This is a genomic window from Paenibacillus nasutitermitis, assembly GCF_014641075.1.
Lineage (GTDB): Bacteria > Bacillota > Bacilli > Paenibacillales > Paenibacillaceae > Paenibacillus_Z > Paenibacillus_Z nasutitermitis.
In genome coordinates this window covers 173,015-230,685 of sequence record NZ_BMHP01000003.1, presented here as the reverse complement: position 1 = coordinate 230,685, position 57,671 = coordinate 173,015, and the positions used below count along the sequence as shown (strand labels likewise).

48 protein-coding genes (2 of these 48 running past the window's edge) are annotated in these 57,671 nt (G+C 51.8%); 27 read left to right on the top strand and 21 right to left on the bottom strand.

Annotated elements, in window-relative coordinates:
- The 3 genes from IEY46_RS20150 to IEY46_RS20140 form a co-directional block, all read right to left on the bottom strand.
- On the bottom strand, positions 1-982 hold the 5' portion of the coding sequence (locus IEY46_RS20150; protein WP_229750422.1) for an ROK family protein. It extends 188 nt beyond the left edge of the window; only the first 982 of its 1,170 coding nucleotides appear in the window; its start codon is at positions 980-982; the stop codon falls past the left edge of the window.
- A 140-nt stretch (positions 983-1,122) separates the two neighbouring features.
- Positions 1,123-1,653 (bottom strand): chromate transporter, encoded by a 531-nt coding sequence (locus IEY46_RS20145; protein ID WP_188994362.1) that lies wholly within the window; start codon positions 1,651-1,653, stop codon positions 1,123-1,125.
- Between the two features lie 12 nt (positions 1,654-1,665).
- Positions 1,666-2,295 carry a chromate transporter gene (locus IEY46_RS20140; protein WP_188994361.1) on the bottom strand — a complete coding sequence of 210 codons (630 nt, stop codon included), beginning with the start codon at positions 2,293-2,295 and terminating at the stop codon, positions 1,666-1,668.
- Positions 2,296-2,649: 354 nt separating this feature from the next.
- On the opposite strand from IEY46_RS20140, the gene IEY46_RS20135 reads away from it, so the two are divergent.
- Positions 2,650-3,543, top strand: coding sequence for a formylglycine-generating enzyme family protein (locus IEY46_RS20135; protein WP_444544053.1), 894 nt, complete (start codon positions 2,650-2,652; stop codon positions 3,541-3,543).
- Between the two features lie 144 nt (positions 3,544-3,687).
- On the opposite strand, the gene IEY46_RS20130 is transcribed toward IEY46_RS20135, so the two are convergent.
- A complete protein-coding gene (locus tag IEY46_RS20130; RefSeq protein WP_188994357.1) occupies positions 3,688-4,491 on the bottom strand; it encodes a helix-turn-helix domain-containing protein in 804 nt (267 codons plus the stop codon).
- Positions 4,492-4,801: 310 nt separating this feature from the next.
- Between IEY46_RS20130 and IEY46_RS20125 the strand changes: the two genes are divergently transcribed.
- The 7 genes from IEY46_RS20125 (at position 4,802) to IEY46_RS20095 (ending at position 15,629) form a co-directional block, all read left to right on the top strand.
- Positions 4,802-6,259, top strand: coding sequence for a sulfatase family protein (locus IEY46_RS20125; RefSeq protein WP_188994355.1), 1,458 nt, complete (start codon positions 4,802-4,804; stop codon positions 6,257-6,259).
- 182 nt (positions 6,260-6,441) lie between these two features.
- Positions 6,442-8,241 carry a cache domain-containing sensor histidine kinase gene (locus tag IEY46_RS20120; RefSeq protein WP_188994353.1) on the top strand — a complete coding sequence of 600 codons (1,800 nt, stop codon included), beginning with the start codon at positions 6,442-6,444 and terminating at the stop codon, positions 8,239-8,241.
- Positions 8,216-9,808, top strand: a complete 1,593-nt coding sequence (locus IEY46_RS20115) for a helix-turn-helix domain-containing protein (protein ID WP_188994351.1) — start codon at positions 8,216-8,218, stop codon at positions 9,806-9,808. The genes IEY46_RS20120 and IEY46_RS20115 overlap by 26 nt, the downstream gene beginning before the upstream one ends.
- A gap of 216 nt (positions 9,809-10,024) precedes the next feature.
- Positions 10,025-11,620 (top strand): extracellular solute-binding protein, encoded by a 1,596-nt coding sequence (locus IEY46_RS20110; RefSeq protein WP_188994349.1) that lies wholly within the window; start codon positions 10,025-10,027, stop codon positions 11,618-11,620.
- Positions 11,621-11,749: 129 nt separating this feature from the next.
- Positions 11,750-12,694 (top strand): ABC transporter permease, encoded by a 945-nt coding sequence (locus IEY46_RS20105; RefSeq protein ID WP_229750507.1) that lies wholly within the window; start codon positions 11,750-11,752, stop codon positions 12,692-12,694.
- Positions 12,688-13,605, top strand: a complete 918-nt coding sequence (locus IEY46_RS20100; protein ID WP_229750421.1) for a carbohydrate ABC transporter permease — start codon at positions 12,688-12,690, stop codon at positions 13,603-13,605. The genes IEY46_RS20105 and IEY46_RS20100 overlap by 7 nt, the downstream gene beginning before the upstream one ends.
- 17 nt (positions 13,606-13,622) lie before the next feature.
- The gene (locus IEY46_RS20095; protein ID WP_188994347.1) at positions 13,623-15,629 is read left to right on the top strand and encodes an alpha-L-arabinofuranosidase family protein; all 2,007 of its coding nucleotides are present in this window, start codon (positions 13,623-13,625) and stop codon (positions 15,627-15,629) included.
- Between the two features lie 266 nt (positions 15,630-15,895).
- On the opposite strand, the gene IEY46_RS20090 is transcribed toward IEY46_RS20095, so the two are convergent.
- The gene (locus IEY46_RS20090; RefSeq protein ID WP_188994345.1) at positions 15,896-17,431 is read right to left on the bottom strand and encodes a sulfatase family protein; all 1,536 of its coding nucleotides are present in this window, start codon (positions 17,429-17,431) and stop codon (positions 15,896-15,898) included.
- Between the two features lie 115 nt (positions 17,432-17,546).
- On the opposite strand from IEY46_RS20090, the gene IEY46_RS20085 reads away from it, so the two are divergent.
- Together IEY46_RS20085 and IEY46_RS20080 are read left to right on the top strand one after the other, a co-directional pair.
- The gene (locus tag IEY46_RS20085; protein ID WP_188994344.1) at positions 17,547-18,434 is read left to right on the top strand and encodes a helix-turn-helix transcriptional regulator; all 888 of its coding nucleotides are present in this window, start codon (positions 17,547-17,549) and stop codon (positions 18,432-18,434) included.
- A gap of 61 nt (positions 18,435-18,495) precedes the next feature.
- Positions 18,496-18,957: a GNAT family N-acetyltransferase gene (locus IEY46_RS20080; protein ID WP_188994342.1), complete on the top strand. Its 462-nt coding sequence runs from the start codon at positions 18,496-18,498 to the stop codon at positions 18,955-18,957.
- A 169-nt stretch (positions 18,958-19,126) separates the two neighbouring features.
- Here the strand turns inward: IEY46_RS20080 and IEY46_RS20075 are convergent, their stop codons facing one another.
- The 6 genes from IEY46_RS20075 to IEY46_RS20050 form a co-directional block, all read right to left on the bottom strand.
- Positions 19,127-20,053 carry a VanW family protein gene (locus tag IEY46_RS20075; RefSeq protein ID WP_373288843.1) on the bottom strand — a complete coding sequence of 309 codons (927 nt, stop codon included), beginning with the start codon at positions 20,051-20,053 and terminating at the stop codon, positions 19,127-19,129.
- 92 nt (positions 20,054-20,145) lie between these two features.
- The gene (gene dgoD / locus IEY46_RS20070; protein ID WP_188994338.1) at positions 20,146-21,279 is read right to left on the bottom strand and encodes a galactonate dehydratase; all 1,134 of its coding nucleotides are present in this window, start codon (positions 21,277-21,279) and stop codon (positions 20,146-20,148) included.
- Between the two features lie 71 nt (positions 21,280-21,350).
- The gene (locus IEY46_RS20065; RefSeq protein WP_188994336.1) at positions 21,351-22,115 is read right to left on the bottom strand and encodes an SDR family NAD(P)-dependent oxidoreductase; all 765 of its coding nucleotides are present in this window, start codon (positions 22,113-22,115) and stop codon (positions 21,351-21,353) included.
- Between the two features lie 23 nt (positions 22,116-22,138).
- A complete protein-coding gene (locus IEY46_RS20060) occupies positions 22,139-23,455 on the bottom strand; it encodes a carbohydrate ABC transporter permease (protein ID WP_188994334.1) in 1,317 nt (438 codons plus the stop codon).
- 26 nt (positions 23,456-23,481) lie between these two features.
- Positions 23,482-24,387, bottom strand: coding sequence for a carbohydrate ABC transporter permease (locus tag IEY46_RS20055; RefSeq protein ID WP_188994332.1), 906 nt, complete (start codon positions 24,385-24,387; stop codon positions 23,482-23,484).
- 83 nt (positions 24,388-24,470) lie between these two features.
- A complete protein-coding gene (locus IEY46_RS20050; RefSeq protein ID WP_188994331.1) occupies positions 24,471-25,934 on the bottom strand; it encodes a sugar ABC transporter substrate-binding protein in 1,464 nt (487 codons plus the stop codon).
- Positions 25,935-26,193: 259 nt separating this feature from the next.
- Here IEY46_RS20050 and IEY46_RS20045 point away from each other — a divergent pair, with 259 nt between their 5' ends.
- From IEY46_RS20045 to IEY46_RS20025, 5 genes are all read left to right on the top strand, one after another.
- Positions 26,194-28,050, top strand: a complete 1,857-nt coding sequence (locus IEY46_RS20045; RefSeq protein ID WP_229750420.1) for a cache domain-containing sensor histidine kinase — start codon at positions 26,194-26,196, stop codon at positions 28,048-28,050.
- A complete protein-coding gene (locus tag IEY46_RS20040) occupies positions 28,031-29,641 on the top strand; it encodes a response regulator transcription factor (RefSeq protein WP_188994327.1) in 1,611 nt (536 codons plus the stop codon). The genes IEY46_RS20045 and IEY46_RS20040 overlap by 20 nt, the downstream gene beginning before the upstream one ends.
- Before the next feature lie 85 nt (positions 29,642-29,726).
- Complete coding sequence (locus tag IEY46_RS20035) at positions 29,727-30,743, top strand: SDR family oxidoreductase (protein WP_188994325.1); 1,017 nt, start codon at positions 29,727-29,729, stop codon at positions 30,741-30,743.
- Between the two features lie 258 nt (positions 30,744-31,001).
- A complete protein-coding gene (locus tag IEY46_RS20030; RefSeq protein ID WP_229750419.1) occupies positions 31,002-31,760 on the top strand; it encodes a sugar isomerase domain-containing protein in 759 nt (252 codons plus the stop codon).
- Between the two features lie 30 nt (positions 31,761-31,790).
- Entirely contained in the window at positions 31,791-33,059 is a 1,269-nt protein-coding gene (locus IEY46_RS20025; RefSeq protein WP_188994322.1) for a neutral/alkaline non-lysosomal ceramidase N-terminal domain-containing protein, read from the top strand.
- A 1-nt stretch (position 33,060) separates the two neighbouring features.
- Here the strand turns inward: IEY46_RS20025 and IEY46_RS20020 are convergent, their stop codons facing one another.
- On the bottom strand, positions 33,061-35,097 hold the full coding sequence (locus IEY46_RS20020) for a hypothetical protein (RefSeq protein WP_229750418.1): 2,037 nt from the start codon (positions 35,095-35,097) through the stop codon (positions 33,061-33,063).
- Positions 35,098-35,344: 247 nt separating this feature from the next.
- Between IEY46_RS20020 and IEY46_RS20015 the strand changes: the two genes are divergently transcribed.
- Both IEY46_RS20015 and IEY46_RS20010 read left to right on the top strand, forming a co-directional pair.
- On the top strand, positions 35,345-35,935 hold the full coding sequence (locus IEY46_RS20015; protein ID WP_188994318.1) for a hypothetical protein: 591 nt from the start codon (positions 35,345-35,347) through the stop codon (positions 35,933-35,935).
- Positions 35,936-35,960: 25 nt separating this feature from the next.
- Positions 35,961-37,229, top strand: coding sequence for a DegT/DnrJ/EryC1/StrS family aminotransferase (locus IEY46_RS20010; protein WP_188994316.1), 1,269 nt, complete (start codon positions 35,961-35,963; stop codon positions 37,227-37,229).
- Here the strand turns inward: IEY46_RS20010 and IEY46_RS20005 are convergent.
- Positions 37,226-38,101, bottom strand: coding sequence for an AraC family transcriptional regulator (locus tag IEY46_RS20005; RefSeq protein WP_188994314.1), 876 nt, complete (start codon positions 38,099-38,101; stop codon positions 37,226-37,228). The two genes, IEY46_RS20010 and IEY46_RS20005, sit on opposite strands and share 4 nt — an antisense overlap.
- Positions 38,102-38,294: 193 nt before the next feature.
- Here IEY46_RS20005 and IEY46_RS20000 point away from each other — a divergent pair, with 193 nt between their 5' ends.
- From IEY46_RS20000 to IEY46_RS19980, 5 genes are all read left to right on the top strand, one after another.
- Positions 38,295-40,400, top strand: a complete 2,106-nt coding sequence (locus IEY46_RS20000; protein ID WP_188994312.1) for an alpha-amylase family protein — start codon at positions 38,295-38,297, stop codon at positions 40,398-40,400.
- Positions 40,401-40,828: 428 nt separating this feature from the next.
- Entirely contained in the window at positions 40,829-42,160 is a 1,332-nt protein-coding gene (locus IEY46_RS19995) for an ABC transporter substrate-binding protein (RefSeq protein ID WP_188994310.1), read from the top strand.
- 153 nt (positions 42,161-42,313) lie between these two features.
- Positions 42,314-43,165, top strand: coding sequence for a carbohydrate ABC transporter permease (locus IEY46_RS19990; protein ID WP_188994309.1), 852 nt, complete (start codon positions 42,314-42,316; stop codon positions 43,163-43,165).
- Positions 43,162-43,974 carry a carbohydrate ABC transporter permease gene (locus IEY46_RS19985; protein WP_188994307.1) on the top strand — a complete coding sequence of 271 codons (813 nt, stop codon included), beginning with the start codon at positions 43,162-43,164 and terminating at the stop codon, positions 43,972-43,974. The genes IEY46_RS19990 and IEY46_RS19985 overlap by 4 nt, the downstream gene beginning before the upstream one ends.
- A 91-nt stretch (positions 43,975-44,065) precedes the next feature.
- Complete coding sequence (locus IEY46_RS19980) at positions 44,066-44,689, top strand: SGNH/GDSL hydrolase family protein (RefSeq protein ID WP_188996041.1); 624 nt, start codon at positions 44,066-44,068, stop codon at positions 44,687-44,689.
- A gap of 174 nt (positions 44,690-44,863) precedes the next feature.
- On the opposite strand, the gene mle is transcribed toward IEY46_RS19980, so the two are convergent.
- The 4 genes from mle to IEY46_RS19960 all read right to left on the bottom strand — a co-directional run bounded on the left by mle (position 44,864) and on the right by IEY46_RS19960 (position 47,934).
- A complete protein-coding gene (gene mle, locus IEY46_RS19975) occupies positions 44,864-45,715 on the bottom strand; it encodes an alpha/beta fold macrolide esterase (protein WP_188994306.1) in 852 nt (283 codons plus the stop codon).
- A 250-nt stretch (positions 45,716-45,965) separates the two neighbouring features.
- Positions 45,966-46,382, bottom strand: coding sequence for a VOC family protein (locus IEY46_RS19970; RefSeq protein ID WP_188994304.1), 417 nt, complete (start codon positions 46,380-46,382; stop codon positions 45,966-45,968).
- Between the two features lie 72 nt (positions 46,383-46,454).
- Complete coding sequence (locus IEY46_RS19965; RefSeq protein WP_188994302.1) at positions 46,455-46,856, bottom strand: DoxX family protein; 402 nt, start codon at positions 46,854-46,856, stop codon at positions 46,455-46,457.
- Positions 46,857-47,076: 220 nt separating this feature from the next.
- Positions 47,077-47,934, bottom strand: a complete 858-nt coding sequence (locus IEY46_RS19960) for a stalk domain-containing protein (RefSeq protein ID WP_188994300.1) — start codon at positions 47,932-47,934, stop codon at positions 47,077-47,079.
- Between the two features lie 96 nt (positions 47,935-48,030).
- Between IEY46_RS19960 and IEY46_RS19955 the strand changes: the two genes are divergently transcribed.
- From IEY46_RS19955 to IEY46_RS19940, 4 genes are all read left to right on the top strand, one after another.
- On the top strand, positions 48,031-48,231 hold the full coding sequence (locus IEY46_RS19955) for a hypothetical protein (protein WP_188994298.1): 201 nt from the start codon (positions 48,031-48,033) through the stop codon (positions 48,229-48,231).
- 107 nt (positions 48,232-48,338) lie between these two features.
- On the top strand, positions 48,339-49,220 hold the full coding sequence (locus tag IEY46_RS19950; RefSeq protein ID WP_373288842.1) for a putative RNA methyltransferase: 882 nt from the start codon (positions 48,339-48,341) through the stop codon (positions 49,218-49,220).
- A gap of 178 nt (positions 49,221-49,398) precedes the next feature.
- Positions 49,399-50,391 (top strand): Gfo/Idh/MocA family protein, encoded by a 993-nt coding sequence (locus tag IEY46_RS19945; RefSeq protein ID WP_188994294.1) that lies wholly within the window; start codon positions 49,399-49,401, stop codon positions 50,389-50,391.
- Entirely contained in the window at positions 50,391-51,260 is an 870-nt protein-coding gene (locus IEY46_RS19940) for a sugar phosphate isomerase/epimerase family protein (protein WP_188994293.1), read from the top strand. The genes IEY46_RS19945 and IEY46_RS19940 overlap by 1 nt, the downstream gene beginning before the upstream one ends.
- An 83-nt stretch (positions 51,261-51,343) precedes the next feature.
- On the opposite strand, the gene IEY46_RS19935 is transcribed toward IEY46_RS19940, so the two are convergent.
- From IEY46_RS19935 to IEY46_RS19920, 4 genes are all read right to left on the bottom strand, one after another.
- Positions 51,344-53,245 carry an ADP-ribosylglycohydrolase family protein gene (locus tag IEY46_RS19935; RefSeq protein WP_188994291.1) on the bottom strand — a complete coding sequence of 634 codons (1,902 nt, stop codon included), beginning with the start codon at positions 53,243-53,245 and terminating at the stop codon, positions 51,344-51,346.
- A gap of 182 nt (positions 53,246-53,427) precedes the next feature.
- Complete coding sequence (locus tag IEY46_RS19930) at positions 53,428-54,300, bottom strand: AraC family transcriptional regulator (protein WP_188994289.1); 873 nt, start codon at positions 54,298-54,300, stop codon at positions 53,428-53,430.
- A gap of 169 nt (positions 54,301-54,469) precedes the next feature.
- A complete protein-coding gene (locus IEY46_RS19925) occupies positions 54,470-55,090 on the bottom strand; it encodes a PadR family transcriptional regulator (RefSeq protein WP_188994287.1) in 621 nt (206 codons plus the stop codon).
- A gap of 6 nt (positions 55,091-55,096) precedes the next feature.
- The gene (locus tag IEY46_RS19920) at positions 55,097-56,668 is read right to left on the bottom strand and encodes an MDR family MFS transporter (protein ID WP_188994285.1); all 1,572 of its coding nucleotides are present in this window, start codon (positions 56,666-56,668) and stop codon (positions 55,097-55,099) included.
- A gap of 559 nt (positions 56,669-57,227) precedes the next feature.
- Between IEY46_RS19920 and IEY46_RS19915 the strand changes: the two genes are divergently transcribed.
- On the top strand, positions 57,228-57,671 hold the 5' portion of the coding sequence (locus IEY46_RS19915; protein WP_188994283.1) for a glycoside hydrolase family 127 protein. Its footprint extends 1,398 nt past the window's final position; the window shows 444 of its 1,842 coding nt (coding positions 1-444); the start codon lies at positions 57,228-57,230; the stop codon falls past the right edge of the window.

The window sequence follows — 57,671 nt, the reverse complement described above, 5'->3', positions numbered from 1 at the left end:
CCGGATGGAACATGTTGATCAAGTTGGCGAGGCCGATGCCGAAATAATGGGCGGCCTGCGTGAACATCTCCTCAGCGTAGGTATTGCCCTGCGCCAGCGCCTGGAGCAGCGTATCGTAGCTGATGCTGTCTTCTCCCGTCTGGCCGGACTGCAGCAGGTCGGTCCGGCCCAGCTTGGCGTCGGATCGCGCTTTCTTCTCCAGCGCCTGAACGGAAACATACGCTTCGAGAGCGCCGTAATTGCCGTAATCCTGCAGCCGGATCCCGTCGGTCTGAATGACCATCTGGCCGATTGAGCCCTCCATGTCAACCGAGCCGTGCACAATCTGGCCGTGGGACATCATGGCGGAGCGCAGGCCGACGCCTGCGTGAACATACAGCATATGTTGAATGTTCTTGCCGCGCAGCGACCATTGTTCGCCGATCAGCGCGGCGTTCGCGCCATTCTCAAGCAGCGCTGGGAGTCCGGTTGCCTCCGTCAGCATGGCGCAGATCGGCACATCATGCCAGCCAGCGGCGGGAAAATTAAGCGGCCGCAAAATCGTCCCGGCCGTGCGGTCGAGCGGGCCAACTGCGCCTACACCGATGCCCAGCACCTGCCGCGCTTCCAGGCGGTGATCGGCGAGAATGGAACGGATATTAAGCACGGCGTGGCGCACCAGCTGCTCCGGCGTCATGGCTTCGTCCATACGCCAGCGGGTAAACGACTTGGGGTTCATATTCATATCAAAAAAACCCAGCGAGGAATAGCGTCTGGACAATTCGAGCCCGAAAAAATACCCGTAATCGTTATTGATTTCATACAAGATCGGGCGCCGCCCGCCGCTGGAAGGACCGAGTCCGGACACAACAAGCAGTCCCTCGGCTACCGATTCATCCAGCAGCCGCGTAAGCGTGCTGCTTGTGAGCGGGTATGCTGCAAGGAGTTCCGCTTTGGAGACGGTTCCCTGGTCCGCTATGCGGTCGTATATCATTTTTTTCATGGAAGGGATAGGGCTTCTTGATGGGTTGTCCATAAGTTTTCTCCAATTATCCGTAAAAACGTATTGAACTTAAAAGTGAGATCATTATAGCGCACATCGCTGCGAACCGCCAGCCAGCACGCGCATAAAGGTATGTGCGTTCATAACAGAACAACCCCGGCGATTGCCGATGCGGCGATGACAAGCAGAGGATGAAGCTTGTATTTGAGCAGACCAAACAAGGAAGCTAAGCAGATAAGCAGCATGGCCGCAGTCTGCCAGTCGATTGCTTCGAAGCCACGGGGAAACCCGAAGCGGAAGGCAGCGAAAGCGATCAGGCCGGTCACAATCGGCCGAAGGCCATAGAAGGCGGCTTTGACCCACCGGTTGTGACGGAGCCGGTAGAAGAATGCGGCGATGATGACGATAATCAGCAGCGAGGGGAGGATTATCCCGAATGTCGCCGCTGCGGAACCGGCGGGACCGGCGATCCGGTAGCCGATCAGGGTCGCGCAATTGGTAGCGATAGGCCCCGGCGACATCCCTGCGAGTGAAACAATCTCCTGAAATTCCTGGTCGTTAATCCAGCCTTGTTCACTCATTCCGTAGTGAATCATGGGGATAACCGCGTAGCCGCCGCCGAAGGAGAGAAAACCGATCTTCATAAAGAAGATGAATAAATCCCACAGCATAGGAACCCCCCTTTAAATATAATATTCCAGTTGAAAAGGATCTCCCGCATCGTGAGCGGGACGCTCCTTCTCTGTGCGCATCCGCAGCCCCAGGAGCTGCTTGGCGGCGGCGCAGGCGATTCCCCCCGCGATCCCGCCTAAAATAATCATAAAGGGATTAAGCGCCGTGGTCGTCAGCAGCGCCAGCGCGGCGATCAGGATGACCGCTGTTGTTTTATCAAAAAGGGATGTCTTGGCCATCTTGTAAGCGGAGACGAGAATGAGCGCAAGGATCGCGCCGCGAATGCCCTGCATCGCCGCTTCCACCTTGGGATTTCCATCTATATGCCGATACACGAGGGCGAGTCCCAACACAATCAGAAAGGTAGGCAGGGTGATTCCCAGTATAGCGGCAACCGCTCCGGGCAATCCTGCCAGCCGATATCCGATAAAAGCGGAGGCATTGACTCCCACACCTCCCGGGGCAGAGCCGGCGACGGACAGCATGTCGCTCATCTCCTGCTCGTCAAGCCATTTACGCTTCTCAACCGTCTCCCGTTCTATGATTGGAATCATGGCGTAACCGCCTCCAAAGGTGGAGGGGCCGACCCTCGAAAAAGTCCAGAACAATTGGAGAAGCATGGATATGCGCGGTTTGGTCATGGTGGATCCAGCCTCCTAGTCAAATAAAGCTTATGGTATTATTATAACAACATAAATCCAAAATGGAATAAACATTTTAAAATTATTGAATTTTGAAGGGGACATTGGTGTAATATGGTTTTTGTGTGAAGTTTAATCGCTTTATTCAGGTGCAAGGTTTAATTATTTAATTCAAATTGGTATAAAGTTGGATTGGATAGACCTTGTCCCCTTTCTTCGTATATGATTAATTTATAGGGATTGCCGACTGGAGTCGGGAGAGGGGACTAAAGAATGGATCCGATAAAATCATGCTGCGCGGCCAGCCGGGAGCAAGCTGCGCAGGGAGAAATAAGCAAGAAGGAGCAAGCTGCAATTTCTGTTAAAGCTGCCGGCAGCCAGGTGCGCGATGCTCTGGTCCGCATAGAAGGCGGCGTATTCCGGATGGGAACGAATGACCCGGAAGGATTCCCGTCTGATGGAGAGGGACCGATCCGGGAGGTGCGGCTTGATTCGTTCCGGATATCGCCCTATGCCGTGACGAATGCAGAGTTTCGCACCTTCGTGGACGATACGGGTTATGTCACGGAGGCTGAGCGTTTCGGCTGGTCCTATGTGTTTCATCTGTTGGCTTCCGAGGAAACGCGTGAACGAGTGAAGGATGTTCCGCAGCAAGTGCCGTGGTGGCTGGTTGTGGAGGGCGCTTATTGGGCGAAGCCGGAAGGGCCTGATTCCACGATCGAAGGACGGCTGGATCATCCTGTGGTACACATCTCGTGGAACGACGCGGAAGCCTATTGCGTCTGGTCAGGGACGCGTCTGCCGACGGAAGCGGAATGGGAATATGCGGCGCGGGGCGGCTTGTCCGGCAAAACCTATCCATGGGGTGACTTGCTCAAACCGGACGGCAAGCATAGGTGCAACATCTGGCAGGGTAAATTTCCGGTCAAAAACAATGCCAGCGATGGCTATGTGGGTACTGCGCCAGTGGACGCCTACGAGCCCAACGGCTACGGATTATACAATGTGTCCGGCAATGTGTGGGAATGGTGCGCCGACTGGTTCAGCCCCGGTTACCACCGGCAGACCCGGTCCGAAAATCCCCGTTTCACGGAAGAAACGGAAAGGCGCTCGATGCGTGGAGGTTCCTACCTGTGCCATCGCTCGTACTGCAACCGTTATCGGGTTGCGGCCAGAAGCGGCAACACGCCGGATAGTTCAACCGGCAATTGCGGATTCCGGGTTGCAGCCGATATTGCAAACATGTAGCGCCCCCTGACGTAAGCGGTAGGACTTAAGCGACATACGATAAACGCCAAAAAGAAAGCCCGCAGAAGAGAATTCGATTCTCTCGGCGGGCTTTTGCGTGTCAAAGGGCATACGGGTTTCACGCCTTTTCAGTAACAGTTTGGCTTACGGGAACAGCTCAGCATGGTCGGTATGCTTGCCATAAATCATAAAGTCGGTTGGCGACATGGCGGTATGTTTCTTAAAAATCCGGAAGAAATAGGAGGTATCGTAATAACCCAGATAGCTGGATATGTTGGCTACAGTCATGTCCGTGCTCAGGAGCAGGCTGCACGCCTCTCTAATCCGCAGCAGATGGATGTACTTGATGGGCGAGTGGCCGATAACCTCGCGGAAGACCGAAGTGGTGTAGTTCGGTGAACGGTGGATCAGACGGGCTAACTGCCCGATTTCAATCGGCTCGCGGTAATGATCCAGCAGATAATGCTTGATCAGCTGGGCATATTTCATCTTCATGGGAGTGACCTCAGGTTTCTCCAGCTCGCGCGCGAGCATGCCAATCAGCTCCTGCAGAATGGCGGGGCAGATGAAGGAAAGATAATTTCCCCCATTGCATACTTCTTCGAAAAGCCGCTCGAAGCGGCGCTGCGCATATTGAAAATTGCGGAGCTTGAACTGGACAAATTGTTTATTTTGCAAAAAAGGAATTACCGGCACAGCATTTTCGTCATATCGGAAGATGACCGTATATTTCTGGTGGGGTCCCGTGTGGTGATTATCCCCTGCCCGCCGGGTTCCATGCGGGATAAAGATGAAATCGCCGCGTTCGCCCACATAATCTATGCCATTGATACTGTAGGAGACTTTGCCTTCCGTGACCAGCACAAGCACATTGACGTTCAGAACTTCCGATTTCGTTCTCCAGTTGGGGATATTATCATCGAAATGTACTAAGTCTACAAGAAACATTATGAATCTCCTCGCCCTTTGAAGGATAGATGAATCCTATCATATCAGGTTATTATTGACAATGCGGACTTTGGATAAGAAATAGTTTAAAAATTTTATCGTAGAAATGTACATATTTAAATTGAGTTGTACATAGACGAAGATTCGCCGAAAATCCTATACTGGGTCCATAGGCTGAAGCACCTCTGTGGGCATCATAATGACAGCCGCGGTAGTAGGAATTATTATGGTTTACATCCGGGGCTCGGACGGAGCCGTCAAGGGATAACCGGCATGTCTCGATTACTTGATTAAGAAGGAGACTATCACCATGCGAGTACTTTTGCTTGATTTGGATTCCACCAGGCCCGACCATTTGGGCTGCTACGGCTATCACCGCAATACATCACCGAATATCGACCGTATCGCCGCTCAAGGGGTGCGGTTTGACAACTATTACACGTCAGATGCTCCCTGCTTTCCATCGCGGACCGCTTTGATGACGGGCAGATTCGGCATTCATAACGGTGTTGTGGGACATGGGGGTACGGCGGGGGATGTCCGCCACGAAGGAGAATCGAGGCAATTCCGCAGCAAGCTGGCCGCCGAGAGCTTCCCTGCGCTGTTCCGGCAGGCGGGTATGAAGACGGCGCTGGTCAGTCCGTTCGGAGAGCGGCATACAGCCTGGACATTCTATGCCGGCTTCAATGAAATTCACAATACCGGCAAGGGCGGCATGGAATCTGCCGAGGAAGTGACGCCGGTAGTGCTGGATTGGCTGGACCGCAATGCCGGGCAAGACGATTGGATGCTGTACGTCAATTATTGGGACCCGCATACGCCGTATCGCGCCCCGGAATCTTTCGGCAATCCGTTCCGTGAAGATCCGCTTCCGGAATGGATGACCGATGAGGTGCTGGAGCGGCACCGGGAGAAGGTCGGTCCGCACAGCGTGCATGAAATCAACATGTACAACAACAGGACGTCGCCGGAATATCCGCGTTATCCGGGCGAACTGAAGAACAGTGACGATATGCGCCGCATGGTTGACGGCTACGACTGCGGCGTGCGTTTTATGGATGACAATATCGGGATGATCTTCGACCGGTTGGAGAAGATCGGCGTGATGGACGATGTGGTCGTCATTATCACGGCCGACCACGGCGAGAACATGGGCGAGCTCGGTATTTATGGCGAACACGGCACAGCGGACCAGGGCACATGCCGGATTCCCATGATTATCCGCTGGCCGGGCCGGACGGCAGGAAGCGTCGACACGGGTCTGCATTATCATCTGGATCTGCCGCCGACGATGGCAGAGCTGATGGAGCTTCCTCCGGCGCCTAGCTGGGACGGCCGCAGCTACGCAGGCTCCGTGCTTGCCGGAGAGGATACCGGCCGCGAAAGCCTTGTCATTTCGCAATGTGCGCATGTCTGCCAGCGCAGCGTCCGGTTCGACGACTGGCTTTATATCCGCACCTACCACGACGGCTATCATCTGTTTGACAAGGAGATGCTGTTCAATTTGAAAGACGATATATACGAGCAGAACAATGTGGCTCCCCAGCGTCCGGACATCTGCCGGGAGGCTGTTTACCGGCTGACAGATTGGCATGACAGCATGATGGCCTCGATGGACTGCGATGTGGATCCACTCTGGACCGTCATGATGGAAGGCGGTCCTTACCACGCCAAGGGCCATCTCAAGGAGTACGGAGAACGCCTGCTGGAATCCGGCAGAGAGCAGGCATTGATCGAGCTCAGAAAGCGCCATCCGCGGGAACAATAATCCCTGAAGAATGTATTGCGGCGCGTCATTACATCAATCTGCGCCTAACAAAGCGCCCCTTTTTCACTTTAAAGTGGAAAGGGGGCGCTTTGTTTTTCGGATCCAGCAGGAAGGAATGCCTCATTGACTTTTGGGATAGACCCATTGCTATAATAGGGCAAACAAATCCGGGAGGACAGACCATGCCGATATGGCTTCGCAGAGTGGCGTTGCTGCTTTCGTTCAGGCGCAGCATTCAGGGGAAAATATTCATCGTGTTCAGTCTTGTCATCCTCTCTGCGCTGGTACTGGTCAGTCTTGTGATTTATTACAATCTGACGAACAATATCAAACGCAACGCCATCCAGTATGTGACCGACAGCGTCCGCCGCGCCGATGAGAATGTGAATGTCCTCGTGCAGGACGCGAGCAAGCTGATGGCGCTGGTTGTGACGAATCAGGAAAGCGTTATTAATGTGCTGCAGAGCGGCAGCTCCGAGGTGTCGCTGGAGGGCTTTCGCGATCAGAGGAAGATAGAGAGCTTTCTGTCCTATCTGATTGCATATAAATCCCAGATAAACCGGATTTCCGTTGTAAGCGTTCCCGCCGACAGAATTTTTTATGAAGGTTTCCCTTATGTGGACCGCACGCTGTTGAATCATGAGCTTGTCAGCCAGATCGTCGCTGCGCCTGCGGAGAAAATCTTTATCAGACAGAATTTCAACGGACGCGAGGAAACCGTGACCATCGGCCGTAAAATCGTCCATAACCGCCAAACGATAGGCGTGGTCATGATCGATCTCAACTACGGGATTCTAAGCAACAACTACAATATCCAGCCCTCTGAGGACAGCCGTATCTATGTAATGAGCGACAGCGGCGAACTGATCTACGGCTCGTCCTCCAAGGCAAACGGTGAAGAAGCTGCGCTGCTCAAGGAGCAGACCCGGGGGAGCGGTGTCCGCGAAGCGAAGCTGGGCGGACGCAGCCACTTGATCGTCAGCTCGCGGTCCGATTCAACAGGATGGACCACGGTCGGCATGATCCCTCTGCAGGCGCTGATGAAGGATTCAGTCACGCTGCGCAGCCAGATCATTCAGGTGGTAGCCCTCGTTTATATGGCTGTACTGTTGGTATCTATCGCCGTAGCTTCCCATATTACGCGGAATTTGCGGCGGCTCCACAGTGCCATGAGATGGGTGCAGGAGGGCAATTTTTTTGTAACGGCGGATATTTCGGCGAAGGATGAGGTAGGCCAATTCTACCGCATGTTTCAGAAGATGCTGGAGCGGCTGCGGGAGCTGATGGAGGATATCAAGCTGCGCGAACGGCTCAAGCGGGAAGCTGAGCTTACGGCGCTGCAGGCGCAGATCCGGCCGCATTTTCTCTATAATTCACTCAATACGATCAAATATATGGCCGCACTGAACGGAACCCGCAATATAGAAGAAGTGTCGGGCTCGCTCATTGAACTGCTGCGCGGCGTGCTCGGTAATACGAAGGAATTCATCCCGCTTCGCGAGGAATTGTCCTATGTTCAGAGCTATGTCACGATCCAGCGGTATAAATATGCGGATCGTTTCCGGATCCATTTCGAGATTGACCCGCATATGCTGGATATCCCCGTTCTAAAGCTTACCTTGCAGCCGCTGGTCGAGAATGCGCTGACCCACGGGGTAGGCAGCCTTCTTGAAGGAGGCTCCATTATGGTGAAAGCCTACGCGGACGGCGGCGAGCTGGTGCTTGAGGTGGGTGACAACGGAATCGGCATGACGCAGGAGGAGATGGATGCCGCAATGCGTACCGGCACGATCCAGGATCAGTTCCGGAAAGGCGGGATGGGCCTGAGAAATGTCAATGAGCGGATTCGCATGGTATATGGCCAGGCCTATGGCGTCCGTCTATACAGCCGCCCGGATGCCTTCACCAAAGCGGAGATCCGCATACCGATACCGACTGACAGAGGAGAGATTACCCATGCTGAACGTACTGCTGGTGGATGACGAGGCGCTCGCCCTGACCCATTTGCGCCGGATTATAGATTGGGAGAAGCACGGCTTCCAGTTGTGCGGGGAGGCGCACGGCGGACAGGAAGCTGTGGAGATGATTGAAAGCCTTATGCCTCAAATCGTAATCGCGGACATCGACATGGCTGGTATGGACGGTGTCGCCCTAAGCCGATATGTCCATGAGCGCTGCGGCGGGCGCATCAAGCTGGTCATGCTCAGCAGTTATGATAATTATGAATATGTCCGGGAGACGATGAAGAACGGCGCCGCCGATTATTTATTAAAGCATCGGCTGGAAGCGGACGGGCTGCTGGAGCTTCTGAACCGGCTGAAGGAAGACATCCGGATGTCGGAGGCGATGCCCCAAGGGCTGGCTTTCATGGAGCGAAACTGGTCGTCGTTGAACCAGGGGCTTGCGCAGACCTATTTGCGGAGCCTAGTGCTCGGGCTGGAAATCGATACCGCCAGAGCCGAGGAATACTTCCGGCATTTGTCTCCGCTTGGTGTGGGGCGCATGGTCGTTACCGTCCTGCAGGTCTCCACTCTTCCCGATCCGCTTGGCCAGCGTGCACCCGCTGAAACGGCGCAGCGGTCAAAGGCGGTTCTGGATGTGATGCGCCAATGTGTGGACCAAGGCGAGAGGGGAATTGCCGCCGATGTCGGCGAGGGCCGTTATGTGTTGCTTTTCTCGTTCCCTGACGAGCGGAGCGAGCATGCCATCGGCCAGCGCGTAAGAGCCTGCCTGAAGAGACTCGCGGATATGCTTCGGCTTTATGTGAATGCCAGTCTGTCGTATGGCATCGGGCCGGTGAGCTCCCGTTTTGACCGGCTGGCCGCCGACTATAAGACGGCTCTGCTGTCAATGGGCGGTGTTCAGCCGAGGGAGGCGCTCCCCCAAGCCGTCGGGCCAGCGACCGGTGTCACGCTGCGGCAGGAGAAGGCGCTTATTGCCGCTGTCGAACAGGCGGGCGCTTCCGGCTGCGCGATTATTGTAGATGAAATCTTTGCAAGCCTTCAAGGTCCTCATCTGAAACACACGCTGCCGCATACCGTAAATGAGCTCATTCAGCTGGCAGACAAAATTTGGTTCAAATCAGGCAGACAGGCGGATGCCTATTATGCCGGTGAGTGGCCGACACGAGTGGAACTCGCCGATCCGGACAAGCTTGCGGCGACAGCCGTCTGGGTTAAATCCCTGTATGCCCAGCTGATGGATAAGCTTGCGGCTGGTGAGCGGCACTATTCTCCTTATGTACAGCAGGCGATTGTTCTCATCCGCTCCCGCTTTGCCGAGCCTATTTCACTAGAGCAGGCCTCAGAACAAGCCGGCATAACAGACACATATATGGGGCGGTTGTTCAGACAGGAAACCGGAACGTATTTCACCGACTATCTGAACCGGGTCCGGATCGAGGCGGCGAAGCAGCTTATCGCCAGCGGCAGCTACCGGGTCAAGCAAATTTATGAGCGCGTCGGCTTCTCCAGCTACACCTACTTCTTCAAAGTATTCAAAAGCAATGTCGGCATGACGCCGCAGGAATATGCCAAAAGCGGGCCGTGAGCGGCGCGCCGCCCCCACAGGCAGGATTCGCATTAATCAGCCCCTCCTCGGAACCCGTTTCCTCTGATGCAGCGTGGAGAACGGGTTCTTTTATTTATGCCGGGGATGGACGGGATTGCTGAAATTTGGAGTTTCTGTTCGTAATATTGCACTTTTATGCAATCGCTTACGCGTTATGATAAAAGCGTTTCCAAATAAAACACGGAGGTCACCAACATGAAGAAATGGAAAAGAGGCGCATCACTGCTGTCCACAGCGGCACTGCTTGGCATGACCATTGCCTGCTCATCGGGGGGCGATGCAGATAAAGAGACGAATAACAAAGGAGAGAAGGAGCCACAAAGTTCAAACAGCATCCAGACAAGCGGTTTCCCTATTTCCCAGGAAGCTGTTACGCTCAAAATTTTCGCGCAGAAGTCGCCTCCGAACGGCCCTTATAAAGATATGCTGGTCTTTCAGGAGTACGAGAAAATGACCAACGTCAAGATTGTGTGGGAAGATGTTCCCTCCGAAGGCTTCGTGGAGCGGAAAAACCTGCTGTTTGCTTCCAACGAGCTCCCTGACGCGCTTTTTAAGGCAGGCATCTCCCAACTGGAGGCTGTCAAATACGGAAGCTCCGGCATGCTTGTGCCGCTGGAGGACCTCATCGTCAAGTATGCGCCGAACCTCCAGGCGCTGTTTGACAAGTATCCGGAGATTTTGGCGTCGATCAAGGCGCCGGATGGACACATCTACGCACTTCCGGCAATTGTTACCTTGGGAGCGGCAAGAACCGACAAGCCGTGGATCAACAAATCATGGCTGGAGGCCTTGAATTTGAAAGAGCCGGAAACGACAGACGAGCTGCTGACGGTGCTCCGCGCATTCCGCGACGGGGACCCCAACGGCAACGGCAAGAAGGATGAAATCCCGGTGTCGGAATGGGACAGAAATGCGCTGATTAATTCCATGGCCGGCTCATGGGGACTGGATTTTCAGATGGGCTACAACATTAATATTCAGGACGGGAAGGTAAAGATCTGGCTCGCTGACCCCGCCTTCAAGGAATATCTGCAGTATTTGCATCAGCTGTACCAGGAAAAGCTGATTGATCCGGAGCTGTTCACGCAGAACGCCTCGCAGTTCGTCGCAAAAATGGCATCGGGCAACCTCGGTTACTTCCATAATCAGGCGAGCGACCCGTTTACCGATAAGAAGGAAGACTTTGCCGGCATTGCGCCGCTGGCTGGACCAGATGGGGAACGCAAGGGCTGGGGACGCCCGGTTGCGCGCGACTTTGGCACCTTTGCCATAACCTCGGTCAACAAGAATCCCGAAGCGACCATGCGCTGGATCGATTATTTCTACGGGGATGAAGGATCCATTTTCTTCCGTTACGGTATCGAAGGCCAGACCTATAACAAAAAGGCGGACGGCCTACCGGAATATACCGAAGAAATCCTGACCGACAAGCGCGGAACGGGTACGACTATCGGCCAATTCTCGCCATGGCCCGGTGGAGGGGCGCCGCATCTGATCAATGAGAACAATTCCTCGGCGATCAATCCGCCGGAGGTGCAGGCCGCGCAGGAGAAGATGGATCCTTATATGCCAAAAGAAATTCTGGGCGCGCCGATCTTCGATGATGCGACCTCTAAGGAAGTGAATACCTTGCGGCAGGACCTGGATACGTATGTCGGCGAGACGACTTCCAAGCTGATTACCGGAGCTCTGTCGTTCGACAAATGGGATGCGTATGTCAAGACGCTGAATCAGATGGATCTCTCCCGGCTCGAAAGCATCTATCAGGAGGCCTACGACAAAAACAAATAAAGAGGCATGCCGCTCATGCCAGGCCAGCCCGGGTATTAAACTTCAGCGCCTGGGCGGCTGGCAGCTGCATGTTTCCATGGAAAAGAGGTGTCAAGCGTGCTCACGGCTCCAAATATGCAAAAGGCGGGAATGCCCGGACAGCCGGCCGGGACGGACCGCAGAAGAGAACGGCGAAGGCTGTGGAAGCGGATTGCGGCGAGGTACGACCTCTACCTGATGCTGCTTCTGCCGGTGCTGTGGTATCTGGTGTTTCAATACGGGCCGATGTACGGCGTGCAGATCGCTTTCAAGGATTTTAACCCGGCCAAGGGAATTACGGGCAGCGCGTGGTCGGGCTTCGACAATTTCGAGCGTTTCTTCTCCTCCTACTATTTTGGCCGTCTGCTGTGGAATACAGTGAGCATCAGTCTGTTTTCGCTGCTGATCGCTTTTCCACTGCCGATCCTGCTGGCGCTGCTCATCACGGAAATCCGCAGCGAGCGCTTCAAGAAGGTCGTGCAGAACGTTACCTATATTCCACATTTCATCTCGGTTGTGGTCATTGTCGGGATGCTGCAGCTGTTCCTGAATCCGCAGACGGGGCTAGTCAATCTTATGATGAAGGGTGCGGGTCTTGAAACCGTTCCGTTCATGGAAAGTGCAGGCTGGTTCAAGACGATTTTCGTCGGGTCCAACATCTGGCAGAACATGGGCTGGCAATCGATTATTTACATCGCGGCGCTCAGCGGAATCAACCCGCAGCTCTATGAGGCGGCCAAGGTGGACGGTGCCAGCAGATTCAGACGGATCTGGCATATTTCGTTACCGGGCATCATGCCCATTGTCGTAATTATGCTGATTCTGGATGTCGGTGCATTTATGAATATCGGATTCGAGAAAATCCTATTGATGCAGAATGACTTGAACAAAGAGGCAAGCGATGTCATTCAAACTTTTATCTACAACAACGGCATTCTTCTTGGAGATTACAGTTACAGCGCGGCAATCGGATTATTCAACTCGGCGATTAATTTTGCGCTGCTGATTATGATCAACGGGTATGCGCGGCGGAAGGCGGAAACCAGCTTATGGTAAAGAAAATGACTGCCGGGGAGAATCAGGCCTTACCGCAAAGCGGTGAAAAATGGTTCGACGGTGCTATCTACGCAATATCCGCTGTCATCCTGATCGTCGTGCTGTATCCGCTGATATTCGTGCTGAGCGCTTCATTCAGCGATCCGACGAAGGTGATGGCAGGCGAAATGTGGCTGCTGCCGAAAGGTTTTACGCTGGATGCCTATAAGGAAATATTCCGTTATGACGCCGTTTGGAACGGCTACGGCAACACGCTGCTCTATACAACAGTGGGCACTTGTGTCAATCTGATGATGACGACGCTGGCTGCCTATCCGCTATCGAGGAGGGATCTTCCCGGACGGAGCATCCTGATGTTCGTCATCACCTTCACGATGTTTTTCAATGGCGGTCTGATTCCGACTTATTTGATCGTCAAGGACCTGGGCCTGGTCAATACGTTCTGGGCCATGATTGTGCCGACGGCGATTTCAACCTATAATCTGATCGTCATGCGTACGTATTTCCAGAACAGCATTCCCTGGGAGCTCCAGGAGGCCTCGCTCATCGATGGCTGCTCGAACACGCGTCTTCTGGTCCATATTATTCTGCCCTTGTCCAAGCCGATCATGGCCGTCATGGTACTGTTCTATGCCGTCAACCACTGGAATGCCTTCTTTAACGCGCTGATTTATTTGCGCGATGAGCAGCTCTATCCGCTGCAGCTGGTGCTGCGTGAAATTCTGATCGTCAGCCAGAGCAGCTTTCTGGATGAATCCGGCTCGACATTCGGCATGACCGAGAAGCTTCTGCTGGCGGAAAGCATTAAATACGCGCTCATTATTATTGCCAGCATTCCCGTACTGATCATGTACCCGTTTGTGCAGAAGCATTTCGTTAAAGGGGTTATGATCGGATCCATTAAAGAATAACAGGAGGAGATTTTCCTATGAACCAAGCAACGATTACTGTAGATGCCGGAGCGGCAAGCAGCCATAAGGTCAACCCGTTCCTGTTCGGACATTTCGTGGAGGATATCCGCGATCACATGGATGCCATGCTGGCTTTTGTGTTGAAGGACATGGATTTCGAGGAGGAAGCGGCGGCAAATGGCGTATCGGCCGGATGGTATCCGTTGACCGAAGGCAAGAACACGCTCTATGCGCTGGAGCCGGCTGCGCCGAAACATTCCGGGCACAGCCAGAAAATCCGCATTCTCAGCGCGGACAAGTGCCGGGGCGGCATCGCGCAGATGGTGTCCGTCAAGGGCGGCATGACCTACCGGATCCGGCTCATCGCGCGCGCAGCCATCGAGCTGAAGACGCTGGCCTGCGAGCTGGCCGATTCCCGCACAGGCGAGCAGCTTGCCAGCGCTGAGATTGCCCTTGACAGCCATAACTGGAAGACATACTCCTTCGAGCTCCATGTACCGAAATCCGCTGAACAGGCCGAATTCCGTCTGATGATCTCATCCGAGGATACCCAGTGGCGGGATTCGACGGGATCGGGCATGCTGTGGATCGATCATGTATCGATGCTGCCGGCTGACAGCGCAGGTATCGTCAAGCGCGAAGTTGTGGAGATGACGCTGGCTCTGAAGCCCGGCATGATGCGACTGGCCGGCAACTATATCAGCGCCTACCATTTTGAGCACGCGATCGGCCCGGAGCTGGAGCGTCCCAATATGGTGAATGAAGCATGGGGCGGATGGACGAATAAATATTTTGGGACGGATGAATTTCTGCAGTTCTGCCGAGATACGCAGACCGAGCCGCTGATATGCGTCAATGCCGGAACAGGTACACCTGAGGAAGCGGCAGCCTGGCTGGAATACTGCAACGGCGACGCGGATACAGTGTACGGGGCGATGCGTGTGCGAAACGGGCATCCTGCTCCATACGGAGTGAAATATTGGGAGATCGGCAACGAAATATATGGCGAATGGCAGCATGGGCACTGCACCGCCGAAGAATTCGGGCACCGCTACAACCGGTTTGCCGCGGCGATGAAACAGGTGGATCCGGATATCGTACTGCTGGCCTGCGGCGACTGCAATCCGGAATGGAACCGGACGCTTCTTGGCATCGCGGCAGAGCATATGGATATGCTGACTCTGCATATCTATCATGGCGGCGGATCTGCCGGTATCAATCCTGAAACAGCCAAGGAAATCCGATACCGTGCGATGACGTCTTATCCCGAAGCGACCCGTGCTATCATAGGCAAGACGGCTGAGCTGCTGCGCGGCAATCCGGATTACGCCCATGTGAAGCTGGCCATGACGGAATACAATACGATGTATTTCCCCAACACGATCCGCAAGGGCTTGCCGAATGAGCATACGCTGGAAGCTGCCGTCGCGAATGCAGCCAATTTCAATGAGCATATCAGGCAGTCTGATCTGGTGGAAATCGGCAGCTTCTCGGATCTTGTCAATGGCTGGCTTGGGGGCTGTATCCGGGTCGGAGACAGCTATGCCGATCAATACCGCGGCAAAAAGCCGGGCTGGAGCGGCAGGAGCCAGACGGTATACGGCACGCCGACTTACCATGTGATGGAGCTGTACGCGAATCGGCCGATCGCTTATGTCGCGCCGGTGAAGACAGAATGCGGCACATACTTTTGGGAGATCGGCAGCCGGCAGCTGAATCTGGCGCCGCAGGAGCTGCCTGTAATCGATGCCACGGCTTGTCTGGATGAGACAAAGCGGATTCTGACCGTATTTGCGGTTAATCGCGGGCTTGAACCCGTTGAGACCGAACTGCGTGCTGAAGAGTTCGGAGCGGCGGGTGAAGCGACAGTCTGGGAAGTGACGGGCAGCGATTACGAAGCGATCAACTCGGTGTTCGACCCCGAGCTTATTACCGCGCAGGAGAAACGCATAAGCTGGGATGGCGCCGCACCGCGCCTGGCAATGAATCCGCATTCCGTTTATGTGATCGAGCTGAAGCGCTGACCTTCGCTGCGGCATCGCGCATCCGTCTGCAAGTGCGCGGAATACGCTGATAACGATAAAGAAAGACCTCCGCTCCGCCGTAAGTGGCGGAGCGGAGGTCTTTTCGCCGTGGGTGACATCCCGCGAAGTGCTGCAGCGGACGGCGTGGAGCCGAGGATGACGGCACGCGGTTATGTAGCCAAGAAGAGACCGTGGATCCAAGATGACGAGGCGCGTCCGTAGAGCCAGAAAGGCATCGGGCAGCCGTTTAATCGCGCGCCACTCGCTCAGGCGTGCCAGATACGTGGCATCGGCATCGGTTCCTTGCCGAGCTCGGCCCAGGCGTATTTGAGCAGCAGCGTGGACTTCAGCTCCGCGCTGCCGGGATCGTCCCACAGATTGTTCACTTCCTGCGGATCCTGGAGCAAGTCGAACAGCTCCCCATAGGTCTGATTATAGTAGACCGTCAATTTATAGCGGTCATTGACATACGTTTTCTGATGAATGGTCGTCGGTTCGTGGCGGAATTCAACCAAGGCATGATCTCTGGCGCTTGACCGGGTCCCTTCCCATACTTCGCGCTGGTCCACGCCGGTCATGGCGTGCGGGACGGGAATATCGCGAAAGGACAGCAGCGTCGGAGCCAGGTCGACAAGCGATTGAATCGCATCCGACTGGACGCCGGCCGGAACCTGTCCCGGATACCGGACGATGAAAGGAACGCGGATCAGATCCTCGTAATGGAAGCCGCCCTTGGCTTGCAGGCCGTGCTGGCCGAAGAAATGGCCATGGTCGGAGGTGAAAACGACAACCGTATCCTCCGCAAGCCCCAGCTCGTCCAGCTTGTCGAGTATGCGGCCGATATATTTGTCCATCATGCTGACCATGCCATAATAGACGGCCACCAGCTTCTTGCGGTCGGCATCCGTCAGCTTGAATTTGCTGCCGTATTCATAATACAGATGAGAGCGGTACCCATGGATGCCGTACCCGCTCTCCAAGAGGTCGGAGAAATCGGGCTGGTCCTCCTGCGTTTTGCCGAAGTGGGGCGGGTTGCGGTCATGTTCGCCTGGCGTCGGCTGCGGAATGGTCAGGGCATCCGGGTCATACATGGAATCCCAAGGAGCAGGAACCAGATATTCGGGATGGGGATCAAAGAAGCTCGACCACAGGAAGAAGCTGTCTCCGTCCTTCGCATACTGCTCCAGCATCGCGTTGGATCTTTCCGCGATCCAGGTATTATAGTGGAATTCCTCAGGAATCGGCCAGGAATAGGTAGCGTTCGGGTCCATGGTGCCGGTCGGAGGAAGGAAATAATCTCTCCAGTTCATGCAGCCTTTCTCTTCCAGCCACAGCGCGTAATGCTGGCCGACATGGCTTTCGTTCGTATGGTTGCGGGCGAGCTCTACATGTTCAAAGCCATAGAATGGCCCTTCAAAGCGGCGCCACAGGTCCAGATCCTGGAGCAGAGGATAGGCTTCCATCGATGGATATTCATCTGTGGAACGGAGCGGCTGGAAATGCGCCTTGCCGATAAGAGCCGTTCTGCAGCCGTCCGCTGCAAGATCCTCGCCGACGCAGTGCCGGTCTTCAAGGAGCTTGGTGCCCAGCGTCCATGCGCCGTGCTGGCTGGGGTACATCCCCGTTATGATGGATGCCCGGCTTGGTGTACAGGTAGGATTGGGGCAATACGCTTTGGAGAATGCGGTCCCTTCGCGGACCAGCCGGTCCAGATTGGGCGTATGCACCTCGCTCTGGAACGCGCCGATCGTGTTCCAATGCTGCTGATCGCTCGTGATGAGCAGAATATTCGGTTTCTTCATCTATTGATCGCCTCCTGTTCTAATCATAGCCCAAGAATGGTACGGCGGGAATGGCGAGATGTAGGACATGTTTGCCTATTTGTCGGATACCGTAGAAGAGAGAAGGGGGAGGGAAATGGCGATAAGCCAATTCAACACGGCGGTAACAGTGATTTATGACCCCGGTGAATGGGACAGGGAAGGACAGCTATGGCCGATACGCGGGGGCAGCGGGACATTTCTTGCAGGCATTGGGCCTGGAAGAAGGCAGGCGGATTATTATGGACTGTATGCAGTTCAGAAGGGAGCCTTGGTGACGCAGCGCTCTGACCGCCGCCTTGTGCTGAGGCCGGGCGATGTGTACTGCCATTTCCCGGAGACGCCGCACACATGCTGCAGACTGGGTCAGGAGGAAGCAGAGCTTATCTGGCTGGAGATCGACGGCCCGGGCGTGGAGCGCTTTCTTGGCAGAGCGGGCTTTAGCCGTGAGGAGCCGATAGTCAGACAAGCCGGCGCTATGCTGGCGGAAGAGGCGTTTACTTCCATGCTGGAGCTGATGACGCAAGCATCAGCCTTGGATGATGCGCTGCCTTATCTCCTGCAGAGCCGGCTGTACCGGCTGTTCGCGGATCTGATCCAGTTCAGAAGCAGAAGCGCAGGCTGCGGCGGCCGCCTTCCGGATTGGCTGCGCAGCGGCTTGACGCATATGGAGCTTCATGCCGGAGCGGGGCTCACGGTACGGGAAGCCGCGGCGGCTGCGGGAGTGAACCGCTCCCACTTTTCTGCAGAATTTACGAAACGGTTGGGGATTACCCCCGCCGCCTATCTCACAAGGTCGCGTATGCTGGAAGCGAAGCGGCTACTTGCGGATGCCTCGGCATCCGTGACGGAAGTCGCTTATGCTGTTGGATACCCCAGCTTGTATGCGTTCAGCAGGGCATTCAAGAAAGAATGTTCGCTCTCGCCTTCCGGCTATCGCGACCGGCTGTTCGGCGATAGACATGGCATGCGAGAGATTAGGTGATGAAGGCAGGAATATTCTGATTGCATCTGGAAGATACATACAAACAAAGGATGGTGGAAGGATGGAAAACATTCGACTGGCGGCCTTAGCCGATATCAATGAGCTTGTCCAGCTGCGTTGGGACTTCTCGAATGAAGAGCGGACTGACCCTGCAGGCGGCTTTGAGGACTTTCAGCAGATTTGCAGCGCATTCCTGGCCAAGGCGATCGAAGGCGGAGACTGGTACATTTGGGTGGCGGAGGCCGAAGGGAAAATCGTGTCGCATATGTACCTGCAGTTAATCCATAAAGTGCCGCGCCCGGGCAAATCTCCTGATCCCTGTTACGGTTATGTGACCAATGTCTATACGCGACCCGGATATAGAAATAGAGGGATCGGGGGCAGGATTCATACCGCCATGGAACAGTGGTCGAAGGACAACAGGATCGAGTTCCTGATTGTCTGGCCCAGCAGCGAAAGTGTGCGGTTCTATGCAAGAAGCGGATTTTCCCCCTGTGAGGAAGCGATGGAGAAGCACTGGTGAAGCACTGGTGAAGGGACTTAAGACAAACGGCGCAGTCCTGTTAGGGCTTACTACACGGGAAAATGGGATTGTCGCTCCGTTTGTACAAGACTGGCCTTGAACCGCAATTACCCGCTGCGGCCCGCAGCGGGTAATTTGATTGTCCCGTAAATTTCTATAAGATGGTTTGTCACTCGGCAGGATGTTTTGCATCTGTTTCGATGGAGATCTCTTCCGGAAGCCGCTTGGATATGCTGTGAACCACCCGCGGTTTGTATTCAATCATTTCAGATGAATAGATCGAAACGAGCATGCTTCCTCCCCCTGCATAGGCGCGGATCAGGATCGGCTGATTGTACTGGTTCTGAAAGGTGAAATCCGGGCCGTCCCAGCTCACCGTAGCATCGCGTCCGGGCAATACATAAGGAACATGCCGGCTGTGGGAATAGCGCTGAACGATTTGCAGTCCCGCACGGTCAGTGGCGTTGAAGAGGGTCGAGGAGACCTGACATATGCCGCCGCCGATCCCTTCCGATAGTTCCCCGCGGACGATCACTCCCGCCCGCAAATATCCTTTTTCTCCGGTACGCATGCCGACCACCTGATTGAACGAGAAGATTTCGCCCGGGAAAATGACGGTGTTGTTAATGGCTTTCGCTGCAAGAGCGATATTGTGCGAACGGTTTTTATTGCCGGCGTTGAAATAGGTGACGTAATGGCCAATCGGTTTCTCTCTGATGTAGGCCAGCAGCTCGCTGTCGACCTTCGGATAAAGCGCTGTACGCGGCGCTTGGACCTCAGCAGGGCCGCTGCCAAAAAAATAAATGGAAAACTGTTCGGCAAACCTCTCCCGGTTCAGCTTATGACCGGGCTGTCCGGGGACGATTTCCCCATGGTCGCCAATTTTGGCATTCTCCGGTTTCTCGTAAATTTGCCGGTCAAGTTCGTCCAGCCAGTGATCGAATTTATCCAGGTCCACGAGCGGCAAAGCCGTCAATGCAAAATCGGAACGGTTGGCGCTGGCAATCGTTTTTCCCTGATGGCTGACTGTGAAGGTATCCGGTATTATATGCGCTTGAAGCAGCAGCAAGGCTCCGGCTATCGACATCCATTTCAACGTTTTCGGCACCCTCTTATACGTGTAATCTCGTTAATACGGTTTCCTAAACCGATCCGTTTTACCCATTAAGAGGAGAGAATAAATAACAATCACCACTCCGCGAATGAACCGTCCGGATAGAAGAGATGCGGGGTGTCCCAATCTCCCGGATAAGCACGTTCTGCAAGCGCCTCTTCATTGATTTCTATTCCGAGCCCGGGCCCTTCGGGAACAGCGATGCAGCCCTCTTGAATTTGAAACGGCCGGTTCAAATACCCTTCGCCCAGATCCCAGCGTTCCGCCATGGAGGGATGCTCCTGGATAAGAAAATTCGGCGTACAGGCATCGAGCTGCAGGCAGGATGCCAGGGAAATCGGTCCAAGCGGATTATGCGGAGCGACAGAACCGTAATAGACCTCCGCCATGGCTGCGATTTTGCGCGCTTCGAAGATGCCTCCGGCATGACATAAATCCGGCTGGACAATAGCGACGGCCTGCTTCTCCAGCGCTTCCCGGAAGCCCCATCTTGTAAACAGACGCTCGCCGGTGGCGATCGGGATGGTTGTCGATTGGGCAATACGCAGCAGCGTATCCACATTTTCAGGCAAACAAGGCTCCTCGATGAACATCGGGTAATAAGGTTCAAAAGCTTGAGCCAGGCGGATCGACATCGCCGGACTTACCCGCCCGTGGAAATCGATGGCCACATCAAGGTCGCTGCCGACCGCCTCGCGAATGGCCGCAAGCTTGGCCCGCTGCCCTTCCACAAACCGCAAGGTATCCACATTCTGCACGGGAGCATCGATGCCGATCTTGATTGCCGTGAACCCGGCCTCCACTTTGCCAAGGGCATTGGCAGCCATCTCTTCGGGGGTGGCACCTCCGCAATGACTGTACATCCTTATCCGGTCGCGGCATTTGCCGCCCAGCATTTCATAGACGGGCATGTTGTAGAATTTCCCTTTAATATCCCATAAAGCCTGCTCGATTCCGCTAATTGCGCTTACGAGCACCGGTCCGCCGCGGTAGAAGGTTCCCCGGTACATGACCTGCCAATGATGTTCGATCCTCAGCGGATCCTCGCCAAGCAAATAACGCTTCAGCTCCTCGACAGCCGCCGCCACAGTTAAAGCGCGGCCTTCCACGATCGGTTCCCCCCAGCCGGAAATGCCTTCATCCGTTTCGATCTTCAGAAACAGCCATCGCGGTTTAACGTGAAAGAGCTTCATGTCGGTGATTTTCATGTGATCCCATCCTCTTCTTTTCTATTTTCAGACTATTTTCGCTTGCCCGATCGTTTATCGCACCGGAGCCCTCAGCTTTGGTCCGCCCAGACCGGAAGGAGCGCGCCCCCGTCCATTTCCAGCGTTGTGCCCGTTATATAAGCGGCAGCGGGGGAGGACAGATAAACGGCTGCTTCTCCCACTTCCTCCGGCGTGGCGAACCGGCCTAATGGAATGCGTGAGGATATGGAGGCCATATGCTGCAGCGCCCGCTCATCCCGCTGTTTCTCGAGCAGCGTGTATCCGGGGGCGATGCCGACAACCCGAATGCCATATTCCGCCAGATCCAGCGCCATATTTTTCGTCAGCTTGTTCACCCCGGCCTTGGCCGCGGCATACACGGTTGAATGGGACCAGGTTCCCTGCGAATGATTCGAGCTGATATGAACAATCACACCTTTGATCTGCTGTTCCACCATGAGACGGGCGGCGCGCTGAGCGCAAAAATATAGTCCCCGTAAATTCGTATGAAAGACTTCATCGAACAATTCCGGCGTTGTCTCAAGGAATGGTTTCATTCGCGTAATCCCGGAATTATTCACATGTACATCAAGACGGTCAAATTTCTCCGAGAAGCCGTCAAATAAAGCGGATACTCCTTCCATCGTGGAAATATCCGCCTGAACGGCTTCCGCACGGACGCCGAGCGCTCGAATTTCCTCAACGACCGCAAGCGCCTTTTCCCGGCTCGTATTATAGTTGACGCATACCTCGTAGCCGGCAGCGGCGAACGCAAGGGCGATGCCTTTACCGATTCCTCTCCCCGATCCCGTGACCAGCGCGACTTTCCTCTCCATTTTCATTCCTCCCTAGCTTGTACTCAACCTTTCAATCCGGTAAACGAAACGCCTTTCTCGATCAGCTTCTGACAGGAGACGATAATAATCAAAAGCGGGATCGTAGCCAGAACGAGACTTGACATGATAACGTTGGCCCCCATGCTTTGACGGTTCTGGAAGTCGCTGAGCGCCACGGTAAACGTCCATACAGACGGCGATCTTGCTACAACAAGCGGCCACAGAAACTCATTCCACACCCCGATGAACGTCATAACGGAAACGACCGTAAAGATCGGCGCCGACATCGGGACGATGATCCGCCAGTATATGCGGAATTCGGAGGCGCCATCGATCCTCCCTGCCTGAATAAGCTCCCCGGGCAGCTGCTGAAAGAATCCCTTGAACAGGAAGATGACGATCCCCCATGCGGTATGCGGTAAAATAATACCCCAAAGCGTATCAACCAAATGCAGTTTATCCATGGTCAAATAGAGCGGAACCAGTATCGCGATTTCCGGTATCATAATCGTCGCGACGAAGAACAGGGTCAGCCAGGCGCCGATACGCCCCCGGACGAGATGCGCAAGCGCGAAGCCGGCCATTCCGCCGATGAGCATATGGCTGAAGATGGTTGCGGCCGTTACGATCACACTGTTGAGCAGGAAATGGGGGAAGCCATAGGAGTTCTTCTCAGACTCGGCCATTCTCCACAGCACGATAAAGTTATCAAACAGCCTGCGCCAATCGTCGTTTTCCGACAGGGCCATTACCTTGCCTTTGACCACCTTGGATTCTGCCAATAGCTGCTTCACCGAAGCCGAGGTTTCCGACAAGCCGGCCGGCAGAGTGGTTTCCCCTTCATAGGCCGTACCTTGTGCCGCCCAATCAAAGGTAGTCAGCTTGCGATCGCGGATTTGGGGCAGCTTGATCTTCATGGTCGCATGGGTTGCAAGCATCGTCGGTACGACCTGCGGGCGGCCAAGCGTGAACTTATAAGACGGCATTCCGGCCTGGTAGACGACAGCCCCATCCTTGACGCCTGTAACCTCGAATGCGCCGATCGCATCGTTCTGCATTTTTTTCCAAGTAAACCAGATCGCTTCCATGGCATCCAGCTCATAATCCTCCTGTTTCTCCAGATCCGTACCGTCGTAGTTTAGCGTCACATGTATGGCCTTTGGCATCTCTGGAATCCAGGTTGGAGGGAACCGGTAAATGGAGATGTTGTCTTTCATTGATGAACTGATCATCCAGATCAGCGGAATAACCGAGACCAGAATGAATACGCTTGCTACTGTATAAGCAACCAGTTTGACGGAAAATCCGCCCCGCTCTTTTATCCGTCTGCGTGCAGCCATGAGAATCTCCTTCCGGGGTCAGAATGTTATTCTTTATTGGACACTTTGATCTGTATGAAGGTAATGACCGCAATAATGATAAACATGACGAAGGAGATCGCTCCTGCCACGCCAAAACGCAGTTCTTTGAAGGAGCTGTTGAAAACGAGCATGGACAGCGTCCGGGTGCTGTTGGCCGGGCCGCCTCCGGTCATGATATACATGGGGTCGAAGGTAAGGAAAACGCCTGAGATAAAAGCGATAAACTGGATGCCGATGACGAATCTCAGGCTCGGGAATACAATGGCCGACATTCTGCGCCACGGGCCTGCGCCGTCGATTTTTGCAGCTTCGATATTTTCGTTGGGAATGCCCTGAAGGGCGGAATAATAGATGAGCATGCTCATTCCCGCTCCGAATATGCCGGGAAAAACGATGGCCCATTTGGCCATATGCGGATCATTCAGCCAGCCGTACGGCCCAAGTCCGATAAAATGAAGCAAATAATTCAGCAAGCCATAGTCCGGATTATACAGCCACTTCCACAGCAGATAGCCGGCTATGGAAGGAACAGCCGTCGGAAGCAGATACAGCACACGGATGGTCTTGTTCGCGTAACGGACTTCATTGAGCAGAATCGCTTGTACGATCGGCACCCAGAAGGTGAGAATGAAATAAATAAAGAAGAAGGTGAAAGTATTGAAGAACGCATTCCAGAATTCTGTGGAATGGATGAGATATGCATAGTTGTCCAGCCATACAAATTTACCCGGCGGATTGATGACTTTGTAATCAAAGAAACTCATATAGATCGCCTGAAACAACGGATAATATTTGAATAGAAGAAAAGCAAGGACCGCCGGGGTCAGAAACAGGATCGACGTCCATGGGATTCGGACACGAAATCCCGCACGCGTTTGCAGTTGGGGCTGCTGTCTGGTGACCGTTTTCATCGCATAGGCTTCCTTTCGGAAATGGCAGGCGGATCAGTAGGGGGACAGCTTCCGCCCGCCTCGTTCTCCGCCTGCACAAAATGTTATTTCTTCACGGATGCGTTGTAGGCATCGACAACTTCTTTCTGAGCGGCATTCTGCGCTTCTTGAAGCAGCGTTTTGGGATCGGATTTCTCATCGGTCAGCGCTTTTTGCACGGCTTTCACCACATAAGGGGTCAACCGTTCCTTGAGGAAATATTCCAGATGCGTATCTGCGGCGGCTTTGTTAACGCCATCCACCAGCTCCTGCGAGACGTTGGATGCGAACTCGGCCGGGTTGACGTCTTTGCGCACGGATAGCAGGTTCGGGAAAATACCGTTGTCGGACTGGAACTGCAAATATTTCTCGAGCGTTTCTTTGGAGTTCAGGTAGGTGATGTATTTCCAGGCTGCGTCCTGCTTTTCTTTGGAGGTTTTCGGATTAATAATCCAGTAAGCGCCACCGATTTGCCCCGGTCCTTTGCCTGAAGGGCCCACCGGGTAAGGGGCAAATCCGATTTCGTTCAAATCCAGGCCATTGCCCGCGTAGTCGCCAAATCCGCCGGATGCGCCATTGGACATGGCCGCGCGCCCCTGGTAAACATCGTTCATATTGTCCTGGTAGCTTTGAAGCACGTTGTTTTGCACAATTTTATTTTTCCATTTGAGATCCTTGTAGAACTGCAGGGCTGTAACGGACGGCTCCTCCGTGAAAGCTAATTGAACCGTTCCATCATCCTGCAGATGGGTCAGGTCGCCGCCGGCCTGCCAGACATAATATTCAAACCACCAATCGGCCCATTCCATTCCCAGCAGGGTAAGGCCATATTGCTTCTTGGCCGGGTTCGTCAGTTTCTTGCCGAAGCTTACCAGCTCATCCCAGTTGGCAGGCGGTGTATCCGGGTCCAGACCCGCTTCCTTGAACATTTTCTTATTCCAGAACAATCCCGTTACATACATGCTGCCCGGCAGGCCGTATACTTTGCCGTCAATGGTTCCCGCCTGCATGGAGGAGGGGATGAATTGATCCTTGTCCTCGTAGCTGTCCCAATAAGGCGTCAGATCAAGCGCAAGCCCCTGTCCGACCCAATCCGCGATAATCGGAAAATGGGCGGCCTGATAAGCATCCGGTCCATTGCCGCCTGCCATCGATGTGACGAATACCTCGCGGTCATTCGTGCCCTGAGGCATAAGCTCATGGGTGACCTTGATGTTCGGGTTGGCTGCTTCAAATCCGGCAACTACTTCTTCCCATACCGGTTTGTTCGGATCATCGGGTTTCGGCTGGTCCCATACTTTAAGTTCGACATTCGCAGCCGGTGGATCCGCCTTCTCCTTATCGCCGCCTGTCGTGTTGTCCGCTTTCGTATCTGCAGGCGTATTCGCAGATGGTTTTTCACCGTTATCTGTTTTGGTATTTCCTGTGTTTGAACCCCCGCTATTGCTCCCGCAAGCAGAAACCATAAGCATTACGACCAGAATAATCGCTGTAACCGTCCAGTTGCTGAATCGTTTATTATATTCCACCTTCGACTGCCTCCTTGTTATGGAATAACTGACAATGCAAGTATATGATGGTATGATAGCGCTTTCTATACAAAATCGTAACCTCTCCTTAGCAATATTTTAAGGAGGGCTGCGATTCCTTTTCACCAAAAAGGAAAACAGTCCCAGTTGTCGAATACATCCGCAGTAAGCGCATACATTCTTAGCTTATGCTTCTAAAGTAAGTTTCCAGCTCGCTTTGAGGTCATCCAGGAAGTTCCGCTAGAAACTTTTAGGGGGAATGAGTCTCATCAAACCTTGGCTGAACAGGAAAAGGCTGACCGGGATACAGTTTCGCAGTAAGATGATTCTCTCCTTTTTCCTTGTCATCGGGCTAACCGCTTTAATTATGGGCTACTCGTATTACCGGATCATGAGTCGTGAGCTTAAAGCCTCCATGCTTGAAGGGCTGGAGAAGCTGACCGAGCAGACGGTAGATACCCTGGAGCTGCATTTCAAGACCATCGGCAGCATTGGATACAGTTATTTCAGCGACACGTCCGTGCAGCAATTTCTCGAAGGCACACCCAGCTTCGACAATCAGAAGTATTACCGGAATAAACTTGAGGGTCAGAAAATGCAAACCCCGCTCATCTCGTATATCCAAATGACCAGGCTGGGCGGCGAACAGTTCTCCAGCTACTATTATTACAACTCGACTCTGCGGTCCATGATGGCTGACGATCAGAAGACGCTTCACGAACAAGCCAGACTGCTTGACGGATTCCCGCTGTGGACGGTTTCGATTACTACGGCCAAGAATGAACTCAAGGCTATTCATACCATCAGCTATGTGCAGCAGATGAAACGGATTACGTCCAACTCCCAATACCCGGTCGGCTATATCCAGATTGCCATGGACCCCGATATTCTGGAGAAGGCTTTCCTTGGTCTGGACAATGATGAAGGCAGCAGCTATATCGTCGACCGTGAGGGAACCATCATATTTACCAGTACCAACGACCGGATTGGCAAGTCGATTGCCGGCGACCCCTTATTCACAGCTTACCGGAACAACCTGACTGGCAGCAGGTATGCCGATTTCCAATTCAGCAAGAATGACAAAAAGTACATCGGTTTCGCGCATTCCCTCAGCTATGGCGGCTGGACCGTCGTCGGGAGCGTGCCGCTTGACCGGATTCTTCATAAGGTCAATGTATTTCGCAACACGCTGATCCTTATTGCCGTAATCAGTTTTGTATTCGCTATGCTGCTTGGCTCCATCATTGCAAACGGGGTAACAAGACCGCTGAAGGAATTAAACAAGAAGATGAAGCTGGTGGAGATGGGCGATTTTCAGGCCTATATTCATGTCAAAGGTGCCGATGAACTGTCCACCATTCAGCACAGCTTCAACAAAATGACGGCTGAAATCCGCAAGCTCATCATGAAGGTGTACGAAACGGAGCTGCTGAAGAAAGAAGCGGAGATCAAAGCTCTTCAATCTCAAATCAATCCCCATTTTCTCTATAACACGCTTTCTACGATTGACAGCCTGTCTTCCATCAATGGAGATATGCGAGTGAGCCACATCTGCCTGGCCCTTGGCAATATGCTCCGTTACAATCTCAATGGCGGAAGCTTTGCGACCATCCAGGAGGAAATTAATCATCTGAATCAGTATTTGTCCATCTATCAGATCCGTTTCTCCGATCAGTTTCATTATGAGATGAAGGTTGACGAACAGGTTGAAGATGTGGTCATTCCCAAATTTTTAATTCAGCCGCTAGTCGAAAATGCCATTATTCACGGATTGGAGCAGAAGCTCGGCTATAAATCCGTTCAGGTTGCCATTCGCAGCCTGGATGAGCAGCGGCTTGAAATTAGTGTAGCGGATAACGGGACGGGTATGGATCCCGCTGCGATCGAGATGTTGGAGAGGAGACTTACTGATCCGTCGAAGCTTGCCTTCCGGCATTCGCCTTCATCCGCAAAAACAAGAATCGGCCTTGCCAATGTGCTCAAACGAATTGAAATGTATTATGATTTGAATCCGGTAATATCGATTGAGAGTACGGTAGGGGAAGGGACACGCATTCAATTTATTCTGCCGAAACAGACGGGTGGAGGCGATAAGCATGAAGATCATGATCGTTGAGGATGAGCCGCTTATCCGTGAAGGGCTCATACGCAAAATCGATTGGTCCAGGCTCGGCCTGCAGCTTGCCTGCGAGGCATCCAATGGCCTGGAAGCGATAGGCGAGTTCGAACGCTGCAAGCCGGACATCGTTCTGACTGATGTCCGGATGCCCGGAATGGACGGCCTGCAGTTTATCAGCAAGGTACATGCCCGGTTTCCCCGGACGAAATTTGTAATCATCAGCGGTTTCAATGAATTTGATTATGTACGGGAAGCGATGCAGTACAATGTGAAGGATTACCTGCTGAAGCCTGTGGACAAAGACAAACTTCATACCCTGTTATCCGATTTGTGCCGTCAGCTTCACGATGAGAAGCAAGTGGCGGAGGATCATTCCAGGCTGAACAAGCTTCATCAGATGATGCGGCAAAGCGACCTTGGGGCAGACGACTTTGAGCTGACTCATCTTGTCTCGGAACCGGGGGCGGACTGGAGCGGCAGCCTGCCTTGTTCGGAGAGCGGAAGTCGTTATTGGGCAGCCGCATCGATCAAAATAACGCCATGTCCGGATGCTGCCCGGTTCAAGGAAAACGATCAGTCCCTGGCCCGTTTTGCCGTTATGAATCTCATTCACGATACGCTGGCCACGAGCAAAATGGAAGCTGTCCTATTCAAGCATGCCTACCACCCGGACGAAATTGTATGTTTTCTTGGCTGTGAACACGCAGCTGACTTGCAACCCGTCGCCATGCTGCTGGAAGAAACCTTAAGGTGGTCAGCGGACCATCTGGGCTTGAAGGTTTCGATCGGCATTGGAGGCTGGAAACAAGCACTTCCCAAGCTGCGGAGCTCCTATTTGGAAGCCCTTCGAAATGTGAAAAACCGCACTTTGTTCGGGGAAAGCAAAGTATATGTGGAACAGGACGATGAAGACGGCCGGCCGGTTTACCCGCTCATGACCGCGCAGGCCCGCGAGGCGCTGTCCGGCATGCTGGAAGAAAGCAATCATCAGGAGTTTATCCAATATACGCAGCGGTTGTTCCGCGCCGTGGCCCACCAGCCGGCTCCGCGTTTTGAACAGTTGGAATATTTGTACACCGAAGTGATCCATCTGCTGCGCAAGCAAATGACCAAGATGGGTGTCAGCGATCAAGCGGCCGATATGAAGCCGATGGCCGCTCTGGAAAATATCTCGACATGGCGTGATATTATTCCCATTATTGAGCAGCAGCTCCAACAGCTGAAGGGTCCGGCGGACCGCAGCCTTACGGGGGATGAGATTATCATGTCCGTCCGGCTGTATGCCGATCAGCATTATGCGGAGAACCTTTCCTTGCAATGGGTTGCGGATTGCTACCCTATTCACCCCAATTATTTCTCCAGGCTGTTCAAGCAGGTGGTGGGCATCAGCTTCAACGATTATTTGACCCGGGTCAGAATGACGCGGTCGAAGGAGCTGCTGGCCACAACGAGCTTGAAAATCACACGTATTTCCCAACTGGTCGGCTACGAGGATCAGAATTACTTTTGCCATGTATTTAAAAAGTCAACGGGTCTTAGTCCCTCAGCGTACCGCGAGGACAATAGGCTTAATGGTAACGAGTGCTGACTCCTTCCCCTCTTTCTTGCTTTGTTTTCGCGCGGATCGCATGCTATCATAAGGGGTGGGAAACGCATACTATGGAGGTGTTAATATGAAAGCGCTTTTTATAGGAGGAACGGGTACCATCAGCTCGGCTATTACGAGGCAGCTGCTGGATCAAGGCTGCGAGCTTTACCTGTTGAACAGGGGCAATCGCAATGATGAACTGCCAGCAGGCGTCCGTATTCTTCAAGCGGATATTAATGATGAAGACCACATTGCCCGGCTGATTGCAGACCTGGAATTTGATGTGGTTGCTGATTTTATAGCCTTTACTCCCCCGCAGCTGGAAAGAGACTACCGGCTGTTTAAAGATAAAACGAAGCAGTTTATGTTTATCAGCTCGGCTTCCGCCTACCAGACGCCATTATCCGATTATCTGGTTACCGAAGGGACCCCCTTATCCAATCCTTATTGGGAGTATTCCAGAAACAAAATCGCCTGCGAGGACTATTTGCTGAAGCAGTACCGTGAGCAGGGATTTCCGATTACCATCGTCCGGCCAAGCCATACCTATGATGAACGATCGATTCCGCTCGGTGTGCACGGGAGCAATGGAAGCTGGCAGGTTGCCAGACGGATGCTGGCGAACAAGCCGGTAATTATTCATGGGGACGGCACCTCGCTGTGGACCATGACGCATAACGAAGATTTTGCCAAAGGCTTTATCGGGTTGATGGGCAACATCCACGCGATCGGCGAGTCCGTTCATATTACTTCGGATGAGAGCGTGACCTGGAATCAAATCTATGAAATTATTGCCGCTGCTCTTGGCGTGAAGCTTCAGGCGGTACATGTCGCCTCAGAATTTCTTGCTGCGTGCAGCACGGAGGATTACAGGGGAGGCCTGCTTGGCGATAAAGCGAATTCCGTTGTATTCGACAATGCCAAGCTGAAGAGACTGGTACCCGATTTTGTCGCAACGATCCGGCTGGATCAAGGGATCCGGCAGACGGTTGACTATATTTTAGCCCATCCCGAGCATCAGAAAGAAGATCCGGCCTTTGATCTTTGGTGCGATAAGGTCATCACCGCTATGGACGAGGCTGCAGCGCGCGTCAGAGAATAGGAACTGCAAACATTTCCCACCCCATCCGGGCCGGGAATACTGAGGCAAGGAGACTAATCTCCTTGCTTTTTTATTGATCCAATGATCTCCCGATTCATCATGTATGGACGCTCATGAAAGGACAAAAAATGACACACCAGGCGAGCGATTTGTCCTTCTTCACCGACCCCTCTCCTGTATATTAATAGTAGTGGTGGCGCTAAAGGCCAGGGAGTTATTGCGGGCTAGGCCCCATCCATATGGAAAGGGGAATAATCAGTGACAATCAAGCCGATGACCCGATATTTAGCGATAGTGACCGAACATTTGCAGAAGCTGCATGACGAAGAAATGAAGTCGGTTATGCAAGCGGCCCGTATCGTTGCCGACCATGTCAAACAAGATAAAATCGTCTATGCCTATGGACCAGGCGGGCATTCTAATCTGGGATCCCAGGAAATCTTTTTCCGGGCAGGCGGCTTGATGCATATTAGTGCGATTCTCGATGAAGGAACCTTGTTAAGCGGAGGAGCTCTTCGTTCGATGGCGGTCGAGCGTACACCCGGGTATGGGAACATTGTGGTTCAGGATTACGGTCTGGCAAAGGGGGATCTGCTCATTATTATTAATGCCTACGGCATTAATTCAGCCGTAATCGATACGGCGCTGGAAGCAAGGAAACGCGGGGTCACAACGATCGGCGTTACTTCAGTTGCGCATTCCCGGCAAACACCCGCAGACCATGTGGCCAGACACCCTTCCAAACAAAATCTCTATGAGCTCGTCGATGTGGTATTGGACTGTAAAATAAGCGTGGGTGACGCCGTTCTGGACATCGAGGGGCTGGAACAGCGTGTTGCTGCTCTATCTACTTTCGCCAATGCTTATCTATTGAATGCAATGGTAGCGGAAACCGTCAATATTCTGGTTGCTGAAGGGATCAAGCCTCCCATCTGGATGAGCGGCAACGCAGCAGGGGGCGATGAGTGGAATAAACAGTTCATGGAACGGTTTAAAGGCCGCATCAAGAAGTTATAACCTAATAAATGGAAATGGAGTGCGTAATCCATGGAATCAGTGTTGTATCTCGGTACGGAAAAAATTGATATTACCCCAACCTTTCCTGTTTCGCTCGCCGGATTTGCTTCCCGCAGCAGTATGGGACCAGCCGAAGATGTCTCTCACCCGTTATATGCGCGAATCTTTGTCTTCGAGAGCCGAAATAATGGGGATGCGCAGCGCAGCTTGTTGATTTCGGCAGATTTGCTTTGGTGGGGGAGTGACAGGGTGCCGGATTTGAAACGGCGAATCCACAGCCGTTTTGGCATAGAAGAAGCTGCGATTTTGCTGCATGGAACACATACCCACTCAGGTCCCCAAACGAGTCTGTTGTTTACTTCCTATCTGGGACAGCCGGATCTTGTGTATTTGGCCAAGCTTGAGGAGCACGTGCTGGATGGAATTGAGCAGGCCCTTGCAAATCTTGAACCTGTAAGAGCGGAGCGGGGGACGGGCCAGTCGCTGCTGGGCATTAACCGCCGCGGGCTGAGAAAGTCTCCGCCCAAGACGGATGAGGTGGATCATGAACTGAATGTGATCCGGTTCACCGATCTGCACGATACTCCCAAGGCTGTATTCATTCATTATGCCTGTCACCCCGTTATAACCAATGAGAATAAATTTTCGTCGGAATATATTGGCGTCGCTATGGAAACAGTCGAGCAGCAATATGGCAATGGGGTGGTAGCCGGATTTCTGCAGGGGACCTGCGGCGATATTAATCCGGGGGACGGACAAATCGTCATTCGCGGTACGGATGAGCAGGTTATCGAAGTCGGGCTTGCGTTTGCAGGAGATGTTCTCCGTGTGCTGGACAAGCCGATGACGCCTCTAACCGGCTGCCGGCTTCAGTGGAGATCTGAGACAGTCGAGCTGCCTCTGGCTGCTTTGCCGGACAAGCAGACACTGGAAGATGGCTTGTCGCTTCCGGATGTTCACGGCGAATGGCACCGGATCCAGCTGGACAGGTTTCATGGCCTGAAACAAACGATGCCGCTTGAACTGACCTGGCTGAAGCTGGCCGAGGAATGTTCGTTCCTGGCCATGAATGCCGAAATTGTGGTGGAATATGGACTTTATCTCAAAAGGCTGTCGAAGGGACGTATCCTTCCCATTGCGTATACGAACGGGATGTTCGGCTACGTCCCGACAGCCGCGCAGCTGCAAGAAGGCGGGTATGAGAGCTATGATTCCACTTATTATTTTGCCATGCCCGCTGTGTTTGACCCCAAGGTGGAGCAGGTATTGAAAAATGCGCTTGACGGTTTTCTGAAGTAGTTTACCAGGCGTCGCCGGACTGTTTGATCACAATATTATCGAAATGGCCATTGCCGCTTAATGAATAATTCCCGTTTTCTAAATAAATTCGCAGTTCATCGGTGGATGCCGCAGGCGTTGTAAAGGTAAGCGTTTTGCCACCCCAGGCGGTGTTGGTAAATGTTAGGTCGGTCAGCAGCGAATTGGTCGTTTTATTCTGCACGAACAATCTGCCGCCGGTTGATCCGCCGCTGGATTTGCCATCGAATGTGAGGACATAGGTAGTATTCGGTTTCCACTGCGTCCAAACCTGATAAAGCGCCTGAATGGCAGTCGTGTTCGATGCGACGGTGAGCCCGTAATTGCCCTTGGTTTTGTTGACCGTGTCCAAATATACGGTTGAAGCTGTTCCTACCCGAAGCCATCTGGCCGGGAGCGTGCTGTCGGTTGTCGTTTTCCATTCAAAGCCTTGATTGACGACTTTGACCGGATCCCATTTCATAATTTCCGTGAAATTATGAGCCTCATATCCATAGGTTGGCGTGAAGCTGGCGAATTGTTTGGCAGCGGTTGGCCAGACATCGGCAGAAAACGGAGAGAGACTGATCCAGCTCCAGAGGACCATGGAAGGACTTCCTGTACCATTTATATTGCCTGAGACAAGCGGCGAAGTCAGCGATCCGTTCCACATGCGGTCGACATAGGTGCTGGTGAATTTATCCATATCGGAGCCAGTGAAAACCAGATTATGCCGGTACATGTCCAGTGCCGACTCGATATCGAGATTGCCGTGCGACGTGTCCTCAATTACGGGAGCAGGCGTAGTCGTATTCCAATAGTTCCATTGATAGGAGCTTCCGCTTGTCGTCAGACGGTTTTTGAAATATTGATTCACTTTTTTTGCCCTGTCCAGGTAATCCGGATTCGCGTTCACGTCATATAGAGTCATTTGCAAATCGGCAAATACCAGCATCATATTATAAGGAAGAGGGATATAGTTGACGCCTGGCAATGTATCCATTGTGGCCGGTTCCTTGTAGTAGCCTTCGGTCGAGCTGACATTCACCCAGGTGTTGCCCACCCAGCTTGCGCTATCATGCCATTTCGCAACTGTATTATTTTCCAGAAAGGTTCTATAGGTGTTCGCTTTAGACGCATAGGCAGATAATACGACCGGATTGTCGCTTACTAACCGGATGAATTTGGCGATAGGAAGCCCGATCATTCCATCGTGCACCATGTACGCATATCTTGCCGATACCTGAACATTATCGTAATAGACGGTGCCGCCCGCAACGGAATAACTATTATGGCCCAGCCACACCTGCAGCGAGTGGCCGGCAACGGGCGCATCGAAGTTTACGTTATACGCTTTCCAGTCTGTACTGTCGATAACTACGCTTGCGAGCATGGTCGAGGTCGTGGCATCCCATATATAGGCGTTGCCTTTGGCTGCGGAACCGTTTGTTTTGGCATGGAAGGTGAGCGAATTTTTGCGGCCGGGCTCGTAGGAGGGCAAGGTCTGATACAGCTTTTGCCAGCTTGTGCCGTTCGTCTTGAGCACCAATCCAACCGTGTCTTTGCCCGGATAGTACTCGCCTGCGGAGCTGGAACGATATGCGGTTGAGCTGGTGGACTGGAAGCGGGTCCAGCTTGCCGGCAAGGTGGAATCGCCGCTGGCGGCGGAAGCGAATGTACTGTTTGCTACCTGCTTGGCGGAGTAATTGGGAGTCGTCCAGTCGAGATATCCGTCCCCATCGAAGTCGGAGGCATTGCCGATCATCGCGTCAAAATGAGTCGTTATTTTGTCCAGCCAGGCTGTGCTTCCGGTCAGTTCGTACATGTTCATGTAGGAGCGCAGAACATAACCCTCCCCCCAACCCAGGTTGGAGGCATTGGCGTCCGTGTAATAATCTCCTCCATGGGTGGAGTCCCAGGTGACATACTTGTCATACCAGGCATTGCCGCTAGCGTGAACGGCAACGGTCTGCAAGAGGAGTACGACAGCTGCGAGTAGTGAAACAACGACGCGTTTTCCGGTTCTTGGTGATTTCATCATGTTAGACCTCCTTCAATTTGATGAGATTTTGCCATTCTGATGGCGGTCATCTCAAGTCGATCATATAACTCCAGCTATGTGCAAATAGGTCACTATTATATGAAACAGGACATTTTTTGTTATCGCAATTCTGGAGAATTGTCCGCAGGCGATAAAGATTTGTCCCTCATGCAGTGCCGGGATATGAGATAAAGAAAGGGGAGGGGGCATTGCATTCTATCAATGGTGCGAGCGTGCAGGCATCGTCATGGAGCAGAGCAAGGGAGGGACAAAGCAGGGCAATAAAGGCTTTCTGTTCGGCACCTGCCATTCCTATGTACCGGTCAGCAGCGCTTCTGAGAGCAACCGGATGATGAAGCTATTCAGCCTTCCGACGCTGGCCTGGGATCCGACGATCGAGCTGCGCTGCACCCTTGAGGAAGGCCAAACGATTATTGACGAGTCCGCCAGGGTGAATGGAGTGGCGCACTTATTATTTCATCCTGCGGCGCTGCATCGCGAAGGGGTCGCGGCTGCCTTAGTCGAGTTGGCGGAATATGGGAGGAACAAAGGGCTTCAATGGTGGACAAGCGAGGAGATTTATCGCTGGATGGAGCTCAAACGCGGAATTGAGGCTACCGTAATATTCGATAAGCATCAGCGTCGGCAGCTCCTGGTAAGGGCGCAGCAACCGTGCAAGGGGGTTACAGTGCTATTGTCTCAAGCAGCTCCGCAGGTCGGTATTCCAAGCAACGAAGGAGCGGTCCGGAGTATCAAACCGACCGACAGGTTCGGCTTGGCATCTCACGAACTCGTTCTGGATCTCAACGAAGGAGAGACCGTGATCCCAATAGACTGATTCCATTAGTGAGGAGAGATGAACCATGAAGAAATTGGCTATGCACGGCGGCATTCCGGCACGCACTGAGCCGCTGCCGCCCAATTATCCCGGTGCTGTAGTGATGGGGGCAGAAGAGGCGGAGCATGCCGCGCGTGTTATCCACTCGCAATCTCCCTTCCGGTTTTATGGAGCGGATGTTCAGAATACGGTGCAATCGCTTGAGATGATGATGGCGGATAAGCTTGGCGTTGCGTATGCGCTTGGTGTTACTTCCTGCACGGCCGCCCTGGTCGTGGCGCTCAAAGCGCTTGGCATCGGCTATGGCGATAAAGTAATCATTCCTGCCGTCACGTTTCTAGCAACGGCCGGGGCGGTTATCAGCAGCAATGCGGTTCCTGTATTTGTTGATGTCGATGAGAGCCTGAATCTGGACCCGAACGATTTGGAACGGGTGATGGACAAAGACGTTAAAGCCGTGATCGCGGTATCCATCCTGGGAAATCCATGCGATATGGATGGCGTGATGGCTTTTGCAGCGAAGCATCATATTCATGTGATCGAGGATGTAGCCCAGTCCTGCGGAGTTAAATACAAGGACCGTTACGCGGGGACGATTGGCGATATAGGCGTATACAGCTTTCAGATGAACAAAATCATCACCGCTGGCGAGGGCGGTGCAATCGTGACACGCAATTCGGATCTGTTCGAACGGGCTGTCCGATATCACGATCAAGGGCTCCTCAGGCCTGCATTCAAGGAGCTTTACGGTATGGAAGCCTCGGAGGAAGCTTCTGCATTTGTCGGGCAGAATTACCGGATGAGCGAGATAACGGGGGCTGTACTCGTCGAACAATGGAAGAAGCTTGATCCGCTGCTGCATAACATGCGTCAGATCAGCGAGCGTATACGTAAGCAGCTCGCAGCGGAAATTCCGTCCATGGTATTCCGTAAGTCGGCAGACTACGAGGGAGATATCGGATCGAACATCGGTTTTCAGCTTCGGAGTGCAGCCGATGCGGATCTCCTACTCCAGGCAAGTGCTGCCGAGAATATTACAATGTACCGGCTGTATGGCGGGAAGCCTGTGTATATGCTGCCGCAAATTTTGTTCCAGCGAACGGCGGAGAGGAACAACTTTCCGTTCGATTATCCATTTGCGAATCCGGTTGTTTATTCGGAGCATATGTGTCCGCGCGCGGAGGATTTGCTGAACAGAACCGTGTTTATGCCGATTAGCCCGATCCTGACTGAGCAGGACGAAGCAGAAATCATTGGGGGCATTCATAAAATCTATTCGACTCTTGGTTTCTAAAGATGATTTTTACGGAATTCGGAAGGGGTGATGCTCTTCAACGTTTTGAACGCACGGGAGAAGGTACGGAAATAATCATATCCGACTTCGGAAGAAATCTCGGTAATGCTCATATCTGTAGTGGACAGCAGGGCGGTAGCTCTACTGATTCTTAATTTGTGCACATATTCAACGAAGTTCATGCCGGTAAGTTTCTTGAATTCCCGGCTGATGTAAGATTCACTCCAGTTGACATGACTGGCAAGCTCTTTCAGCGTAAGAGGTTCGGAGAAATGCAAATGGATGAATCGCAGAACATCCCAGATCGTTCGGTGAGCGGGCTGTTTATATTCGATTATCCCGGAGGACAGGTTATTCATGTCGTTCATGTAATGACGGGTAATTCGTACCAGCACTTCAAGCAGCTTGCTGCGGAGAAGGGTATCTTTCCCGTATTCATTTTGCAAATATTCGATCATCATGTCCTTAAGCAATTGAATGATTTGGCAGCTTAGAGCCTCGGGAAGGTGAAAATAGGAGGGGACAGTCTGTCCTACTTGCAGCAGAACCTGACTTAAAGCGATGTCATAGGCGGAATCGAACAAAATCTGCTCGTCGAACATACAGCTGTAAAGATGAAGAGGGTCATCCATGTCGCTCTGAATCGTATGAATATGGTGAGGCAGAAGGAAGGAAACTGTTCCCGGCTGCATGATGTGCTTCTCCCCATTAATCCATTCCACGCCGCGTCCTTTCACAACAATGGAGAATTCGACAAAATCATGATGATGGAGCTTGGAGGGCTTGGTAAGAACATTATAGAGGATATAAAAAGGAAGCTGTTTCTCACGTAATGCTGCAACAGCAAGCGCATCCTGATAATCGGGATACATGAAGATCTCCTCCTCAAGCGTACTAAACTCGTGAATAATGTCCATTTTCTTTATAAATTATATAGCAATGGTGACAGGTTGCAAAGATTAGAACAAAGTTATGTCCGGTTTCAAGCATATTTGACCTGATTCATGTTCTTGCTTCATGTAGAATGAGGAAATAATATAACCTATCGTTATCTGGGAGGATTATATGACAACAGCAAAATTATGGTTTGAAAAGCCGCTTAGAATTATTGATTTCATCCCGCCTGATTCAGACCGGTTCGAAACGCTGGATGTGGCCGAACAAGTATCGATCCGAAGGGAGCTTGGATTTAATGCCGAGCATATTGAAGTCCATGACATCACGCTGGGTGAATCGGGAATAACCTTCTATCCATCGGAGTATGCGATTGAAACAAGGAAGGATCTGTTGAGTGAGATTCTGAATCAGAATGATCCTTCCATTATGGGAACGATTATCTATTTTAACGTACACTGGATTTCTCCTTCGCTTTCGGTTCTGAAGCCGGAATGGCTCCAGAAGAATGCAGACGGACAGATTATTCCGAGCGCTTATGGGCAGGGCGGATATTCATGCATTAATTCGACCTTCCGGGACTATGCTTTCGGGACGATCCGTACGCTGGGAAAATATCCGATTGCCGGGATATTTCTGGACGGGCCGATCTTTCGTGAAGAGGGTTGTTATTGTGAGGATTGTTGTAAGCGGTTTTACGATGAGTACGGATACGAGCCGCCGGTTGGATCGCAGACGGCATCACGTAAAGATGACGATTGGTTTTATTTCAAACGATCATCCATCGCCAGATTCATGAGTGATGCCCGTCGGGAGCTTAAAGCGGTGAGTCCCGATGCGATCATTTATATGAACAGCCCCCAGCTGGCGCCGAACAGACTATGCAGCCGGGATAATCGCATGACCGTTGACTATCAGGACATGCTGCTGGCGGAAGGCGGATTTCTCGGAGGGGATTTACGGAAGAGCCCGATTTGGAAACCGGCGGCTACAGCCATGCTGCTGGAGACGCAATCGGGTGGCAAGCCTTACTGTGTGGCGATTGCCGGCCGCTTGTCTCCTTGGTCCAGGTACCTGCTGTCCGCTTCTGAAACCTGGATTGTCCATGCTATGGCCGTCGCACACGGCGCCTGGACCTGGTATGGCGCCTATAACGATAACAATGCGGATAAGCGAATGCAGACGGTTAAGGAAATCAATACGTTTCTTTCCGATAATGAACACTATTATACGGATACCCGATCAACTGCGCGCGTCGCTCTTTTATGGTCATATGCTACAGCCAACTATTATCAGACGACAGCGGAAGAAACCGATTTTACGGATGCGAAAGTCAAGCTTGCGGATGGACGGAAGAATGATCCCCGGGGAGCATTTAACGGTTGGTTCGATGCGCTGTCGCGCAGCCGGGTTCTATTCGACATCATCGATGACACGGCGCTTACGGATGGAACATTAGCGGCTTACGATGTGCTTATTTTGCCGGGCTCAAGCTGCATGTCCGCATCCGATGCGGAAGCAGTCCGTTTGTTTGTTCGCTCGGGCGGAAGACTGATTGCCACTTTCGATACCTCCTTCTACGACGAGAAGGGACGCCGCCTCGGCGAGCCCGCTCTGGCGGATCTGCTTGGCATCGAACAAGTCCAAGGGATACGGTTGAATGAATTCGATCATATTGAAGTGGATATCAACCAGCCGCTTTATGCCGGAGTGGACCAATCGATCCTGCCTGTCGCAGGGCTTGGTGTGGAATGCAGCATTCGCGGAGAGGCTTCGGGTTCGGACTTTTATCGGGAACCGCAGCTATCCCGTTACTGTGAGCTTCCTGCAGTAACAACAAATCCTTATATTGTAGAGCAGCCTTATGGGGAAGGGCGCACGATTTATTTTACCGGCAATGTGGACAGCTTCTACTACTCTTACGCTTTTCCGGAGTACCGGAAGCTCATGCATAATGCTGTAACTGAAATGACCGAAACGGAAGTGGAATGCTGCTTCGAATCGGAGCTGGAGTCTGTGCATCTGTCAGTGCGCAAAAAAGGCGATACTCTCCTGATCCATTTGATTAACTATACCGGGTCCATGAGCCGTCCGATTCATGCTGTGCTTCCATTGAGGAATGTTGAAATAAAATGTAAGGCGGACGAGAATCTTACCTATACCATCCGTTCCCTGCGCAGCGGCGACAATCTGCCAAGCTTGCTGAAGGATGGCATGATAACCTTCGTTCTTCCGATTCTTAACGAATATGATGTCATTGTAGTAGAGAAAAGCTGATTGAATGTTAATTTATATTGGTCATACCCCTGTCAAGTAGACAGATGAAAAAAGCTAAGCTGCCAACGCGCATCGATACTCAATCGGTGCGCGTTGTTTTTAATTTGGCTTGAAAGCGGTGGTAGTTGTAGTCGTCTTCAAGCCTCCATGATAACATGAAGGTTTTTTTTGAATGTCTACTTGAAAGGGATGATCCCATATGACATTTTTTCTGTAGCTGTTAAGAAATATCAAAATCTGTCTGGTTTAAAATGGATATGACCGTTGTTCTCTCTGATAATTATGTAATATCAATGTGAGAAAAGCTCTAGAGGTGGTGAGGCCGGGAGATGTTTTTGAAAGTTGGCTCAATCGCCAACTCTTAAATGAACAAGATGAATATTCAGTGTTTCAGGTCACGTTATTAAAAAAAGGCAGGGGATCGTTATATGAAAGAAAGAGGCCGGTTACAGGTTGTCGCATTAGTTGTTGTCATGATCGTTGTTTTACTAGCCGGTTGCGCAAAATCAAACGAAAACGATGCGCCGGAGACCACGAATCAAGCGGAGCCGTCAGGGGCTGCCGCCGAACAGATTGAGCTGGAATTTTGGACGATTAACCTGAAGAAGAATTTTGAAGGCTACATTACGGAAAACCTGATTCAAGCCTATGAGAAAGAGCACCCCAATATTAAGATCAAATGGGTGGATGTACCTGGTGCGGAGATGACCAAGAAAGTGATTACTTCTCTATCCGGAGACCATGTACCCGACATCGTCAATGAAACGACGCAAGGGTTGTCACAGCTTGTACAGTATGACGCGGTCACGCCAATATCCGATCTGTATACGGATAGCAGCACATTCAGCCCATACATTCAAGGGATGATGGATGGCGTTACTTACAATAACAAAGTGATGGCGCTGCCCTGGTATAATGGCGGGCCTCTCGTAGGTTTCATTAATACCGAGCTGTACCAAAAAGCGGGACTGGACCCCTCCAAGCCAGCCACGACGTATGATGAGCTATTTGCCTATGGCAAGCAGATTCATGAGAAGCTGCCTAATGTATACGGTTCTAATGATTTACCTCTTATTCCTGTTCTCAAGACGGAAGGACTTCCGATCCTGAGTGAGGATAAGAAAAAAGCTTTATTTAATTCACCGGAGCATGTGGCGTTCGTAGAAAAATTCGTACAAGCCTACAAGGACGGGGCGATTGCTCCGGATGCCGCCAATGCCAACAATCGTTTGCTCCAACAGACCATGGATAACGAGCTGATTGCACAATCGGGCTCCTCGCAGCCGTTTGTAATAAACAATTGGGAGAAGAATGCGCCCAATATCATGCCGAAGATCCAAGTGGTTCCCACGGTTACAGGGAAAACCGGCATGATCCCGATTTCCGATTTTCAGTTATTTTTTGTTCCCAAAAAGTCCAAGCACCCCAAAGAAGCGGCGGACTTCGCGTTATTTGTGACAAGCGCTCAAAAACAGCTGGAATTCTGCAAGCTTGTAGCCATTTTTCCTTCGACCAGCGAGACGCTGAAAGACGCTTACTTTACGGATGTCCAGGGAGATACACTGAAGGATTTGACGCGTAAAGTGCAGATCGAATCGCTTGATAAGCTGTCGCTTGGCAATCTCGGCGTAACCAATGAGAATGATCTGAATGCGGAGTACCTGCAGGAAATTCAGGCGGCGTTGTTTGGCTCCAAAACGACCCAACAAGCACTTGACGACGCTGTTGCCTATTGGGACGCGGCTCTAGCAAAATCATAGAAACTAAACAGCAGCGGCATGTAAAGGCGGAACCTCGGGTCTCGTCTTTGCAAACCCAGTCCTCATACACGACCCTTGAATAAGGCAGGCGTTCACATGGATAACACAGCTGGAAAGTTTTCAATGAACAAAAAAAGGAGACACAGAAAATGGATGGCTGCATATCTGTTCATACTGCCGGCCGTCCTTCTTGTAGCCACCTTCGAATACGCACCAACGCTCAGTGCATTTTATTATTCATTTACGGAGTATCATTTGCTCATTCCGGAGAAATGGATCGGATTCGACAATTATAAGGAATTGTATCAGGACTCCGTATTTTGGAAGGCACTGCGAAATTCGCTTATGTATTTCCTGATTATCGTTCCGCTGCTTATTTCTTTGCCGTTATTGCTTGCGCTGCTGGTCAATTTAAAAATGCGCGGCATCTATTTGTTTCGTGTCCTTTATTATTTGCCGGTCATAACATCCATGGTAGCGATTGCGATTGTATTCAAATATTTATACCATCCGGTGGGGTTAATAAACGCCTTTCTCGATTTATTCGGACTCAAGCAATATGAACTCAATTGGCTGCTCGATTCCAGAACGGCCCTGCCATCCGTAGCGCTGCTCGAAGTCTGGAAAGCAATGGGATTGTATATGATTATCTATTTGTCAGCGCTGCAGAGTCTGTCCCAAGAGCTGGTGGAAGCGGCGAAAATAGACGGAGCCAAAAAATTGCGAATTCTGTGGCATATTTATTTGCCGCATTTACGGCCGATCTTTGCCGTCACATTGACGTTAGCTTCACTCGCCTCCATACAGATTTTCACCAGTGTTTATGTGATGACCGGAGGCGGACCGCAGAATGAAACACTTTCGCTTCCAATGCAGATCTATAATGAAGCCTTTATCCGGTTGAATATGGGATATGCCTCTGCGATGGGAATCGTGCTGTTTGCTTTGATGATGGTGTTGACCATGATCAATTTCAAGATTTCCAGGGGAGGAAGAGGCGTATGATCCGCAAAACACTGTTGTATCTTCTTCTCATTATTCTGGCTTTCATATTTATCAGCCCCTTCTTGTGGCTGGCTTCCGCAGGGCTGAAGCCGAATACGCAGGACGTATTCTCGTTTCCGCCGAGTTTTATTCCGGATCCGCCAACTTTTGATAATTTTATCGATGCCTGGACGTCGATTCCTTTTCCAAAATATTTATTCAACTCTGTAATGCTGCTGCTGCTGATGATTCCCGCTCATTTATTAATAACAGCGCTAACCGCGTATCCATTGGCCAGAATTACATTTCCTGGTCGGCTGTTTTTCTTCGGCGCGATGATCGGTACGATGTTTCTGCCGGAGGAAGGGAAGCTGGTACCGCTCTATATTCTCTTGCAGAAAATGGGGATGGTGGACTCCTGGTCGGGCTTGATTTTTCCGGGTCTGGTTGGAGGCTTCGCCATTCTGTTAATGCGGCAGGCGTATTTGAATATTCCGAATGAACTGGAAGAGGCTGCGGAGATGGATGGTTGTTCCACCTTCCGGATTTGGTGGAGCATCATGGTTCCGCTAGTGCGGCCAACAATCGCGACATTGAGCGTGTTTTCCTTTATTTCGGTCTGGAATTCGTTTATGTGGCCGCTTATCATTTTGAAGAATGACGATTTGTATCCGCTTTCGCTGGGGCTTGCTTATTTGCTGGGGACATTCGGCAATGATATTCGGATTATGGCAGCGGGTACCTTGATTTCACTTGTGCCAGTCATTGTTTTCTATCTCAGTATGCAGCGCCAATTCGTCGGAGGTTTGCAGGGTGCGGTTAAAGGCTGAATATCAGCGGTAAAGATTGGACTTGGCGGAAGATTCCATTATTATAGTATTGTTATTATACTTGCACTTCAGAAGGGCGGTAAATGAATTTATGGTGATTAACGACAAGGAAATCATCTTATTTCAAGGCGACAGCATTACGGATTGCGGGAGGAACCGGGAGGACGGGAACGATCTGGGCAAGGGATATGCGCTGATGGTCGCCGGAAGACTGCAATATCTATACCCGGACAAGCAGATCACCTGCATCAACCGGGGGATTGGCGGAGACCGTGTTGTTGAGCTACAGCAGCGCTGGGAAACGGATTGTCTGGAGCTGAAGCCGACACTGGTCTCCATTTATGTCGGAATCAATGACGCTGCGAGAAGGTACAGCATCAACGATCCCATACCCGTGGAGCAATTTGAACAGATCTATAGAGAGCTGCTCACCACGACGAAAGAAAAGCTCGCCGCCAGAATCGTACTCGTAGAGCCATTCGTCCTGCCGGTAGATGGAGATCGGGTGATGTGGAGAGAGGATCTGGATCCCAAAATACAAGCCGTTCGCAAGCTGGCAAGGGAATTTGGCGCGGCTTATATCCCGCTGGATGGATTATTCGCCCAAGCAGCGGTACAAGCGCCGATGGAATATTGGGCTGCGGACGGCGTCCATCCTTCCCCGGCCGGGCATACCTTGATCGCGGATGCATGGCTGAAGGCAGTCGTTTCGTAACAGTAAATAAAAGGGGATAGAGTATAGAGGGGCGCAGCCGTGACCCCATGTAGATCAGAGAGCAAAATGTAGCCGACCAGGGATATCCGGGTCGGCTTGTTTTTTTATCAAGACGCAAAACAACAAGGGGATACAGTGCGAATGATACACGAGGAACAATTCTTCCAGTATCAATTACTTGGAGGGACGTGAGATCGAAGTGTGATTGGATATTGTATCGATTACTAAATTCCAATCATCATAGTGAAGCTCATGTCCCGTACCTTCCAAAGTCAGTAAAACCGCACCCGGAATTTCGTTAGCTAGATTTTGTCCATGTTCATAGGGGATGATCGGATCTTCAGTGCCATGTATTACCAAAGCGGGCACGTTGATTTCACCTGTCCGGGAAAGATAGGATTCTCCGCCTGCCACCAAGCCGTGATTATTGATGCTGGCCATATTATGGCTTCTTTTCACTTCTTCTGTGGCTAAACGATAAACTTTTTTCTCATCAAAAGGATGCTTTGAACCCACAAGGATTCTTGATCTGGCAATTGCAAATTCGACTACCGATCGTTCGTTTGTCCAATCTATTTCTCCCACATTCGAGAAAAATTCCATAATCTTATCGTCCATCGGGGGGAGATCCGGTGCAAAATTGGACGTTGACAGGAGGGTGATGGTTAGAACCCTCTCCGGATGCCGCAGAGCTATCATTTGGGTCAGCATTCCGCCCAAGGACATGCCTAAGATATGCGCTTGTTTAATCTTATAAGCATCTAATACCCGAATGGCATCATCTGCCATGTCCTCGAATGTATAGTCCGGTCGACCAGGTTCGTAGGTTGTTGAACGCCCAACATCGCGGTTATCATAACGAATCACAAAATGCCCAATATCCGCTAAACGCGTGCAGAATTCTTCTTCCCACCAAATCATTGAGGATTGCGCACCCATAATCAGTAATATTGCCGGGTTAGCTTGATTTCCGAAACTGTCGGAGCATATTTCAATTCCATCTGCGTTTATGAATCGTTCATTCATGTGAATTCCTCCCATGTCTATAAAATATCAAAGAATAGATTAACTCAAGTGGCCCCCGTCCTAAGTAATGCTAACATAGGATGAATTTTATCGTCAATTCGTTATATATCGGCTAAACCACTATGGATTGCAAAACCTATTTCGGCGAATTCATATTTGCTGGGAGAAACTGACCGCGAATCGCTCTATGCGTGGCACACTGTTGAAAAGGCTAAGCGATTGTATCGCTTAGCCTTTTCAACAGTGATGTTTACTCCTGAGAGAAAGCGCCCATGTCCATATAGGCAATTTCCCACAGATGCCCGTCCAGGTCCTCGAAGCTTCTCACGTACATGAAGCCATGGTCCGCCGGTTCTTTGGATTGTTTGCCTCCTGCAGCCAGCGCCTTGTCCGCCAGTTCGTCTACATGCGCTCTGCTGTCAGCGGAGAGCGCGATAATCCCGGCAGCGGCGCTGGCGGCATCAGCCAGCGGCTTGTTGACGAACGTCTTAAAGTATGGCTCCGTCAGCAGTTGAACATATGTGTTGTCATTGATCACCAGGCATGCCGAGTTTTCATCGGAGAACTGGGGGTTGAACTCAAAGCCGATACTGCTGAAAAATTCCTTTGACGGGTTCAAGTCTTTCACTGGCAGGTTTATGAACGTGTGAGTTGATTTATACGCCATTTTGGGCACCTCATCCTATTTTTTAAAAATCCGTTTAGAGTCTTTTTTCAAGCGGTAAATCCCTATGCTAAATTACTTGGAAGCCGGAATGTTCGAGTCTGACCTTATACGTTTGCTCTTGAGCGCATCGCGCTTCAGGTATAAGAGAATGGCAACGACGATTAAGATCGCGAATGGGACCATGGCATCCCCAACAAGGCCGGCGGCGAGATTCGTCGCAGTCGCACCGATCAAGATGGCGACCATGACGGTGATCGATGCTACTGCCGCCTTACGGCTGCGGTAGCCGACGATAAGAACCAGCCCTGCCAGCGCTTCGAAAATGCCGACGGTGTAAATCAAAGCGACCGGCGTACCCAGCTTGTCAGTGAATAACTCCCTAATTTGATCGGCACTCGAGAAAATCTTCAAGGCTCCGGCAAACAGAAAGTCTATCGCCACTAAACCCTGCAGAATGCGAACTATCCATTTCATTTGTCTAACATCTAACCTCCTTTAACCAGAATTTTCTTTCTCGTTTCGAATATACTCTATATGGAATATACTTGTCAAGGAATATTCGAACTTTACGCATCTTGCGAGTGTGCTTTTCCACCCTGGGGTCAATTAGCGTTTACTACCCGTTCATCGAGAAAAGGCCGCCATCATTCCGGCAGCCTCGTCGTGGTTAGTTATGGAGCGATCCCTTGTACGTTTACTCCTCCTTATATTCGATGCTCTTCCCTTGAAAAAAGCGGTCTTGATACGAAAAACGGATTTCCAATTGACCAGCCGAATGTGCCGGAGAATACCATAAAGGCAAAACGGCATAGAGGGCATTCTGTCGGACTTCGTATCGAATAACCTGGCCATATGCCGGACTATCGTACCACCACTGGGGCTGGTCGCCTTTGAATTCCTCTGCGGGGATGTGATGCGGAATTGACGTTTCAACGTTATCGATTCGGATACGGGCACCTTCCTCCGTGACTCTTCCCGGCACGACATGTTTCAACGCATAGGTCTGCCAGTCTTCCAATGGAATTTCATTGAAGGATTCACTGTCAAAAATATATGCTTCTTCATCCTTAAGTCCTGTCCCGTAGCCGGTTGTTAGAATCACCAACAGTTCGTCCTTGCCGTCTTGATTCAAGTCTTCGAGCAGTATCCGGGGGGCATAGGAGGGATTTCCGACGTTATGCCAAAACGGGAAGTTCCGGGTGATGTCCCCGATCGTGATTTTCATTCCCCAATAGTCCCCGTTCACCTTGTTGCCCCACATTTTGACTTTCTGATTTCCTTTAGAATATTGCGTCAAAAGTACTTCTTGATCTTCAATGGTGACCTTCGACGTTTGGGCATTCCATTGAACGTTCTTGCCGAGAATCTCGGCTGCCGCTCGAATAGGAATCATCACTCTTTCGTTAACGATGAGAGGGGGACTGTCAGTCTGTACTTCCGATCCGTTTGCAAACAGACGAATATGTCGTTCGGCAACTGCAGAGGTTGCCGTCCCGATAAATATCCCGGCAACCAGTATCCATGCTATCGTTTTCCTCTTCGTTTTTCTCATTGCAAAGCTCCTTTTCATTTGATTGATACATGATCGTATTGAGAACAGAAAGATGTCCATGAATGAAATCGCATAAAATGGACAGGAGAACCCACCATGGACTATTACAATCTTAGCATACGAACAGACAAGTATGCAGCCGGCCTTGCTGCAATGGATTGCCCGAAAGGTTTCCCGTCGCAGCAAGGTTTACACCTGTTCCCGATATGTTATACTATAGATCCGGCGAAGGCCGATTCTTATTTCCATAAAGGAGAGCTGCCCACCATGATCATCAAATTCATTCGTTTAAGGTAATGTAAGGCACAGACTTAACCTTTCGCCTATTTTTTTTAAAGAGGCTTAGGTTTATTTTTCTGTGCCTTTCATTCACTTTTACTACGAATGAATGGGGTGTTTTTTTGGTGTCTGCAAACAAGGGAAATAGACATACGTCATTACTGGCAAGCCACGAAGAGATATTCAGATGTCCTTTATGTCAGAGCAGGATGAGAACGGCCGAATCCGGGAGTTTAATTTGTGAGAAACGGCATTGTTTTGATATAGCCAGGCCAGGATATGTGAACTTTTTCTCCGGGCCTCATCAGTCGAAATACGATAAACAGTTATTTGAAGCCAGAAGACTGATTGGCGAAACCGGTATTTTTGATCCTGTGATTGAGATCATCAGCGCAAAAATCAAGCAGGAACTCAAGAAGAAACATAGGGAAATCAATCTTTTGGACGCCGGATGCGGAGAAGGATCACATTTAAACAGTCTGCAGGAAAAGCTTGTCCGGTCTATGCCGGCTGATGTTCGGGGAGTCGGTCTGGATATTTCCAAAATAGGTATTCAGATGGCTTCGAAAGCTCACCCGAAAGCCGTCTGGTGTGTGGGCGATCTGGCAAATTGTCCGTTTGCATCCGGACAGTTCCAGGTCATCCTGAATTTTTTATCGCCCTCCAATTATGCCGAGTTTCAGAGGATGCTTGCTGAAGAGGGGATGGTGGTGAAAGTAGTGCCGGAAGGCAATTATCTGAAAGAAATAAGAGAGCTTCTGCAAGAGTCCAAGACAGGTCATAGGGACTCCGATGGCAGAACGTCCGAGCTTTTCAGCAGGCATTTTAAGCAGGTTTACGCGGAGCAGGTACAGTACAGATGTGCGCTGTATCCATTCATGATTAGTCCCTTGCTCCAGATGACGCCCTTATCCTGGGGATTCACGCAGCAGCAAATGCGGGAGATTGTCCAAAGGGGACTAAAGGAAATAACAGTTGACCTGAAGATCCTGTTCGGCAGGAAATAGTCTCATTCCTCGAATTAAGAGAAACCGCCAGCGGTAAGTGAAAGCTGGCGGTATTTTGTATTGTTAGAAGGCGCTCACAACTCTATAATTAGATTGTTATGTGCAAACAGACATGCTGTGATTTTATGCCTGGAAGACAAAGCAAGTGGAACACACTTGATTATGGGAGGCTGTACGAATGAGCAAAATTCGTGTAGGAATGATCGGTACGGGGGGCATCGCCGGATGGCATGCCAGACAGCTGCTGGAGCTGCCTGAAGTGCAAATTACGGCTCTCGCGGACACAAGCAAGGCTAACCAAGATGCATTTATCGAGAAATTCGGGCTGCAGGATGCCAAGACTTTCTCCGATTATCAGGATATGCTGGAGGCTGCAGAGCTGGACGCTGTCGTTATTTGCTCCCCGCATACGCTGCATTTCCAGCAGGCTAACGATGTCTTGAGTAAAGGACTGCATGTCCTGATTGAGAAGCCGATGACCTGCTCATCCGCCGAGGCAGAGCTGCTCATCCGTACGGCCGAGCAGGCGGGGAGAGTGATGCAAGTCTCGTATCAGCGCCATTTTCAACCTGAATTTCTATATATCCGCGACGCTATCGCAAGCGGAGAGATTGGCAAGCTCACCTCGGTTACTGCATCGCTTTATCAGGAATGGCGGCAGGGAACGACTGGTTCATGGCGGGCTAACCCGGCATTGTCCGGCGGGGGGTTCCTGATGGACTCAGGCAGCCATATCATCGACGTTTTGCTTTGGACCACCGGACTCACGCCTGTGGAGGTCAAGCCGCAGCTGCATATGCATGGAGCAGATGTTGAAATCGACACATTCACATCCATCCGGTTTGCGGAAGGGCCGGTAGCCGGTCTCAATCTGGTCGGTTATGCGCCATGCTGGCATGAGACCTTCGTCTTCTGCGGAGAAAACGGCGGTATTTTCTACGATAATGGAAAAATCACTCTGCGCCGCATGGGGCAGGAGACGATTATCCCGGTGCTGCCGAAGGCGACCACTAATCAGGACAAAAGCTTCATCGATGCGATTCTGGGCCGCCATGAGGTGCTTGTGCCGGGCGAGTTCGCGCTGAAGGTGGTCAAACTGTCGGAAATGATTTATCAGGCGGCAGGCTATGTACCGGATGCGGAGCTGATTAAAGAGGAGGGAACGGCATAATGAGCAATCCTATCGGCATGCGCATACCGCCGAAGATCGGCGCTGAGGGAATTGCCCGGACCGCCAGGTGGGCTGCTGAAGCGGGTCTTGACATCCTGGATGTTCCGGAGCTGACTCCGGAAGTGAAGCAGGCCTGCGAGCAGGCCGGCATCGGCATCGGCTCAATCGACGCGAAACATACATCCAGGCTGTTAAGCCGGGACGAAGCGGTACGCCAGGGCGCGGTGGAGGCGCAGAAGAAACAAATGTCCGATATTGCGGAGCAGGGCGGAAGCGTGCTGTTCATGTGCCTGGTGCCGGAGGACCTCACGCTGCCGCGCAAGGAAGGTTTTGCGATCTGGAAGGATACCTTCCCGGAGCTTGTCCACCATGCCGAGCAGACGGGGATCTATATGGCCATTGAAGGATGGCCGGGACCGGCGCCATATTATCCGACACTGGGCTGCACACCGGAAATGTGGAGGGCTATGTTCGAAGCGATTCCGTCCCGGCATTTCGGTCTGAATTACGATCCCTCGCATCTGGTGCGGCTGGGTATCGACTATCTTCGTGCGCTGACGGAGTTTGGGGACCGGATTGTCCACTGCCATGGCAAGGACACGGAGATTCTTCATGACGAGCTCTACGAATGCGGCGTTCTTCCCTCCACCTTCGGCGAGAAATACGGTTTCTCGGAAGGCTCCTGGCGTTATACGATACCGGGCCACGGCGACGTGGAATGGAGTAAAGTCGCTGTTCGCCTTGACCGGATTGGCTACAAGGGAGCGGTCAGCATTGAGCTGGAGGACCACCGCTATTGGGGTTCGCTTGAGGCAGAGCGGCTGGGCATTGTGAAAGCCGCCGGTCATCTCGCGAAGTATTTCCGCTAAAACAGATGGAAACAAAACGGCCGTATCTCCTGCTTTGCAGCGGGTATACGGCTGTTTTTTTAGTTTAAGCATTCCGTTTCAGGTTAAACGTAAGATCCCAGGTCGAACACCAGCGGCATACAGCTGCCCTTCTCCGAAAAATTCATGCTGTATGAGGCATGCGCGCCCCGCCGGATACATTTCAGAAGCAGCGTATTCTGACCGGCACGCAGCGTGATGTTGGAGTGGTGCCTGTTCTCGGTCGTCCACCAGTCGACTTGATCTGATTTGCTCACGCATTCGCCATTTATCCAAACTTCGTAAGCATCGGTGTGTCCAACCAGAAGATGAACCGTTTGATCCTTGGGTGAATAGAGCTGTCTCTGCGCATAAACCACACAGGGGCCTTGATAGCCGATGAGATCGGCAACGTCCACCAGATCTTCGAATGTTTGGCGTGTAACGGGTTCAGGAGCCGATGGAAGATAATCTTTGGTTCCATCCGTACGTGCATTCAAATGAAATTGCCGGATAATGTCCGTGCGTTCATCCGCGTCGGGATAAGATTCTTCCAGCCCCTTGTAATACCACTCGCCAAGCTCGGTAGGAGCAGGAGTCCAGACGTTTTCCCAGAAAGGTCCATAGACCTGCCATACCGCCGCTCCGGCGATACCGAATGTAAACTGCTGCGACACCTGCCCGCCTTTCATCGACAGCTCAAACAGATTTTGGTCCATGAGGATAGGCAGCTCCGCCGGCACAGTCACGCAGCATGCCAGCTCCAGGCCATCGGCAGTAACGTTTACATTGCGGGGCTGGAAATCAACCTGCCAACCTTCCGGCCCCCGTAGCGCAAGCTCCAATTCGGTGTCCGCAACCTGGGGGGCGTACTTGCGGATTTTAATGACGATATTGCGCTTCTCTCCGACCCCGATTGCGGGGACTCCCCTATAATCGATCTCAACATGGAAGTTTCGCGGCAATCCGGCTGGAAGCGGCTCCCAAGGAGGCGCATCTATGATTTCGACCTCCCGATTGAGCTCCACTGCAACTGTCAGGCCTGCCCTGCATGTGTCAATCGCCAAGCTGCGGAGGTCCAGAGAGGGGCGGGTCAAGTCGATGCTCAGCTTATAGCTGGTATCGTAGAACTGATACGTATCGATCAGATATTGAGCGCCTTGGATGATACCGAGCAGAGCTCCCGCAGTCGCGCAGCTGCAATCGGTGTCGTATCCGCAGTTCAGCGCGATCATGGTTGTGTCAATGAATTCTCCCTTGCCGTGAATCAGAGCGAGCAAGGTGAAGCCTGTATTCTGATATAAGTTCGTGCAGTCCGGATGGCCATAATCCCGGATAATCCACTCTCTTACACGTCTCCAATCCGTTTCGGCTTTGGACCATGCGAGCGTATCTTCCACCAACTGAGCGATTCGGGTTTTGGGCGGCAGCCAGCTTGCTCCAAGCTCAAACAGCCGGTCCAGATCGCTTTCGAAGAAAGCCTCGGCTTCGACGGCAGCCCAGAACTGCTCCATATAGACCGAGTCGCCTTCATGATCCAGCACGCCGTCTTTTTGGGCGTATGCCGCAGCAAGGGAGGCATTGCCAGGGGCGATGCAGGCCCAAATCTCCGAACGAATCGGGCATCCCATGCCATTGACATAATAGCGGTTATTGAATGAGCCGGATAAGGGAGGATGAATGCCGCGTGCGAAGTTCTTTTTAAAAAAAGCATATTCTCCGGGAGCGTAAGGGACCTGGTTGTAAAAAGCCTCCGCCAGATCAAATGAATCAATATGGATGCCTTTCCTTTCCATCACGTCCAGCCAGAGCACCTGCAAATCAAGGTCATCATTGGGAAACATTTCTTGAATCGCTTTGGGATCGTAATCATAATCGAACAGCTCTTTGCGTCCTTCGTAGGGGGCGCCGATCGTCCCTGCGATGCTTTTGCCGATCCAAGCGCCAAACACCTTATCGAGATAGTTCTCATAATGGATAGTTCTCATTTTTTTTTTAAACGCTCCTTTCAGGACTTAGATTAAGTATACAAGTACAAATACCATCAAAAAAACCGGATTTCTCCGGTGTTTTTGATGGTATCTACGATTTTCACTATCCGAAAATGACCTCGGGGAGGCCAAGGCTTAAAAAGTAAGGAACAAATCAAGCAGGCAAGCGGACGGCTTCTCTAATGTTTGGTCCGATATTCCCGGGGGGATACGCCCTCGTATTGCTTGAATATGCGGCTGAAATGAGGAAAACTATCAAAACCGCTTCTTTCCGCTACGGCAGTCATGGGAATGGTCGTCGAACGAAGAAGCTGCCGCGCATGGCCGATACGAATCAAAGTCAAATACTTTCTCGGCGACATGCCCGTTACTTGACCGAAACGGGTCGTAAAGTAGTTGGGGCTGAGATTTGTATGGCGTGCCAGCTCGGAGATCGACAATTTGCCTGCATAATGCTGATTCATATATTCCATGGCTTGAATGACGGCTTCATCTGTCACCTGCCAGGAATGGCGCGTATGTTTCATCGCGGCGCCGTCTCGGGCAAGATGTGCGAGCAGCAGCGATAAATGGCCATTGGCCAGCGTCTGGTATTGCTCTTGCTGAACGGTTAGTTCCTCAAGAATGGCGAGAAAATGCTTGCGAAGCGCTATGGAATTCGCAGGAACGACAATATTGGGAATGCCTGGAGAGCCGGGCTTCCATGACTGGCGGTTAAAATCCAGATCATAGGCGCGAAAATGTACCCATATGTATTTCGCTGCTTGGGAGATATGGATATGATGGGGAACATGCGGTTCAATATGAACGCATGCCCCTTGGGAAGCGCTCAACTGTTGGCCGAATGCACTGATCTCCAAAGAGCCCTCGATGATGAGAATGAGCCAATGAAAAGGCATGGAGCGCATATAACGGCGTTTCGTCAGATCATATTCAATGTCGGTTTCCTGCGAGCGATGGAGCGAGGTGGGATAAGACCACGCATAGTCCTGCAGTTCCCAGCCGGCATGAACCACATGATAAACCGGAAGAACACTGTTCTCGTCGGACAATTCAGATCACACTGCCTTGTTTGGAGTACGCAGTTAAGACGTCACCGCAACTATATCATTGGCAATCTGGAGGATCAAGCCGGATACCCGGCGTTTAATGAAAAAACGACCGCTTCCGGGCATCGGAGCCGAAAGAAGCGGTCGCGCTTGTGAAAGGTGCCAATTGCCGTTACTTCGGGCTGCTGCCCTCAGCATCCTGACGGGTTTTGAGGTAAGCTTCAATTTCTTCCACCGTCCATTTGACGTCTGCAAAGAGCGTGCCTGCACGCGCCTCTTCAAGCAGGCCGCCGAGAAATTTCCTTTCCGTTTCGCTGAAATCAATGATGCCTACAATCATCATCTCCGAACCTTTCGGAAGGAAGTCCCGCTTTAAAGCCAGCACCGCTTGCAGCCTTTGTATCCGGGCTTCGCAATACGTTATCTGCTGAATGATCCCTTCCTCCACCTTCAGGGGATCCGCATACCGGACGAACGGCAGCGTCAGAAACAGCGGATGCTGGGGATACGAAATTTGATCGGCCTGCGCCTTAAGGAGATCTTCGAAGGCGTCTTTTCCGGATGCTGTAATCCGGTAAATCGTCTTGTCCGGACGGTTGTCGCCAGGGACGGTGACAACCTCGGCGGCTTCGATCAAGCCTTCTCCGCGCAATTGATCCACCGCATAATACAGGGAACCGTCCCGCAGCTTGAAGGTTTCGTTCCAATTGCGTTGTTTGATGGCTTTACGTATTTCATATGGATGCTTGTCCCGCTCCATCAGCAGTCCCAGAATCAGCAGTTTCATCGACATCGCCTGTCAACCTCTCTTAAAGGCAGGATTCTGCTTCTCGGCTTCTGGCTGCCCGGAATGGCGTGATTGGGCTGCTTTGGAAATCTCGAGACGGGCGCGGCCCATCAGAATTGCGAATACCAGGGCAAGTACCGGCAGAAGAACGGACCATTGGAAAATGAAGATAATCGAATCCGCCAGTTTGCCCAGAAGGGCATTGACCAGCTCAGGGGAAAGTCCCATTTTTGCCTGTACTGTCGGATCGAGAAGGGCCTGTCCGCCTTTTATCTGGGCAGCCGTCTGGGGATCGATATTCGGAACTTCCTGTACGCCGGATTGAAAGGCATGCTTTTGCATAGCTCCCAGCACCGTTACCCCAAGAGCGGAACCGATAGTCCGGAAGAAGGTGATCAGCGATGAAGCGGAACCCTTGTACTGGGGAGGCACGGCATTGAGCGTCGAAATGTTGAGCAGGGAGAAGGATACGCCCATGCCGAGCCCGACAACGACCATAAACATAGTAATGACCAGGCGGCTGGTCGACGTGTCCATAGCAAATCCGAGCAGGGAGGTGCCGACGATCAGAAACAAGGCCGAGATGATCATCACATCGCGGTATCTGAACCGGTTGACGATCCGCCCGCCGATCTGACTGCTGAGCACTACGCCTAGCATCATGGGAGTAAGCACCGTGCTCGTTTCCGTGGCCGTCTTATGAAAGACCCCTTGGATAAATATCGGGATATAGGTTGCAGCGGCAATCATGACGCCTCCATAGAGGAGACTGATCATCATGCTGCTCGTAAACAGACGCTTCTTGAATAAGCTAAGCTGAATAATGGGATCCTTCGCAGCTCTCTCCACCAGCAGAAAACTCACCAGCAGAACACCCGAAGCGACGAACAGCAAGATCGTATTCCACGAGCTCCAGGCCCAGCCTTCGGACCCGCCAAGCTCCAGGCCGAACATCAGGCATAGGATGCCCCCCGTCAGCAGTATGGCGCCGAACCAGTCCACGACCTGCTTGCGGTGATTTTTGGATTCGTGATAAGCCTGATAAATAAACAGGAACGAAAGAATGCCGATGGGGACGTTGATGTAGAAAATCCAGCGCCAGCTGATATTATCTGTGATCAAGCCACCCATAACAGGGCCGAAAACGCTGGAGACGCCGAACACCGCTCCGAATAAACCCATCATTTTGCCCCGTTTCTCTTGGGGGAACAGGTCGAAAATGATCGTAAAGACGATCGGCATCAGCGCACCGCCGCCAATCCCTTGAATGGCACGGTAAATAATGAGCTGATCCATGTTCTGGGCCGTACCGCATAATATTGAGCCCACCATGAATAGCAGCAAACCGGACAAGAAATAGCGTTTGCGGCCATACATATCGGACAGCTTGCCGAATATGGGCGTCGATACGACCATGGCGATCATATACGCCGAGTAGACCCATACGAATTTATCAAGCCCGCCGAGCTTCTGAATGATACGTGTCATAGCCGTGGAAACGATGGTTTGATCCAGCGCGGCCATAAACAAGCCGAGCAGCAATCCGGCGATCACCAGCTTTGTATTGCTTTTTTTGGCGTCCATTCTTACCCTTCTCTCTTAAAAGTATACTTCAGATTTATACTCAAATTTGAGTACCAGGTTTATTATTTTACTCAAATTTGAGTAAAATACAAGTGTTTAGCCGCCATTAATAAAAATTTTATTATTCGTTCCTCTCAGGGACAGGTACAAGAGAACACAAGCGGGCCAAAGCGCGGCGCAGCCCGGATCTACAGCCGTTCATTCGTATATCTGGGCATCTACTGGCGGATATAGTGTCACCTGAAAGATGTGGAGTATGGAATTATGATTGCAAGCTGTATCCAGTTTTCCTGCAGGCGGGAAGCTTAAACTCTCTTATGGAAGAACGGGAGGCTTAAATGATATGAAGATTTTGATCCTGGAAAACGCCTGGCTTCTACGATACCTTGAAGGGATTACGTTGACGGGTCTGAAGGGGTAGTTTAATATCCTCTGTAATACGAGGGCAAACGTTTAGCATCCGGTACGGGCATGGGAGTTGTCCTGCCGGATTTAACGGTCGTTTAGTCTCCGGCATTATACTAGATGGAAGCTTGAGAGAGAGGGAGCTGTATAAACAATGACAATGATAGAAACGCAATTAGCAGGCTGGCAGAGTGTGCCTTTCACCAAAGTAGCCATTGATGATGCTTTCTGGCGGCCGCGCCTGGAAGTGCTCAAGAAGATAACGCTGCCCACCTGTTTGGCGAAATGCGAAGAGACAGGGCGCATCACCAACTTCGCCAAGGCAGGGGGGCTGTTGGAAGGCAAGTTTGAAGGGATTTATTTCAATGATTCCGATGTGTACAAGGTGCTTGAAGGAGCCGCCTATTCATTGATGACAGACCGCGACCCGAAGCTGGAAGTGGAAATCGACCGTATTATCGATCTCATCTCTGCTGCGCAGGAGGACGACGGCTATCTGTGCACGTATTATACGCTGGAAGCGCCGCAGAGCAAGTGGTCCGACATGGAGAAGCATGAGATGTACAACGGGGGGCATTTGATCGAAGCTGCGGTCGCT

Coding starts and splice junctions, on each gene's coding strand:
- IEY46_RS20045 (WP_229750420.1), top strand. CDS start 26,194: ATGAGTCTCATCAAACCTTGGCTGAACAGGAAAAGGCTGACCGGGATA.
- IEY46_RS19940 (WP_188994293.1), top strand. CDS start 50,391: ATGAGCAATCCTATCGGCATGCGCATACCGCCGAAGATCGGCGCTGAG.
- IEY46_RS20130 (WP_188994357.1), bottom strand. CDS start 4,491: ATGTTTCTTGTAGACTTAGTACATTTCGATGATAATATCCCCAACTGG.
- IEY46_RS20100 (WP_229750421.1), top strand. CDS start 12,688: ATGGTAAAGAAAATGACTGCCGGGGAGAATCAGGCCTTACCGCAAAGC.
- IEY46_RS20065 (WP_188994336.1), bottom strand. CDS start 22,115: ATGGAGAGGAAAGTCGCGCTGGTCACGGGATCGGGGAGAGGAATCGGT.
- IEY46_RS20025 (WP_188994322.1), top strand. CDS start 31,791: ATGGAATCAGTGTTGTATCTCGGTACGGAAAAAATTGATATTACCCCA.
- IEY46_RS19960 (WP_188994300.1), bottom strand. CDS start 47,934: ATGAGAAAAACGAAGAGGAAAACGATAGCATGGATACTGGTTGCCGGG.
- IEY46_RS19920 (WP_188994285.1), bottom strand. CDS start 56,668: ATGGACGCCAAAAAAAGCAATACAAAGCTGGTGATCGCCGGATTGCTG.
- IEY46_RS20020 (WP_229750418.1), bottom strand. CDS start 35,097: ATGATGAAATCACCAAGAACCGGAAAACGCGTCGTTGTTTCACTACTC.
- IEY46_RS19995 (WP_188994310.1), top strand. CDS start 40,829: ATGAAAGAAAGAGGCCGGTTACAGGTTGTCGCATTAGTTGTTGTCATG.
- IEY46_RS20140 (WP_188994361.1), bottom strand. CDS start 2,295: ATGACCAAACCGCGCATATCCATGCTTCTCCAATTGTTCTGGACTTTT.
- IEY46_RS19955 (WP_188994298.1), top strand. CDS start 48,031: ATGGACTATTACAATCTTAGCATACGAACAGACAAGTATGCAGCCGGC.
- IEY46_RS20005 (WP_188994314.1), bottom strand. CDS start 38,101: ATGTATCCCGATTATCAGGATGCGCTTGCTGTTGCAGCATTACGTGAG.
- IEY46_RS20090 (WP_188994345.1), bottom strand. CDS start 17,431: ATGAAGAAACCGAATATTCTGCTCATCACGAGCGATCAGCAGCATTGG.
- IEY46_RS20015 (WP_188994318.1), top strand. CDS start 35,345: ATGGAGCAGAGCAAGGGAGGGACAAAGCAGGGCAATAAAGGCTTTCTG.
- IEY46_RS20120 (WP_188994353.1), top strand. CDS start 6,442: ATGCCGATATGGCTTCGCAGAGTGGCGTTGCTGCTTTCGTTCAGGCGC.
- IEY46_RS19925 (WP_188994287.1), bottom strand. CDS start 55,090: ATGTCGATGAAACTGCTGATTCTGGGACTGCTGATGGAGCGGGACAAG.
- IEY46_RS19965 (WP_188994302.1), bottom strand. CDS start 46,856: ATGAAATGGATAGTTCGCATTCTGCAGGGTTTAGTGGCGATAGACTTT.
- IEY46_RS20095 (WP_188994347.1), top strand. CDS start 13,623: ATGAACCAAGCAACGATTACTGTAGATGCCGGAGCGGCAAGCAGCCAT.
- IEY46_RS19980 (WP_188996041.1), top strand. CDS start 44,066: ATGGTGATTAACGACAAGGAAATCATCTTATTTCAAGGCGACAGCATT.
- IEY46_RS20080 (WP_188994342.1), top strand. CDS start 18,496: ATGGAAAACATTCGACTGGCGGCCTTAGCCGATATCAATGAGCTTGTC.
- IEY46_RS20145 (WP_188994362.1), bottom strand. CDS start 1,653: ATGCTGTGGGATTTATTCATCTTCTTTATGAAGATCGGTTTTCTCTCC.
- IEY46_RS20000 (WP_188994312.1), top strand. CDS start 38,295: ATGACAACAGCAAAATTATGGTTTGAAAAGCCGCTTAGAATTATTGAT.
- mle (WP_188994306.1), bottom strand. CDS start 45,715: ATGAATGAACGATTCATAAACGCAGATGGAATTGAAATATGCTCCGAC.
- IEY46_RS20110 (WP_188994349.1), top strand. CDS start 10,025: ATGAAGAAATGGAAAAGAGGCGCATCACTGCTGTCCACAGCGGCACTG.
- IEY46_RS19935 (WP_188994291.1), bottom strand. CDS start 53,245: ATGAGAACTATCCATTATGAGAACTATCTCGATAAGGTGTTTGGCGCT.
- IEY46_RS20040 (WP_188994327.1), top strand. CDS start 28,031: ATGAAGATCATGATCGTTGAGGATGAGCCGCTTATCCGTGAAGGGCTC.
- dgoD (WP_188994338.1), bottom strand. CDS start 21,279: ATGAAAATCACCGACATGAAGCTCTTTCACGTTAAACCGCGATGGCTG.
- IEY46_RS20115 (WP_188994351.1), top strand. CDS start 8,216: ATGCTGAACGTACTGCTGGTGGATGACGAGGCGCTCGCCCTGACCCAT.
- IEY46_RS19985 (WP_188994307.1), top strand. CDS start 43,162: ATGATCCGCAAAACACTGTTGTATCTTCTTCTCATTATTCTGGCTTTC.
- IEY46_RS20035 (WP_188994325.1), top strand. CDS start 29,727: ATGAAAGCGCTTTTTATAGGAGGAACGGGTACCATCAGCTCGGCTATT.
- IEY46_RS20010 (WP_188994316.1), top strand. CDS start 35,961: ATGAAGAAATTGGCTATGCACGGCGGCATTCCGGCACGCACTGAGCCG.
- IEY46_RS20055 (WP_188994332.1), bottom strand. CDS start 24,387: ATGAAAACGGTCACCAGACAGCAGCCCCAACTGCAAACGCGTGCGGGA.
- IEY46_RS19945 (WP_188994294.1), top strand. CDS start 49,399: ATGAGCAAAATTCGTGTAGGAATGATCGGTACGGGGGGCATCGCCGGA.
- IEY46_RS20105 (WP_229750507.1), top strand. CDS start 11,750: ATGCCCGGACAGCCGGCCGGGACGGACCGCAGAAGAGAACGGCGAAGG.
- IEY46_RS20125 (WP_188994355.1), top strand. CDS start 4,802: ATGCGAGTACTTTTGCTTGATTTGGATTCCACCAGGCCCGACCATTTG.
- IEY46_RS20060 (WP_188994334.1), bottom strand. CDS start 23,455: ATGGCTGCACGCAGACGGATAAAAGAGCGGGGCGGATTTTCCGTCAAA.
- IEY46_RS19990 (WP_188994309.1), top strand. CDS start 42,314: ATGGCTGCATATCTGTTCATACTGCCGGCCGTCCTTCTTGTAGCCACC.
- IEY46_RS19970 (WP_188994304.1), bottom strand. CDS start 46,382: ATGGCGTATAAATCAACTCACACGTTCATAAACCTGCCAGTGAAAGAC.
- IEY46_RS20085 (WP_188994344.1), top strand. CDS start 17,547: ATGGCGATAAGCCAATTCAACACGGCGGTAACAGTGATTTATGACCCC.